General features: G+C 46.1%; 38 protein-coding genes and 2 tRNA genes (2 of these 40 cut by a window edge). 21 read left to right on the top strand and 19 right to left on the bottom strand.

Annotated elements, in window-relative coordinates; all coding sequences use genetic code 11:
• On the top strand, positions 1 to 417 hold the 3' portion of the coding sequence (locus PQG45_RS06410; protein WP_315574667.1) for a heme-binding domain-containing protein. The gene continues 81 nt to the left of window position 1, outside the view; only the last 417 of its 498 coding nucleotides appear in the window; its start codon lies off the left edge, out of view; it ends in the stop codon at positions 415 to 417.
• Here PQG45_RS06410 and PQG45_RS06405 read toward each other — a convergent pair.
• From PQG45_RS06405 to PQG45_RS06390, 4 genes are all read right to left on the bottom strand, one after another.
• Complete coding sequence (locus PQG45_RS06405) at positions 394 to 981, bottom strand: PepSY-associated TM helix domain-containing protein (protein WP_316070501.1); 588 nt, start codon at positions 979 to 981, stop codon at positions 394 to 396. The genes PQG45_RS06410 and PQG45_RS06405 overlap by 24 nt on opposite strands.
• 1 nt (position 982) lies before the next feature.
• Positions 983 to 2,359, bottom strand: coding sequence for a DUF2271 domain-containing protein (locus tag PQG45_RS06400; protein WP_315574663.1), 1,377 nt, complete (start codon positions 2,357 to 2,359; stop codon positions 983 to 985).
• 159 nt (positions 2,360 to 2,518) lie between these two features.
• Positions 2,519 to 3,562 (bottom strand): NAD(P)-dependent alcohol dehydrogenase, encoded by a 1,044-nt coding sequence (locus PQG45_RS06395; RefSeq protein WP_315574661.1) that lies wholly within the window; start codon positions 3,560 to 3,562, stop codon positions 2,519 to 2,521.
• Positions 3,552 to 4,193, bottom strand: coding sequence for a DsbA family oxidoreductase (locus tag PQG45_RS06390; protein WP_316070500.1), 642 nt, complete (start codon positions 4,191 to 4,193; stop codon positions 3,552 to 3,554). The genes PQG45_RS06395 and PQG45_RS06390 overlap by 11 nt, the downstream gene beginning before the upstream one ends.
• 43 nt (positions 4,194 to 4,236) lie before the next feature.
• On the opposite strand from PQG45_RS06390, the gene PQG45_RS06385 reads away from it, so the two are divergent.
• The 4 genes from PQG45_RS06385 to PQG45_RS06370 all read left to right on the top strand — a co-directional run bounded on the left by PQG45_RS06385 (position 4,237) and on the right by PQG45_RS06370 (position 12,017).
• Positions 4,237 to 6,465, top strand: a complete 2,229-nt coding sequence (locus PQG45_RS06385; RefSeq protein ID WP_316070499.1) for an alpha-L-rhamnosidase-related protein — start codon at positions 4,237 to 4,239, stop codon at positions 6,463 to 6,465.
• 55 nt (positions 6,466 to 6,520) lie between these two features.
• Entirely contained in the window at positions 6,521 to 8,764 is a 2,244-nt protein-coding gene (locus PQG45_RS06380; RefSeq protein ID WP_316070498.1) for a glycoside hydrolase family 3 protein, read from the top strand.
• Positions 8,765 to 8,892: 128 nt separating this feature from the next.
• The gene (locus PQG45_RS06375) at positions 8,893 to 10,686 is read left to right on the top strand and encodes a hypothetical protein (RefSeq protein WP_315574655.1); all 1,794 of its coding nucleotides are present in this window, start codon (positions 8,893 to 8,895) and stop codon (positions 10,684 to 10,686) included.
• 77 nt (positions 10,687 to 10,763) lie between these two features.
• Positions 10,764 to 12,017, top strand: coding sequence for an alkaline phosphatase family protein (locus PQG45_RS06370; RefSeq protein ID WP_315574653.1), 1,254 nt, complete (start codon positions 10,764 to 10,766; stop codon positions 12,015 to 12,017).
• On the opposite strand, the gene PQG45_RS06365 is transcribed toward PQG45_RS06370, so the two are convergent.
• The gene (locus tag PQG45_RS06365) at positions 12,018 to 13,463 is read right to left on the bottom strand and encodes a glycoside hydrolase family 32 protein (protein ID WP_316070497.1); all 1,446 of its coding nucleotides are present in this window, start codon (positions 13,461 to 13,463) and stop codon (positions 12,018 to 12,020) included.
• A gap of 56 nt (positions 13,464 to 13,519) precedes the next feature.
• The gene (locus PQG45_RS06360) at positions 13,520 to 14,356 is read right to left on the bottom strand and encodes a sugar phosphate isomerase/epimerase family protein (RefSeq protein WP_315574650.1); all 837 of its coding nucleotides are present in this window, start codon (positions 14,354 to 14,356) and stop codon (positions 13,520 to 13,522) included.
• 60 nt (positions 14,357 to 14,416) lie between these two features.
• Between PQG45_RS06360 and PQG45_RS06355 the strand changes: the two genes are divergently transcribed.
• Entirely contained in the window at positions 14,417 to 14,977 is a 561-nt protein-coding gene (locus PQG45_RS06355) for a pentapeptide repeat-containing protein (protein WP_316070496.1), read from the top strand.
• On the opposite strand, the gene PQG45_RS06350 is transcribed toward PQG45_RS06355, so the two are convergent.
• The 3 genes from PQG45_RS06350 to PQG45_RS06340 are packed head-to-tail and all read right to left on the bottom strand — an operon-like array spanning position 14,945 to position 16,938.
• Positions 14,945 to 15,424 (bottom strand): DUF1569 domain-containing protein, encoded by a 480-nt coding sequence (locus tag PQG45_RS06350; protein ID WP_316070495.1) that lies wholly within the window; start codon positions 15,422 to 15,424, stop codon positions 14,945 to 14,947. The two genes, PQG45_RS06355 and PQG45_RS06350, sit on opposite strands and share 33 nt — an antisense overlap.
• On the bottom strand, positions 15,421 to 16,056 hold the full coding sequence (locus tag PQG45_RS06345) for a hypothetical protein (RefSeq protein ID WP_316070494.1): 636 nt from the start codon (positions 16,054 to 16,056) through the stop codon (positions 15,421 to 15,423). Before PQG45_RS06345 ends, PQG45_RS06350 begins: the two co-directional genes overlap by 4 nt.
• A 21-nt stretch (positions 16,057 to 16,077) precedes the next feature.
• Positions 16,078 to 16,938: a bile acid:sodium symporter family protein gene (locus PQG45_RS06340; RefSeq protein WP_315574643.1), complete on the bottom strand. Its 861-nt coding sequence runs from the start codon at positions 16,936 to 16,938 to the stop codon at positions 16,078 to 16,080.
• A 37-nt stretch (positions 16,939 to 16,975) separates the two neighbouring features.
• Between PQG45_RS06340 and PQG45_RS06335 the strand changes: the two genes are divergently transcribed.
• The gene (locus PQG45_RS06335; protein ID WP_316070493.1) at positions 16,976 to 17,854 is read left to right on the top strand and encodes a 1-acyl-sn-glycerol-3-phosphate acyltransferase; all 879 of its coding nucleotides are present in this window, start codon (positions 16,976 to 16,978) and stop codon (positions 17,852 to 17,854) included.
• Between the two features lie 30 nt (positions 17,855 to 17,884).
• Here the strand turns inward: PQG45_RS06335 and PQG45_RS06330 are convergent, their stop codons facing one another.
• From PQG45_RS06330 to PQG45_RS06320, 3 genes are read right to left on the bottom strand one after another with little or no spacing between them, the layout of a single operon-like run.
• Entirely contained in the window at positions 17,885 to 18,766 is an 882-nt protein-coding gene (locus PQG45_RS06330) for an aldo/keto reductase (protein ID WP_316070492.1), read from the bottom strand.
• A complete protein-coding gene (locus PQG45_RS06325; RefSeq protein ID WP_316070491.1) occupies positions 18,763 to 19,275 on the bottom strand; it encodes a D-glycero-alpha-D-manno-heptose-1,7-bisphosphate 7-phosphatase in 513 nt (170 codons plus the stop codon). Before PQG45_RS06325 ends, PQG45_RS06330 begins: the two co-directional genes overlap by 4 nt.
• Before the next feature lie 6 nt (positions 19,276 to 19,281).
• Positions 19,282 to 19,719: a hypothetical protein gene (locus tag PQG45_RS06320; RefSeq protein WP_316070490.1), complete on the bottom strand. Its 438-nt coding sequence runs from the start codon at positions 19,717 to 19,719 to the stop codon at positions 19,282 to 19,284.
• Between the two features lie 113 nt (positions 19,720 to 19,832).
• On the opposite strand from PQG45_RS06320, the gene PQG45_RS06315 reads away from it, so the two are divergent.
• The 7 genes from PQG45_RS06315 (at position 19,833) to tgt (ending at position 29,815) form a co-directional block, all read left to right on the top strand.
• Positions 19,833 to 20,210, top strand: coding sequence for a DUF983 domain-containing protein (locus PQG45_RS06315; RefSeq protein WP_316070489.1), 378 nt, complete (start codon positions 19,833 to 19,835; stop codon positions 20,208 to 20,210).
• Positions 20,210 to 21,286, top strand: coding sequence for an LptF/LptG family permease (locus PQG45_RS06310; protein ID WP_315574633.1), 1,077 nt, complete (start codon positions 20,210 to 20,212; stop codon positions 21,284 to 21,286). The genes PQG45_RS06315 and PQG45_RS06310 overlap by 1 nt, the downstream gene beginning before the upstream one ends.
• Position 21,287: 1 nt before the next feature.
• On the top strand, positions 21,288 to 22,166 hold the full coding sequence (locus PQG45_RS06305; protein ID WP_315574632.1) for a DMT family transporter: 879 nt from the start codon (positions 21,288 to 21,290) through the stop codon (positions 22,164 to 22,166).
• A gap of 396 nt (positions 22,167 to 22,562) precedes the next feature.
• Positions 22,563 to 23,393 (top strand): sugar phosphate isomerase/epimerase family protein, encoded by an 831-nt coding sequence (locus tag PQG45_RS06300; RefSeq protein ID WP_315574630.1) that lies wholly within the window; start codon positions 22,563 to 22,565, stop codon positions 23,391 to 23,393.
• A gap of 223 nt (positions 23,394 to 23,616) precedes the next feature.
• The gene (locus tag PQG45_RS06295; protein ID WP_315574629.1) at positions 23,617 to 24,729 is read left to right on the top strand and encodes a Gfo/Idh/MocA family protein; all 1,113 of its coding nucleotides are present in this window, start codon (positions 23,617 to 23,619) and stop codon (positions 24,727 to 24,729) included.
• 3 nt (positions 24,730 to 24,732) lie between these two features.
• A complete protein-coding gene (locus PQG45_RS06290; RefSeq protein WP_316070488.1) occupies positions 24,733 to 28,338 on the top strand; it encodes a PVC-type heme-binding CxxCH protein in 3,606 nt (1,201 codons plus the stop codon).
• A 343-nt stretch (positions 28,339 to 28,681) separates the two neighbouring features.
• On the top strand, positions 28,682 to 29,815 hold the full coding sequence (tgt, locus tag PQG45_RS06285; protein WP_315574626.1) for a tRNA guanosine(34) transglycosylase Tgt: 1,134 nt from the start codon (positions 28,682 to 28,684) through the stop codon (positions 29,813 to 29,815).
• Between the two features lie 3 nt (positions 29,816 to 29,818).
• On the opposite strand, the gene PQG45_RS06280 is transcribed toward tgt, so the two are convergent.
• Positions 29,819 to 30,289, bottom strand: a complete 471-nt coding sequence (locus tag PQG45_RS06280) for an Lrp/AsnC family transcriptional regulator (RefSeq protein WP_315574624.1) — start codon at positions 30,287 to 30,289, stop codon at positions 29,819 to 29,821.
• Positions 30,290 to 30,388: 99 nt separating this feature from the next.
• Here PQG45_RS06280 and PQG45_RS06275 point away from each other — a divergent pair.
• From PQG45_RS06275 to PQG45_RS06260, 4 genes are all read left to right on the top strand, one after another.
• Positions 30,389 to 30,461: transfer RNA gene (locus PQG45_RS06275), tRNA-Gly, on the top strand.
• A 45-nt stretch (positions 30,462 to 30,506) separates the two neighbouring features.
• A tRNA-Leu gene (locus PQG45_RS06270) sits at positions 30,507 to 30,592 on the top strand.
• Between the two features lie 390 nt (positions 30,593 to 30,982).
• On the top strand, positions 30,983 to 32,230 hold the full coding sequence (locus tag PQG45_RS06265; RefSeq protein ID WP_315574622.1) for a serine hydrolase domain-containing protein: 1,248 nt from the start codon (positions 30,983 to 30,985) through the stop codon (positions 32,228 to 32,230).
• Positions 32,231 to 32,378: 148 nt separating this feature from the next.
• Positions 32,379 to 33,377 (top strand): glycosyl transferase, encoded by a 999-nt coding sequence (locus PQG45_RS06260; protein ID WP_316070487.1) that lies wholly within the window; start codon positions 32,379 to 32,381, stop codon positions 33,375 to 33,377.
• Between the two features lie 64 nt (positions 33,378 to 33,441).
• Here PQG45_RS06260 and PQG45_RS06255 read toward each other — a convergent pair whose 3' ends face one another.
• Both PQG45_RS06255 and PQG45_RS06250 read right to left on the bottom strand, forming a co-directional pair.
• Entirely contained in the window at positions 33,442 to 34,320 is an 879-nt protein-coding gene (locus PQG45_RS06255) for a PorP/SprF family type IX secretion system membrane protein (protein ID WP_316070486.1), read from the bottom strand.
• A 7-nt stretch (positions 34,321 to 34,327) separates the two neighbouring features.
• Positions 34,328 to 48,430, bottom strand: a complete 14,103-nt coding sequence (locus PQG45_RS06250; RefSeq protein ID WP_316070485.1) for an Ig-like domain-containing protein — start codon at positions 48,428 to 48,430, stop codon at positions 34,328 to 34,330.
• 177 nt (positions 48,431 to 48,607) lie between these two features.
• Here PQG45_RS06250 and PQG45_RS06245 point away from each other — a divergent pair, with 177 nt between their 5' ends.
• A complete protein-coding gene (locus tag PQG45_RS06245; RefSeq protein ID WP_316070484.1) occupies positions 48,608 to 49,783 on the top strand; it encodes a helix-turn-helix domain-containing protein in 1,176 nt (391 codons plus the stop codon).
• A gap of 561 nt (positions 49,784 to 50,344) precedes the next feature.
• On the opposite strand, the gene PQG45_RS06240 is transcribed toward PQG45_RS06245, so the two are convergent.
• From PQG45_RS06240 to PQG45_RS06225, 4 genes are read right to left on the bottom strand one after another with little or no spacing between them, the layout of a single operon-like run.
• On the bottom strand, positions 50,345 to 51,910 hold the full coding sequence (locus PQG45_RS06240; protein ID WP_316070483.1) for an OmpA family protein: 1,566 nt from the start codon (positions 51,908 to 51,910) through the stop codon (positions 50,345 to 50,347).
• Between the two features lie 26 nt (positions 51,911 to 51,936).
• On the bottom strand, positions 51,937 to 52,518 hold the full coding sequence (locus PQG45_RS06235) for an LOG family protein (RefSeq protein WP_315574612.1): 582 nt from the start codon (positions 52,516 to 52,518) through the stop codon (positions 51,937 to 51,939).
• Entirely contained in the window at positions 52,511 to 53,386 is an 876-nt protein-coding gene (locus tag PQG45_RS06230) for a TIGR01777 family oxidoreductase (protein ID WP_316070482.1), read from the bottom strand. The genes PQG45_RS06235 and PQG45_RS06230 overlap by 8 nt, the downstream gene beginning before the upstream one ends.
• Entirely contained in the window at positions 53,386 to 56,505 is a 3,120-nt protein-coding gene (locus tag PQG45_RS06225) for a glycoside hydrolase family 3 N-terminal domain-containing protein (RefSeq protein ID WP_316070481.1), read from the bottom strand. The genes PQG45_RS06230 and PQG45_RS06225 overlap by 1 nt, the downstream gene beginning before the upstream one ends.
• Before the next feature lie 111 nt (positions 56,506 to 56,616).
• Here PQG45_RS06225 and tpiA point away from each other — a divergent pair, with 111 nt between their 5' ends.
• Together tpiA and PQG45_RS06215 are read left to right on the top strand one after the other, a co-directional pair.
• Complete coding sequence (gene tpiA, locus PQG45_RS06220; protein WP_316070480.1) at positions 56,617 to 57,378, top strand: triose-phosphate isomerase; 762 nt, start codon at positions 56,617 to 56,619, stop codon at positions 57,376 to 57,378.
• Between the two features lie 91 nt (positions 57,379 to 57,469).
• Positions 57,470 to 57,671: the 5' portion of an HAD family hydrolase gene (locus tag PQG45_RS06215; RefSeq protein ID WP_315574604.1), read on the top strand. The gene runs 476 nt beyond the window's last position; 202 of the gene's 678 nt are visible here — the first part of the coding sequence; the start codon lies at positions 57,470 to 57,472; its stop codon lies off the right edge, out of view.

The following is a 57,671-nucleotide window of genomic DNA, read 5'->3' as shown; positions in this document are numbered from 1 at the left end:
AAGACCTACGACATCTCGACGAAGTACAGCATTCCTGTGCCTGTGCAAGAAACGTTGACAAATGCATGTAACGATTGTCACTCGAATCAAAGTACCTATCCCTGGTATTCCAATATCCAACCTGTTGGCTTCTGGCTAAATCATCACATCGAGGAAGGAAAAGAGCATTTGAACTTTTCGACGTTCACCAAAATGCCGATTGCCGTTCAAAATCATAAATTAGAAGAGGTCATCGAAACCGTCGAAGAAGGCGAAATGCCCATGCCATCATACACCTATTTCGGCCTACACCCCAAAGCGAATTTGAGCGCAGCAGAAAAAGACGCACTGATTGCTTGGGCAAAGGCACAAATGGATATGCTTAAAGCAACTTATCCAGCGGATAGCCTGAAATTAAAGCCCCGTAAAAAAGTATAAAAGTACTACGAGGGCTAGTCCGGCCACTAACCAAATGAGTCCGTTAATACGCTTTTTCTTCAAAAAGAGCAATAAAATGATGCCCGTCAGGGATATCAAGGACATGAATATGGCCGAGAAATCAATGACCCATTTCCAGCCTTGACCCGTGTCGCGGCCCTTGTGCAAATCATTGATCCAAGCAATAAAACCCAGGGATCTTTCTGTCAAATGAAAGGTCCCTTTTGAACGGTCTATAAACGCATCCGCCGTATAACCTGGACCTTGAAACGAAACGGAAATTTCCGTCTCATCGATCCGAAAATCATTTAATACCCCATGCACGCGGTATTCCGAACGAAATAGCTCAACGATTTCCAGCTTCTTCACCTGCGCCGTATCCGCCACATTCACCCAAGTCGGATTCAATTTCCCATCCGAATCACGTAGGGTTTCCTTCTCTGGAAACCACTCCAAATGATTCAAAGTTAAGCCCGTCACAGCAAAGAAAAGCACAATCACGAAACTGAACATCGATAAATAAATATGTAGCCACCGCGACCACTCCGCTAATTTACGCTTCATCCTATTTTGTCTTATAAACTAAGCTTGCCCCTGAAACTTCCTCATTCCCAGCCAAAGCCTGCGACTTCGCTTTCCCATCAAACTTCATCGTTTGCTTCATCAATTGGTACGATCCATGCTCCCTTGCCGCCTCAATATATACCGTATAATTTCCCTGAACCACATATTCCCCTTGATCATTTTTTCCATCCCAAATCAAGGAATAATTCCCCGCCGAACGGGTTGCCGAAGCAATGGACATCAAGTCGATCGGGGTTTCACGCTGCGCATCTGAGAACGAACGCAAATCGGGTAGCCAACGAGGCTTTCTATACCATAATGCCAGTCGGCGTACGGCCTTATGTTGTTCATCTTCGATCCAAATGGCAACATAGGGTCTGCGAGCACCGCCACCCAAATTAGCCAATTCCACATTTATTAAGAGCTCTTGACCCGCTGTCCAAAGCTTATCTTTGACATGAACCATCTCAATGGGCGAGTCCATAGACACCGACTGTCCCGACCAGTTTTCACTCATCACCAACTCCCCTGAATTATCAACAATCAGATATTCCGTGCCTGGATACTCGGCTGCCAAGGCTTTGGACTCATCTACCGAAAGCACATTAAATGCCGTAGCCAAAGCTCCCGCCGTCACGGCATCCGGATGAATAACCGTTGCCGAAATACTACCCGAGGCTAGCTCCCCCGTACGTGGATCTAAAATATGTGCTCCCCGACGGCTCGTGCCGCTCGTTGCAATCGCTTGATTTTGGATAGAAACCGTACTTAATGATGATCCATTTTCGGCATCCGACAAAGGATCCGATACCCGAACAGCCTCATGCAAATCCCCTTTACTCAAAATATCACCCCCAACATTCAACATGATTCCGCGAACACCCGCCGCTGCCATGACTGCATCCGCGACTTGTTCCATGATATAGCCTTTGGTGAACGTATGTAAACGCAATTCCGCATCACTTAATCGTGTAGCCGCTGCATCACCTAATTCCCATTGCGCTTGATTTACCTTCGCTGAAAAACCATTGATCCGAATTTCCTCTGCAGCCGCATTCAAAGCACCTTTTGTCGCCTCAGACCAAGTATCAAATAAGCCTAAAACCGTATGTAATTCCGATGAAACCGAGATAGCTTCACCCTTTGATTGTTGCCATTTTCCAAACTCGTGATTTTCGCCACTTCCTAAAATGGCCTGTAATCGACGGAATTCCGACAAGACTTTCGCCTCCGCTTTTTCGGCCAATTCAAATGAATTAGCTAAAATTTTCACGTCCAATGACGTTCCTAGAATGTTCTCAAAATGCGCCGCTAAAACACCCGATTGGTTTGGGACTGCAGCAGACATCGCTGCCAATGAAAAAGCAATTGGATTCATGTTCGAATAAATTTGATGGTTGGCGAAATTAAAATTTACCAAAAATATCCGAAAAACATATAGACCAAACCCCGTTTTTCCGCTACTTAAAAACGCCTAAAATAGTGACGCTGCCGAGGTATAAGCCTCGGCAGCGCCTAAAATTTCCAACAAAAAAACCTACAAAGTCTTCATGTCAATCACAAAGCGATACTTCACGTCGGATTTGATCACACGCTCATAAGCCGTATTCACATCCGCCATTGAGATCATTTCGATATCCGACAGAATATTATGCTCCGCACAGTAATCCAACATCTCCTGTGTTTCTGCGATACCCCCAATCATCGAACCCACGATACTCCGACGTTTCGAAATCAAGGTCGCCGCCCCAAAAGTATTGTCTTCGGGTGGAATCCCAACCAATAACATTTTGCCTTCCACCTTCAATAAACCACAGAAAGCGTTCAAGTCATGTTTGGCAGCCACTGTATTTAAGATAAAATCAAATGAGCCTTTCAAGGCCTCCATTTGTTTCGGGTCTGTGGACAAAGCAAAATGGTGCGCCCCTAACGAACGCGCATCCGCTTCTTTGGATGGAGAGGTAGACAACATCGTAACCTCTGCTCCAAAAGACGCAGCAAATTTTACCGCCATATGACCCAAACCACCCAATCCTAACACCGCAACTTTATGACCCTTGCCTACTCCCGCAAAACGCAAAGGCGAATAGGTCGTAATCCCCGCACACAACAAAGGAGCCACGCGTGCCAAATCCTTTTGTTCAAAATTTACATGCAAGGCATATTTTTCATCAATCACATAATTCGCCGAGTATCCGCCAAAAGTCTGCGTCTTCCCATCGCGGTATAAGTCATTGTACGTAGCTGTCATGTTCTCGTCGCAATATTGCTCTTGACCTTTTTGGCAAGAGGGACATTCCCGACAAGAATCCACAAAAACTCCAACACCCGCCGTTTGGCCTACTTTAAACTTCGTCACATGTGCACCCACAGCAACAACTTTTCCCACGATTTCATGACCGGGAACGATGGGATAAATCGACGGGCCCCACTCACTGCGCACCATGTGAATGTCGGAGTGACATACGCCACAATATTCAATATCAATCTGAATATCATGCGGACCCACTTCCCGACGTTCAAAAACAATCGGCGCCACTGGCACCTCAGCGCTCGTAGCGCCATACCCTTTAACTTGCATTTTGTGTTTGGTTTAATGTATCGATAAAAACTTGAATGGGTTCCGCACCTGAAATACCATACTTTCTGTCAAAAACAAAAAACGGTACTCCGCGAACCCCTAAATTTACGCCTTCTTGAATGTCCTGACTCACGCGGTATGCGAGCTCCTCCGAGTCAATCGCCGCGCGAATTTCCGAGGCCTCCAAGCCTGCTTCTTCGCCTAAGGCAACCAAGGTATCAATTGACGCCAAATCCTTCCCATCGGTAAAATAAGCTCGGAAGAAAATCTCCTCAATCGCATCGTCTAAGCCTTTTTCTTTGGCCAATTGAATCACACGATGCGCATACAAAGAATTAGCCACCACCGCCTTGTCAAAATTGTATTCCAAACCGACGGAAGCTGCCATCTCCACGACATGCTCGTGCATCTGCTCCGACTGCTCCAATGTCCAGCCTTTCCGATCTGCCAAGTATTCATACACACCCACAGGTTCTTTAAACGACATCGGAATCGTAGGGTCTAATTGGTAACTTTTCCACGTAATATCCACCGCATCGCGGCCTGAAAAGGTTTCCAAGGCCTGCTCTAAATGCCGTTTTCCGATGTAGCAAAACGGACACATGATATCACTCCAAATTTCTATTTTCATCTCAGCAATTTAATGTAATTTGGGCACATAATTATCCGAACCTATGTTGTCCTTTCGAAAGCTTTTTATTGCCTTTTTAATTCTACCAAACGTATATGCGCAAGGTATCACGGACTTAGTCAAAAACCTACCTCATATCCCGGGAAAGGAAAGCTACCTGGCTTCGCCATTTGCTACGACGGGCGACCGATTATACCTCGTTGGCCACCAAAACGGACAATTCCCCGATTTAGGATGGCACATCACCGGTGAAATGGGCGGCATTTGGGCACATCCCATTAAACTGCTTGACGGATTTATTGTTTCTATTGATGGCCAAGATTTAACACAGGCGGAAAGTTTTACCAATTTCCCGATTGCCAACCAACATCATTACCAAACAAAAAACTTCCGAATTCAGCGAACGCAATTCGTACCCGATGGCCTAACAGGTTGTGTTGTTGAATTTGAAATCGAAAACAAAAGCACACAAACGATCACCACCCCAATTGTTTTCCAAGCCAAATCCGATTTACGTCCCACATGGCTAGGCGAACGGACAAATATGCATGACCATGCAGACCATGCCGTATTTGAAAACAAGCAATGGATTTTCAAGGACCAAAAAAATCCCTGGTTTGCAATTGTGGGAGCAAACGAAGCGGGTATCCCAGGAGCTGCGCCCATCCCCTTTAATTCTGCTGGAAATGGCATCGCGAAATCCATCAATTACACATTAGAAATTCCTGCAGGCGGCAAAAAAACGATTCAATTTTACATCGCGGGTTCAGCAACATCCAAGGCCTTGGCGTTAAAAACCTATGAGAAGCTCCAACAAAATGCCGCAAAGCTATTCCAACAAAAATGGAGCCGTGTGAACGGATTAGCGCAGAAAAGTAAAATCAATATCCCTGATAAAAACATTCAAGAGGCCTATACCTGGTTGCAATACAATACCGATGGCCTAACACGCGACGTCCCGGGAATCGGTCGGGGCATCAGCGCTGGACTGCCCGATTATCCCTGGTGGTTTGGTACCGATAGCGAATATGCGTTGCAAGGCGCCATCGCCATCGGACAAAAAGAGTTGACTTTGAGCTCCATGGATTTGATTCATCGCCTCTCGCAAAAGGCAAATCAAAACGGTCGGGTCATCCACGAAGTCTCGACCAATGGCGCGGTTTTCAATCCCGGAAATTTGAACGAAACAGCGCAGTTTGCCTCCTTAGTTTGGAAAGTTTTTCAATGGACAGGAGATAAAAAGCTACTCAATACTTATTTCCCTTCGATCAAAAATGGGCTGAATTGGTTGTTGGGCGAGAACGACAAAGATCACAACGGATTCCCGGATGGCTCCGGCATGATGGAAATTCAAGGACTTCACAGTGAAATGATTGATGTGGCGTCTTATACACAAAAAGCCTTACAAGATGCCGCTGAAATGGCCAAAATCCTTGGGGAAAATAAACAATCAGACGCGTATGCAACCCAAGCGAAACAACTTAAGATGCAGATTAATGAGCGCTTTTGGAATGCGGATTTTGGGTCGTATGCCGACTTTCGAAGCAAGGACCCAGAGGCTCTTGAGCTAATCAAACAAGCGATTGTTCGGGCGGATACACTGCACAAGCCTTGGGCGGTTGCTGAATTAAAGCAAACAGGAAAGTACATCACAGAACATCCCAGCGATCAGGCACGCCCATTCGTCGTGCATCACAATTGGGTCGTAAATACGCCTCTCGAACTAGGTGTTGCCGATTCAGCAAAAGCAACGAAAGCATTAGAAACCGCGAAAAAATTCACGAATCCCTTTGGACTTTTTGTCACGGGAATCGACCGAGATGCATCAGCAGGTACAGATGCCGGCGCTTACAAAGCACCCAAAATATTTACCTACACCGGCGCGGTAATGACACTCCCTACCGGCGTGATGGCCGTAGCAGAAAACAACTATGGCAGGCCTGACCAGGCGCTCGACTACATCCAAAAATTAACGCGCTCTTTCAGCTATGCACTTCCCGGTAGTATGTACGAAGTATCTCCTGATTTTGGCATGTTCACTCAAGCATGGAACGTATTCGGTTTTGCGGTTCCCATCGTAGAACAGTTTTTTGGGATTCAACCTCGAGCCGATTTACGTGAAATTACAATTGCCCCACGCATGCCATCGACTTGGAAAGAAGCACACATCGAGAATGTGGAAATAGGCGATAATCGAATTAATGTGTATTACAAACATGGCGAAAAACCACGCGTGACTCAAAGCAAAAACTGGAAAATTATCCTAAAATAGTCCCTTTTATTATTGTATCATTTTGCTACATTTGCAGGAATAAATGCCCTAACATATGAAAAAACTACTTGGCCTTTTAGCCATCTCGACCGCTGCCTTCGCGCAACACGTGGAAATCAAACAATCCAAAGGACCAACCTTGGGATATTCTGCGACATCCCGCATTCAAATCATCAAGAAAGACGGCTTATCTTTCAAAGATTTAAACAAGAACGGAAAATTAGACAGCTACGAAGATTGGCGGAAACCCGTGGACGTACGTGCAGCCGACCTGGCAAAGCAGTTAAGCGTGCAAGAGATTGCAGGTCTTATGTTGTATTCCGGCCATCAAGCCATTCCAGCTAGGCCCGATGGGTATTTTGCGGGAACTTATAGCGGCAAACCCTTCGATCCTAAGACCATGGATGCGAGTGAGCTGACCGACCAACAAAAGAAATTCTTGAAAGAAGATAATCTACGTCATGTATTGGTGACAACCGTCTCTTCCCCGGAAGATGCTGCCAAATGGAATAATAAAATTCAGGCATTTTGCGAATCGATGGGCAAAGGTATCCCAGCAAACAACAGCACAGACCCGCGCCACGGAACACAAGCGCGCGCGGAATTCAATGCTGCAGCAGGTGGGTTGATTTCCATGTGGCCAAGTTCTTTGGGCATGGCAGCTACATTTAAACCGGAGTTGATCCAACAATTCGGTCGAGTTGCCGCACAAGAATACCGTGCGTTAGGTATCGCAACGGCCTTGTCGCCGCAAGTAGACATGGCCACGGAACCGCGCTGGTTACGCTTTGACGGCACCTTTGGCGAAAGTTCTAAACTATCTGCAGCCATGGCAGAAGCCTATTGCAATGGTTTTCAAAATGAAACTTGGGGAGCCCAAAGCGTGAATGCCATGGTCAAACATTGGCCAGGTGGCGGATCTGGTGAAGCAGGCCGCGACGCACATTATGCTAACGGAAAGTTCGCCGTTTATCCGGGCAACAACTTCAATGAACATCTGATTCCCTTCACAGAAGGAGCGTTTAAATTAACCGGGCAAACGAAAAAAGCCGCTGCCGTGATGCCCTATTACACGATTTCGTGGAACCAAACGAATGAAAATGTGGCTAATAACTACAACAAGTATTTAGTGACCGACTTGCTACGTAAACAATATGGATATGATGGCGTGGTTTGTACGGACTGGAGTGTAACCGGGGATCATAAGGCGATGGATGTGTTCATCGATGGCAAAGTTTGGGGCGTCGAAAACTTGAACATGGCAGAGCGTCATTACAAGATTTTAATGGCTGGAGCTGATCAATTTGGCGGAAACAATGATATGAAGCCGATCATCGATGCCTATGCGATGGGCGTGAAAGAACATGGCGAACCCTTCATGCGTGCACGCATGGAACAATCAGCCGTTCGTTTATTGCGCAATATTTTCCAAGTAGGGCTATTCGAAAATCCATACCAAAATCCTGCCACGACAAAAGCTACCGTGGGAAAACCGGAGTTCATGCAAGCCGGTTACCAAGCACAATTGCAATCGATCGTGCTTTTGAAAAACAAAGGAAATGTCCTTCCTATTCAAACCAAGAAGACGATTTACATTCCGAAACGTTTCATCGCAGCATCCCGTCACTTTTTGGGATTCCCGATTCCGGCATCGAATGATTTCCCGATCAACATGGAGTTGGTGAAGAAATATTTCAATGTGACAGGCAATCCCGCGGAAGCAGATCTGGCATTGGTCTGCATCGAAAATCCCAAAGGAAGCATTGGCTATGAGAAAGAAGATGTTGCCAAAGGAGGCAATGGCTATGTCCCAATTTCCTTGCAATATGGCGACTATGTGGCTCATGATGCACGCGAGGTAAGCATTGCAGGAGGAGATCCGTTGGAGAATTTCACGAATCGCTCGTATAAAGGCAAAACAGCCAAATCACGCAATGTGACTGACATGGAATTGATCGAAGAGACGCGTCAAAAGATGCAAGGGAAACCAGTGATTGTTTCGGTCAACGTAAGCAATCCAATGGTTTTTGCAGAAATCGAAGGAAAAGCAGATGCGATATTAGCGAGTTTCGGCGTACAGGATCAAGCGATTTTAGACATCCTTGCAGGCAAGGCAGAACCGCAAGCCTTATTGCCGATGCAAATGCCTGCGAGCATGCAAGTGGTTGAGAAACAAAAAGAAGATGTTCCTTTTGACATGGAATGTCACTTAGATGCAGAAGGACATCGCTATGATTTTGGCTTCGGAATGAACTGGAAAGGCGTCATTCAAGATGCCCGTGCGAAGAAATATAAGTAGTAATATTCCATTCCGACAAATTGAAACACCTCAAGCAAACTTGGGGTGTTTTTTTTGTTGCTGACCAAAATCATATTTAGTCCAAAATTCCCGGCCGACCTTTGTAGCTCTTAAAATTTGACAAGAATATGCAAAAATCCGCCGCACATACCTTTCATATTCCCGTGATGGGATTAGGTTTCACCATCGATACACCCGTGAAGGTTGGCCCCTTCGGTATTTCCTCCGTCGTTTCCATCGTGGACGATCATTTAGTAGAGGAAATGCGGGAAGCCTACAGCAAAGAGCATAACCTACATTTTGCGCCCATCGCGAAAACAGAAGCGGATTTCCGTGCCAAACGCATCACGGCCTACCTGAATTTACTGCTAACACTTGTGCAGGACAAGACGACAACGATCCGCAACCAAGCCTTTGAACCTGCATCCGACATTGCCCGCTATTTCGAATTGCTGCCAGATCATGCGCCACAAAAGGCGGAATACTTGGACATGCTCGCGACGGAAGATGTATGCCAAAAATTCATCAAACAGGGTAATTTGCGTAAATACGTCGTGGCAGGATCCATCGATGTCAACATCATGTCGAAGGTGAATAAAATCAATTACGATAAAAAAGGGAACGCATTGGAAAAGGAATTTGCGGATGCTTTGGCGGCTTTACGAGGATACGCACAAAGTGATTTGAGTTCATCCATCATTCTTTCTGCCGGATATAATCCGATGCTCTATGGCTACATCGAAACTTTCCCAGATTTCTTCCCAGATACCGCAGGCAAGCTAAAAAAGAAGATTATTCTCAAGGTAAGCGACTACCGAAGCGCCGTCACCCAAGGAAAAATCTTAGCCAAAAAAGGGATTTGGGTATCTGAGTTTCGCATCGAGTCGGGCTTGAACTGTGGCGGACATGCCTTTGCAACAGATGGTCTTTTGATAGGGCCAATTTTGGAAGAATTTAAGACCAACCGACAAGCCTTGATGAGCGAGTTGTTCGAAATGTGTCAAAAAAATCTAGCAGAAAAAGGCCAAAACGTATTTCTCCAATATCCCGACATGCGCGTTACCGTGCAAGGGGGAATCGGGACGCATGCCGAAGACGAATTATTACAGGAACATTACCAAACCCAAGGAACGGGCTGGGGTAGCCCATTTTTACTGGTTCCCGAAGCAACGCAAGTAGACCCTGCAACAAGAAAAGCCTTAGCAGAGGCAGAAGAAAGTGATTATTATATGAGCCACGCTTCGCCACTAGGAGTTCCTTTTAATAATTTCCGAAAAAGCTCTTCCGAAAAACAACGTTTAGAGCGGATTGAAAAAGGCCGACCAGGCAGTCCATGTACCTTGGAATATTTGGCAACCAATACGGAGTTTACCGAGAAGCCCATTTGTACGGCATCACGGAAATACCAACATGCAAAATTGAAACAACTCGCCGAGCAAGATTTAGCGGAAAACGAATACCAAAAGGCCTATGCCGAAATCACCGAGAAAGTCTGTCTATGTACGGGACTGGGGACTTCAGCATTGCAAAACTTTGACATCAAACCTGCACATCACCAGCATGCCGTGGCGATATGCCCGGGACCGAATTTAGCCTATTTCTCCGGTACCTTTTCCTTGAAAGAAATGGTGGATCATATTTACGGTCGGGCGAATATTCTCAACACCCAACAGCGCCCCAACCTATTTGTGAAGGAACTAGGCCTATACGTCGACTACCTCAAAAAAGAGGTCGAAAAAAGCGTGGAGTCCATGACAACGAAACAAGAGCGCTACCTCAAAACATTCCGAGATAACCTCTTAAGTGGTGTCGCTTATTACCAAAACCTAAACTTGCCCACGCTGCAAGACATGAAAGACGAGTTGGCCCTCTGGGAAGCAAAAATTCAAAGCCTCCCTATTCCACAGGTGAGCATATCCTAATCAAAACCCTGGGGCTACCTGGGGTTTTTGCTTTTGGAAGCGATATTTTATGTAATTTCAACCGCTAAAACATCCTTATGCGTTTTTACTACTTCATCATCTTATCTATATTATCCGTTTATGTGTCTGCCCAGGATACGACTCAAATCGTCCACGCAGAACGAAGGAATGCGGTTTCCCAACAAGCTAAACCTTATGTTATCTTAATCTCGGCTGATGGATTTCGGTCCGACTTTTCGGTCAAGTATGGCGCGAAATTTCTGCAGAGCCGAGCGGCGAATGGCGTTAAGGCTGAGGCGATGATCCCGTCTTATCCCACCTTGACTTTCCCAAACCATTATACGCTTGTCACCGGATTATATCCGTCACACCACGGCTTAGTTAACAACCGCTTTTACGATGTGGCGTCGGGGCAAGAATACAGCATGGGCAACAAAAAGATGGTGGCCGAGGGCAAATGGTATGGCGGAACGCCACTTTGGGTATTGGCTGAAAAGCAAGGCATGTTGAGCGCGAGTTTCTATTGGGTCGCATCAGAAGCTGATATTCAAGGCATTCGTCCTACGTATTTATATACTTACAACGAGAGCATTTCGATCGAACGACGCATTCAGGCGGTGAAGGATTGGTTGTCCTTGCCAGCTGAAAAACGTCCGCATTTGATTACCTTTTATTTCCCTGAGGTAGACCATGATGCGCATGAATACGGTCCGGAAGACCCACGGGTGGGAGATGCGGTTACGTTTGTAGACCAAAGTATTTCGAAGCTACAAGCGGCCTTAGATCCCTTAAAATTGCCGATAAATTACGTGTTTGTTTCAGATCATGGCATGACGACGGTGGACACCGAACATCCCTTGCGGAAACCTGCTCTTTTACAGGATACAGCTTCTTTTAAGGTCCCTTCGGGTGATGCCTTAGTGCATGTTTTTGCCAAAATACCCGCAATTGTTCCGAATGCCCTAAATGAACTCCGCAAACAAAATCTGTTCCAGGCATATTTGTTGGATGAAACACCGGCACATTGGCATTACCGGAAATCAGACGATTACTTCAATCGGCTGGGCGATATTTTACTCGTTCCGAATCACCCATCCATTTTCAATTTTGGCACAAGGAAACCGAGTCCGGGTAAACATGGTTACGACAATCATCTTCCAGCGATGCAAGCAAGTTTTCAAGCTTGGGGCCCCGCATTTAAAACCGGCATAAAAATTCCGGCATTCGAAAATGTACATGTCTATCCGATGGTCGGGAAGATCCTCGGGTTGACCATCGACGAATCAACAATCGACGGCCGACTGAAACAACTGAAACCGATTCTGAAATAGTTAGATGGAAGGCTTTAGGTCCTCCAACAAGAATGGAAGGCCTTTTGTCGCAGTAACTTTCAAGTTCTTAAACGGCTCAGACGGAAAATAGATCGTTGTTAATGCCGACAATCCCCCATCAGCAAAAAACTCGGCCGAGGCAACATCCGTGATCAAACTAAAGTCAATGGTATCCGCTTTTGAAAAACGTGGCGCATAGGCTTTGCCAGCAAATTTAGTACTGAAACTGAGGTCACCCGATGCATCGCGATCCACGAAATACCGGTTGCTAGCTGCTTCAAAACCGATGATTACTTTTTCACCTTTCGCATTGGAAAGGGTTATCGAAAAATCCTGCACGGGTAATTTGCCAGATAAGCGCTGCAACGCCGAAGCTGTTTTTACGCCTTGATTCGACTTGATTGTTTTTGTACTATTCACGTAATTTGAAACTGCCTCGACCGGCGTGGAAGCAAGCAAATATTTGCCATCCTGGTTAAGTAATTTCAAATCCCGCGCTAAGGTATTCGCGCTGCGCCAAGAGCCTGTAGGTACAACGGTCGCATAATCCCAGTTGGACATCCAACCCATAAAGATTCGCTTATCTCCCGTTTCGTGGAACGTAACCCCGGCATAATTATCCCGACCATAATCCACCCAGCGGGTTTCTTCATCTTGTGCGATGAATTGATGGCCGTCAAAATCCCCAACAAAATACTGAGCACCAGAACCGCCATTCGGCGCACCTGGATTAATGTTCACAATCAAGACCCATTTCGTTTTGCCATCCACTTGCATCGGGAATAAATCTGGACATTCCCAAACGCCGCCATGTGCTCCAAATTTAGCGCCAAACTCACTTTCCTTCGTCCAATTTTTCAAGTCGGGCGAAGAATAAAATGTCTCGCGATCCTGCGTCGCCAAGGCCATTATCCATTTCTTTCCCGGCGCATACCAAGACACATTCGGATCACGGAAATCGGCAACACCTGGATTCTTAATGACTGGGTTTCCTGCAAATTTGGTGAAGGTTTGACCGCCATCTAGACTGTAAGAAATACTTTGATTCTCCCGGTCAATCCGACCCGCTTTCTCCCAATCCATGTTGTGGCTGGTATAAATGGCAACGACCGGGGCAACTCCGTTACGACCCAATCCGGAGGTATTTTGATGATCAATGACAGCTGAACCAGAAAAAATCAACCCTAGGCTATCTGGGTGGAGCGCAATGGGCTGATGTTCCCATTTCATCAAATCTTTACTTGTTGCATGGCCCCAGTGCATCGGTCCCCAAACCGTACTTTCTGGGTGGTATTGATAATATAAATGATAGGTTCCGTTCGCGTAAAACATCCCATTCGGGTCGTTCATCCACATCGTCGGTGGGGTGAAGTGCAATTGTGGACGATGTTTTTCCTGCGCAAAAACGGCTAGGCTAATCAATAAAAAGAAGAGGATGTTTTTCATATGACCAAAAAAAATGGTGGCCCAACTGAGCCACCCAACAAAAGTACACGAATTCGTTATAAGTTCTTCAAATACTCGATGCTCTTTGGCACAAATTCAAGTTCTTGGTTACTTTCATCCTCGATGAAGCAATGCTCGATGCCATTTTTCTTCGCCAACGTGATGATTTCCTTCCAGTTTCCTTGGCCCGTCCCTACCGGAACATCGTTTTCTGCAGGAGTACCTCCCGTTAAATTACCTTGAACCCCTTTGCGCAAGTCTTTCACGTGCATCAATTTCCAGCGGTTCGGGTATTTTTTTAATAATTTCACTGGCATATCAGCGCCTCCACCGTGCATCGTCCACAAGACATCCATTTCAAAAGAAACGTAAGCCGGATTCGTATTTTTGATGATGTAATCCATCAAGGTTCCATCCTCATAGGCATGGAATTCGTAGCCATGATCGTGGTAAGTAAAGGTGATTCCATTTTCTTTGAAAACTTTACCCGCACTGTTGAAAAGTGCTACGGCTTTTTGCGCGTCTTCCAAAGTGAAATCGTTCCCTTTATGCGGAATCCAAGCACACATCACAAATTTGGCCCCTAAGGCTTTAGCTTTGCGAACGGCTTCCAAAGGGTTTGCTAATTCGTCAAAACCAACACCCGTAGAAGGAATGCTAATGCCGCGATCTGAACATAGTTTCTTAAATTGCTCTTCGGTATACCCTTTGGTTGCACCCCCTTCTAATTCGGTAATGCCCATTTTCTGGATAATGTCCAAGGTGTTTTCGGTGCTTTTCGGGAAATGATTCCGGAAGGTATACGCCTGCACACCCATAGGATAGGTGTAAAGTTTTTGTGCAAAGGCAGGGAGCGTTAACAAGAACGCAAAAGCGAATAATGTCTGTTTCATATTGAATAGGTTTGTCTGTAAAAATGAAGGAATTTTCTGAAATATGCTAATTTTGTTGTCATGGAAAAACCCTACCACGCAGATCAAATTTTTGAAAAGATTAACACCTTGGCTTTAGGCGAATACGAAGGCTGCACCTTTCGGAATTGCCAATTTGAATCGGCGGATTTTAAAAACTTTCAATTCGTCGATTGTCGGTTCGAGGATTGCAATGTGAGTCTCGTCAAATTGAGCGCGGCATCCTTTCAAAAGGTATATTTCCAACGTTGCAAGATGCAAGGTCTACGTTTCGAAGCCTGCAATCCCTTTTTATTCGAGGTGCATTTCAAAAATTGCGTGTTGAATTTATCATCCTTTTACCAAATCAACGGAAAAGGGACTTCTTTTCAGTCTTGTTCCCTACATGAAGTTGATTTCAGCGAGGCGAATTTCAGCGAGGCAATTTTTGAGGAATGTGATTTAGCCGGTGCGCTTTTTGACCGGACGAATCTGGAGAAGGCCGACTTGCGAAATGCTTACAATTACCGCATTTCCCCGACCATCAATCGATTGAAAAAAGCCAAATTTTCCCAAGATGGATTGGCTGGATTATTGAGTGACTTCGGGATTGTGATCAGCTAACATGTCCCGCACAATTTTCAGATGGTGTTCCGTGTGAATCCACAGAAAACGTTTCGTCAACCGCGTGTTTAAATCGCCAAACATCGGATGGGTGAAAAATTGATTTGCCGACTGGTTCAGCAAATTCAAAATACTCAAACTCGCTCGATCCAAAGCCGCATCCAATTCCACTTTATCGATTTGTTTCGGCATGGCCGATTTAGGTGCTTTGGCTTTGCCACGTGGTATTCTTTTAGTCAACAAAATCAGCCATTTGGTGAATGAAGCTTTTGGCGAATACGTACTGGGATCTGAGGCAGCCAAGCCCGCAATCATCCCATTAATTACCTGCAAATTATGCAGCAGGTGCCAGCCTACGGATTCCGCCGAAATACGGGGATTTTTATGTTCCCATTTCTCCGACAATTCCTGCATTTCACGCAATTGGATGGCTAGTTTATTGATCATAAGCGCATTTGGAAAAACAATCCGTGGTTTGACTTTTCAAATTTCATGGGACCGTAAGCATCAAAATTTGAACCTAAACCTACGGTAAATTTATCAAAGGTCAAACCTGCGCGTAAACTTGCCCCGCTGCGCGCATGCGTTCCTACTTCGATATCGCGAACCAAGAGTCCTTGCAAACGCGTATATAAACGTACCTTATCTGATAATTTTGGTTTGAATTCTGCTAAAGCGACCGTTTCAAAGGCGTGACCCGGTTTGAAATTTAAGGTTGGAAAAACAACGATCAAATAATCCGGACTCGCTTTCAAGAACTGAAACCCGAGCGTAGGGACGAAACCCAATTTATAATGCCATTGCAAGCCCGATGCAGCACTGAATCCTTTGCCAAGCGCATAAGTGATGGAATTATTCAATACAATTTCCGTCTCGGAAGGAGTATTTTGGTAGTCGGCCGAACCAACCGTCACATTGAAAAAATTGAATTTGCCCGCGGCATCAATCGGCCGATTGATAATGATCAGTAAATTGGCCCGATTATTTCCGGCCATCACTTCAACGGGTAAGGGTGCTTTTTGAGCGAATGCAACACTAAACGATGCCAAAAAGGCGATGAGTACAAGGAAATTTTTCATGGCCACAAAATTACACAAAACTTAGTTGGCCAGCTTTTTTTGAGACCAAAAAGCAAAAACTGCCGCCGTAATAAACATGATTAGGCTGTAAACGACCGCCGGTATGGTCATCGCGCCATTATTCAAGATACTCAAGGCGATGTAGATTGCTAAGGACCCATTATGAATCCCGACCTCCATCGAAATGGCCACCGCCTGTTTGGGAGGAAGTCTAAAAAGGCGTGGCAGAAAATATCCTACGAGCAGACAGGCTAAGTTAAACGACAAAGCTGCTCCCCCCACCGCGCGAATATCGTGCATTAAATGGTCGATTTCCTTCAGGCCCGCCAAGACAATTAACAGCGCGAGGAATACGCCGGAAATCAATTTAACCTTGCCTTCCATGCGTTGCGCAAAAAGCGGGTATCGGTAGCGAATCCACATCCCTATACTGATAGGCGTGATAATCATCGCACAAACCTCCAGTACTTTTTGAAATTGCATGGGCACATAGGCCTCCGCTTGCATAAAATAGGCTAGAGACAAATTGACAATCCAGGCAATCGAGAAGATCGATAACACACTGTTCAGCGCGGTTAAACTCACATTCAACGCGACATCCCCTCCCGCCATGTGGCTGTACAGATTCGCAGAGGGTCCGCCGGGAGCGGCGGCTAATAACATCAGCCCGACCGCCAAGGCGGGTTCCAACTGGAAGAAATCCGCTATGACAAGGCAGATTGCGGGTAACAGGAGCATCTGCGTGATCAAGCCGATTAATACGGCTTTCGGATATTCAAAAATACGTTTGAAATCTGCTGGTGTCAGCGATAAACCTAATCCAATCATGATCACGGCAATGGCCATGGGCATGAGATAGATTGAGAGAAAACTTGCTTGCATCCGATAATTTTTAAACCTTGCTCAAAATATTGAAATTTTGCTTGTCATCCTAAAATTATTTGTCCGACTCGGCCTCTGGATCTTCGCTCCACAGGTACATATCCGCAATAAAAGCCTCCTCGCAAAACAAGGACCTTTGTTGGTCGTAGCGAATCACCCCGACTCCTTTTTAGATGCGGTTATCCTAGGCGCCTACTACCCTAGAAAAATGCATTTTCTGGCGAGAGGCGATGTTTTTCGTAAGCCCATATTTGGTTTTTTATTGCGTTCCATTGGGATGATTCCGATTCACCGCGCGCGGGAGGGACGCGAGCATTTGCACCTAAACGCCGGTACTTTTGATGCCTCGGTCGATGTGCTGGCTAAAGGCGGAGGTATCTTGATTTTCATTGAGGGTATTTGCTTATTGACCCATGAATTGCAACCCTACAAAAAAGGAGCGACTCGCATTTTAGAGGCTGCTCAGCTGCGTGGGGTACAGCCGATGATTCATGTCATTGGAATAGCTTACAACGATTTCAAGGCCTTTGGGAAAGTTGTTGAAATCCATGTGGAGGAATTTGAACAGGCGCCGGCCTTGGAACATGCCAAACATCGGTTGGATTTCAATGCTGCCGTGTTCGAGCAAATGAAGCGATTAATACATGTGCCCACGAAGCGCATACGCATTAAAAAAAGTCTGTTTTATTATTTGAATTTGCCGTTTTACAGACTGGTCCAAGGGGTCGTCGATCAAAAAACCAAGGACACCGTTTTTTATGATTCGGTGCTGTTTGCCGCCTTATTGTTCACCTATCCGTTGTATTTGCTCATTCTTGGAACAGGCTTATGGCTTGCGGGTTTGCCGATTTGGTATGTCGCATTTTTTATCCTCATGTTGCCCTTGGGCATCAAAATCCAAATGAAAAGCACATAAAAAAAGCCCCGGGATTTCCCAGGGCTAAGCTTAATCTTGTATCGACGAAACGGGTTTCGTCGCTTGGTATAATTCATACCAATCTTCGTGACTTAAATTGATTTGGAACGAATTCACAATGTTGCGAATGCGCTTCTCTTCGAGTGTACCAATTAAAGGCAATGCACCTAATTTCACCAACCAGGCTACGGCAATCGACTCGATGTTCGCGTCGTAACGTGCCGCCACTTCCAATAATTTCTTACGCACTTTAAGCGCTAATTCATCCGTGCCGTTTTCAATGCGTCCACCTGCCAAAGGAGATGTCGCCAACGGGCGCATGTATTTTTGTTTGATGTAATCGATGGCCCCGTTATCGAGTGCCGCGGTATTCAACAAGTTCATGTCGATGTGATTCGAGACGACCGGAATGTTCAAGTAAGAAACCAGCAATTGATGTTGGTATACAGAGAAATTCGATACCCCGATGTTCTTCACTTTCCCCGCCGATTTCAATTTTTCCAATGCCAATGCTGTCGCTTCAAGATCCGAAAGAGGATCTAATTGGTCCAACAAAAACACGTCCAAATAGTCAGTTTGCAGATTGCGCAACGAGTTTTCAACCGAAAACGTAATGTGCTCTGCCGAGGTATTCACGTGGTTAACGCGGTAATGAGGTGTCGTATTCACGCCGCACTTAGAGAACAAGACGATGTCGGAACGCTTGAACGATTGTTTCGCAAGCACTTCGCCAAAGCGTTTTTCGCAGGAATAGTCCCCATAGCGATCCGCGTGGTCGAAGGTATTTACGCCTAATTCCAAGCAAAGATTGACAATTTTCTCCATGTCGCCCTTGCCCGCTTCCCAGCGCCAAAATCCGTAAATGGCAGGAGAAACTTTGGGGCCTGCATCGCTTAAATAGACCTTGTTCATCCTAATATAATTTTTGAGGCGGCTAATAAATCATCGACTAAATGGGTGGCCTTCGTTTCCGTTCCTTGCGGAGCCAAACGAATCGTCCGTAATCCAGCACGGGTTCCAGCGGTAATATCCCGCTCATGATCGCCCACCATCCAGGAGGCATCCATGTCTACCTCGTATTTCGCGGCGGCTTTTTCGATCATTAAAGATCCGGGCTTACGCGTCAAAGAATGGCTATCAAATTTTTCGTGGTAAGGGCAGAAATAGATGTCATCCAATTCCACACCCGTTCCATCTTGAATCGCTTGATGAATCATGTATACATCTTCGCGTTTGTAAACTCCTTTGGCGATACCACTTTGGTTGGTGATAATCACCAACAAATAGCCCGCATCCTTCAAGGCACGCAATGCTTCCCCAACGCCTGGTGGAATGATAAACTCCTCCATTCGGTAGACATAATCCACACGGTCAACATTCAGAACGCCGTCGCGATCTAAGAAAATGCACTTATTCTTCATTCAATCTTAAAATAAAAGCTTCCAAGGAATGCGGCTCAAAATCAATACGAGCGCAGCCAAGGTAAAAATTAAGGCGTTTTTGTGCTTCGCAGCATCTGCAATTGCCTTCTTGTTTTTCGCGTTATTCACAGTTGCCAAAACAACGGCAATAATGTTCACTGAAATATGTTCAACAGCGATTAAACGCGTTGCTGGATCCTTCATAGCTGCACCGAAATCGGTGAAAGCAGCGGCCGTAATAGGGCTTAAGAAGAAATACAAAGCCAAACCGATGAGTAATTGCGTGTGCAAAGAAATCATAAAGAACAATCCAGCTTTGCGATCCGATTCCGTAAACAAGGAATTATTTGAGCGACCACGTAGGGCGCGGGCAATCACATTGATACCTAAAATGAACACGAATACAAAAAGTACGATGTGAACGGTTGAAACAATTGAATACATGTGATGATAAGTTTTAGTTTGCGACAAAGATACGAAAAGCCCTTGGAACGTGACCTTTGTTACGAATATTCCTCCAATATTCTTTATCTTTGGGGCTCAAAATCAGTAGAAATATGTCAGATTCGTCTAAATTGAAGGCCACCATTAACGCCCGTTGTCCACAATGTCATGAGGGTAGATTGTTTAAATTTAAGTGGTGGAATATTTTCAATTTTGCCCAAATGGAGGAGCATTGTTCCGCGTGCGGCATGCGCTACGAGATAGAACCCGGCTTTTTTTACGGTGCCATGTATGTTTCTTATGCCTTTACCGTGGGCATTATGCTGGTAGGCGGAATCATTATCTTCAATTTATTTAATGATCCCGATGCGATGGGCTATGTGATTCCCATCACGACGGTTTCCTTGATTTTGGTTCCTTTTAATTACCGTGTCTCCCGTGTTATTTTCATACATTTGTTTTCCGGAGCGAAATACCGGCCGAACAAATAATGAAAATCCTTGATCTGTACATTCTGAAAAAATTCCTGAAGACCTATGTCTTCGCGGTTTTTCTCATTGTATTGATTGTCATGGTGATTGATTACACGGAGAAAATCGATGATTTTATCCGGAAAGAGGCACCGATGCGGGCCATTATTTTCGACTATTATTTGAATTTCATTCCCTATTGGGCAAATTACATCAGCCCGTTGATGGTCTTCATCGCGACCGTATTTTTTACGGCGAGCATGGCTGCCAAAACCGAAATCATCGCGATTCTCAGCTCAGGTGTTAGCTTCACCCGTTTGATGCGCCCGTATTTAATTGGCTCCTCCATCATTGCATTGGGGACCTTTTTAATGATCGGTTGGGTCGTTCCAAATGCCAACAAAATTCGTGTTCCCTTTGAACATGAATACATCAATGGGACTTATTTCTTCGACAAGCGGGATGTGCATATTAAAATCGCCCCCGATGTCTATGCGTATATTGAGAGCTACGACAATACCTCGAATACGGGTTATCGCTTTAGTTTAGAGCGCATTGCCGACAACGAAATCAAGCAAAAATTGATGTCGGACCGTATCACCTGGGATTCCGTGGCGAAGAAATGGACGATTCACGATTACCGCATTCGGACCTTTGCGGGGAATGGAAATGGACTTGTATTTGGAACGAAGATTGACACAACCCTAAATCTCTTGCCAAAGGATTTTCAGAATAAACATTTGTTGCACGAGACCTTTACCTTGCCGGAATTGAACCGACATATCGATTTAGTTCGATCCCGAGGAGCCGATGGAATTGAGGTTTTTTTAATTGAAAAGTATATCCGTTTTGCCAATCCGTTTTCGATCATCATTTTAACGATCATCGGCTTCTTGGTGTCGGCACGGAAGTCACGCGGGGGCGTGGGATTTCAGATTGCTTTAGGATTTAGTTTGGCCTTTGTTTACATCTTGTTTTTCATGATGAGCAAGGGAATTGCAGAAGGTGGTGGCATGCCCCCGATGCTGGCGGTTTGGCTGCCGAACATTGTCTTTTCCGGGGTAGGCCTCGGCTTATACTACACCATTCCGCGTTAAGATGAAGTCGGCCCCACGTTTGTTGGACTACCTGAAGATCCATTTCATTGTGGTCTTGTATGCGTTCACCGCCATTTTAGGCAACGCAACATCCGCGAATGCCTTGACCATCGTATTTTTTCGCTGTGTGATCGCCGCCGTAGGTTTGGTGGGGATACTGTATTATTCCAAAACTTCGTTTCGAATTAGCCAAAAGGTCTTGAGCATTTGGCTCTTGAATGGCGTGTTCATTTCACTCCACTGGTTGTTGTTTTTTGGAGCTGCCAAAGTCTCCACGGTGGCCATGTGTTTAGCTGGATTATCCACACAAACATTCTGGACCTCCGTGATGGAACCCATCGCGAAGAAAACCAAAATATCCTGGGAAGAGGTCTTTTTAGGGGTTCTCGTGATTGTGGCTTTGGGGATTATTTTTTCGGTCCAACAAGCCCAATGGCTGGGTCTCTTGATGGGCATCGGAGCCGGATTTTTTGGAGCACTCTTTTCGGTGATCAATGGGAACTTTACCCATACGCATGACCCGAAACTGATCACCGCGTATGAGATGGCGGCGGCGGGCGTCATGACCGGATTGGTTTGGGCTTATGGATTAGTAGAAGGAGGCGTGGGTTATATCCCCATGGATTGGGACTGGATGTGGATTGGAATTCTCGCGGTCGTTTGTACCGTTTATGCGTATACGGAAACGATTCATTTATACAAGGTGTTTTCGGTCTTTTCAATCAATCTCGTGATTACCCTAGAACCCGTTTATGGCATTCTGTTAGCCGTGTTTATTTTTGGCCAAAAAGAAGTGATGTCGGCAGGATTTTATTGGGGTACCGCGCTATTGGTCCTGACGGTGATGGTGCAGCCGTTTTTGCAGAAGCGAAGTCGCTAGTCGTCAGTCACGAGGGGTTCAGTTCGGAGGGAAATAGTCCGAAGGGGATTAGTCTGGGGACTAGACGCGATACTGAACTGCACTTTGGCAAACCTTCCAGGATTGCCAAAGTTTGAGACGCTTTTCTGCGTCGATTCCCCTAGGCTAAAGCCTAGGGTTAGTAAGCCCAGACTTTAGTCTGGGGACTAGACACGACCCCGAAACCCCTAGGCTAAAGCCTAGGATTATTAACCCCAGCATCAAACTTTATAACCCCAGACTTTAGTCTGGGGACTAACCACGACCCCGAAACCCCTAGGCTAAAGCCTAGGGTTATAAATTACCTTTGGCAAACCTTGGAGGATTGCCAAAGGTTAAGGTGAAATTTCCTATATTGCTTTCGCAAACCTATTCAACATGAAACACCCCATCGCGATGAACCTGCTCGTTTTCGGGCCGGAGATGGATCAAAACGTATTATCCGAATTAGCCTTTATCGCCGAAACCGGCTATCAAGGGATCGAAATACCCATATTCAACACGGATTTAGCGCATTGGGAGGCCTGGAAAAACGAGGCCAACCGACTAGGCTTGCAAATTTTTGCCTGTGGTATTGCAGGGCCCAGCGAGAACTTAATTTCACCAGATCCTGCCGTTCGAAAAGCGGGTTTGGATTACATCAAAGCTACGATTGACATCGCCGCATATTTGGGATCTCCCTATATTTCAGGACCGATACACTCCGCTTTAGGAGTCTTTACCGGGAAGCCCGCGACGGAACAAGAAATCAATTGGGCTGTGGATGGCGTCACGGAAGCGGCCAACTACGCCGCAGAAAAAAACATCACGATTTGCCTCGAATACCTGAATCGTTTTGAGAGTTATTTGGTATCCTGTGCGGATGAATTATATGCCTTGGTGGGAAAAATCAACCATCCAAATGTGCGCATCATGTACGATACTTTTCATGCCAACATCGAGGAAAAAAACACCTCGGAAGCATTGAAACGTATCGCCGATCAAACACCCCACATCCAAATTTCCGAAAGCACCCGCGGAATTTTAGGACAGGGGCAGGTAGATATTCGCGGACTGCTTCTTACATTAGATGAATTGAATTACCAAGGCTGGATCGTCGTGGAATCCTTTGGGATGAAACTACCGGCAGCCCATATTTGGCGTAAAATGTTTGAGAGTGAGCGGGAATTGATCCGTGAGTCGTATCGGCATTTGATGTCGATCGGCTAATTGCTCTTTGGCAATCCTTACAGGTTTGCCAAAGTTTGAGACGCTTTTTCAGCGTCGATTCCCTAGGCTGAAGCCTAGGGTTATCAAACAAAAGAAAAATATATAACCCCAGACTTTAGTCTGGGGGATTTAACACAAAAGCCTAGGGCAAAAAATAAAAAATAACCCCAGACTTTAGTCAGGGGATTTAACAAGCGAGCCATCGCAAGCATAACCTAAACCTATGAAAAAATACAACGTAGCCATCGTCGGCCTAGGATTTGGAGCGGAATTCATCCCGATTTATCTGAAACACCCTTTGGCCAATATGTATGCCATTTGCCAACGAAACGAAAAAAAACTCAATTCAATCGGTGATGCATACGGCATCGAAACACGTTACACGGATTTTGAGAAATTGATTCAAGACCCCAACGTCGATGTGGTGCACATTAACTCGCCCATTCACTTACACGCCGAGCAAACCTTGAAGGCTTTGAACGCCGGAAAACACGTGGCTTGTACGGTTCCCATGGCAACAACCGTGGAAGAATGCAAGGCAATTGTGGAAGCGAGCAAACGCATGGGGAAAAAATACATGATGATGGAAACCGTGGTCTATGCCCGCGAATTTTTATACATCAAAGAACTTTATGAGAAAGGCGAATTAGGGAAAATTCAGTTCCTGAAGGCATCTCACCAACAAGACATGGACGGCTGGCCGGATTATTGGCCAGGTTTACCTCCCATGCATTACGCGACGCACTGCGTAGGTCCGGTAGCCGGTTTATTACGTTTGGAGGCTGAATACGTGTCATGTTTCGGTTCGGGAACGATCCGCGAGGAGCTAATCCAACATTACAATTCACCATTCGCCGTGGAATCTGCCCACATCAAATTCCGTGATTCAGATTTAAGTGCCATGGTGTACCGTTCGCTGTTCGATGTAGCCCGTCAATACCGCGAAAGTTTCGAGGTTTACGGTTCCAAAAAGTCGGTCGAATGGCCGTTAATCGAAGGCGAAGAATTAGTCGTTCACACGGCCAAAAAACCGGAGCCCGAAATTCCATCGAAAGTTCCTACGCCTGATTTCGCCCATTATTTACCGGAAGAAATCCAAAAATTCACTACGAAAGGTGTCTACGACGAGGATGAAAACACGCACTTATCCTTCACCCAAGGGGGCGGACACGGCGGTTCTCACCCACATTTGGTGAACGAATTCCTACAAGCTTTGGCCGCAGATCGCGATCCATTCCCGAATGCACCAGCTTCGGCCAACTGGACGTCTGTCGGCATTTTAGCCCACGAATCTGCCCTACAAGGCGGTAAAATCATTGAAATACCTAAATTTTAAGCCATGCGTTTATTGCTGATTGCCTGCCTTTTATTGTCTCAAGTTACGTTGAATGCTCAGACCGGGCGCCGACTGGAACTCCTCTTTTTGGGAGATAAGGGACACCACAAACCATTCGATCGCTTGCCGGCATTGCAGTCGGCGGTCGGAGTTAAGGGAATGAACATCACCTATACGGAATCGTTGAAAGATTTGAATCCGCAATACTTGAATAAGTTCGACGCCTTGATCATTTATGCGAATCACGATTCGATTCCAGCTGCGCAGGAAAATGCGTTATTGGGTTATGTGGCAACCGGCCACGGCTTGGTGGCGATCCACTGTGCATCCTTCAACTTCCGTAATTCGAAGGAATTTGTGAAGATGGTGGGCGGTCAATTTTGGCGCCATGGCATGGATTCAATCCGCGTGAAAAACGAGGCGAATACAAACGTCCAAATTAAGACCGTGGACGAGACGTATTTACACGCCTATTTACAACCCGACAATCAGATTTGGCAAAGTCGGATCATTGGACCTGAGCAGGCCAAAGATAAACCCGGCGCAAAGACAGAACCCTATACGTGGACGCGCACTTTTGGGAAAGGAAACGTATTTTACACGGCTTATGGCCACGATGAAAGAACGTGGAATACGACCGGTTTTCAAGACTTGATTACGCAAGGAATTTTGCATGCCGTAGGTCCAGAGAAGCGGGCAATTTTGGCAGCACTCAACTTACCAACCTTGAAATACCGCGAGGCAAATTTGCCGAATTACGAGAAACGCGAAGGCGTTCAATTGCAACAATTGCCCCTGAGCCCGGAGGAATCAGCCAAATTCATTCAGGTTCCTGTTGATTTCAACCTACAATTATTTGCGGCAGAACCGAATGTCATGCACCCAATTGCGATGGCTTGGGATCATAAGGGTCGTCTATACGTGTTGATTACCAAAGACTATCCAAATGAACGCAAAGAAACGGGTGGAAGTGATTACATCTTGCTTTGTGAGGACACGAACAAGGACGGGAAAGCGGATAAATTTACCAAATGGGCGGATGGTTTGAGTATCCCAACCGGTATGGTTTTCGCGAATGGCGGGATGATTATTTCGCAGGCGCCACACATGATTTTCTTGAAGGATACGAATGGCGACGACAAGGCCGACGAACGCAAGATCTTGTTCACAGGTTTTGGTACAGGCGATACGCACGCAGGACCATCGAATCTACATTATGGATTTGATAACTGGATTTGGGGTTGTATCGGATATTCCGGATACAAAGGAAAAGTAGGATCGGATTCCTTGCAATTTGCACAGGCATTCTTCCGTTTCAAGCCCGATGGTTCGAAAATGGAGCACATGACGACAACCTCAAATAATACCTGGGGATTTGATTTCAATGAGGCGGGAGATGTGTTTGGTTCAACGGCCAACAATGCACACGGTTGGTACATGCCCATTCCCCATCGCAACATCTGGCATGCGCCGATGTCCTTGAACGGTTCCAAAAATACGGATACGCACAAAGACATGCGGACGATCACGCAAAAAGTACGCCAAGTGGACGTTTTTGGTGGATTTACCGCAGCAGCAGGACATAATTTTTACACGGCGAGGGCCTTTCCAAAGAGCTATTGGAATCAAATCGCCTTTGTTTCGGAACCGACGGGACACGTAATTCACCAGAACCGACAAGTTGCCAAAGGCGCTGATTTCAGTGACCAAGAAGCGTATAATTTAATGGCTGGAGCAGACGAATGGGTATCGCCCGTATTTGCACAAGTAGGTCCGGATGGAGCTGTTTGGGTGGCCGACTGGTATTCGTACATCATTCAGCATAACCCGGTTCCACAAGGATTTAAAAATGGCGGTGGTAATGCCTATGATACGGATTTGCGCGACTTCACGCATGGTCGTATTTACCGCATTGGATACAACAAAGCACCGGCTTATACACCTGTGGATTTGAGTACGCCAGCAGGATGCGTGGCAGCCTTATCAAATAATAACTTATTCTGGCGCTTGACGGCTCAGCGATTATTGGTTGAGCGTGGCAATAAAGATGTGGTTCCTGCCTTGGTGGCACTTGTTTCATCGGCAAAAGTGGATGAAATTGGATTAGCACCGGGAGCGATTCATGCCTTGCGCACCTTGGAAGGCTTAAACGCATTGCCATTCGATGTAACTGTCAAGGCCTTGCGTCATCGCAGCGCGGCGGTTCGTAAGCAAGCGGTACAAGTATTGCCTCGCACAGAGGCGGGAGCGAAAGCGATTCTAGCCATGGGTTTATTGAGTGACCGAGATTCGTTGGTTGTTTTAAATTCCATTTTAGCATTAAGTGAGATGCCAAACAGTCCGGCGATTGATGCTGCCGTGATGAAAAAAATTGCAGCAAGCCAACAAAATGAGGACCGTTGGATCCCAGATGCCTTGACGGCTTGGGCGATGTCGGCAAACCAAAAACGCATCGAAGGAATCATCCGTGCGGAAGGAGCGAAATCGGCACAAACGGTTGCTGAGAAATTAGCGAAAGACTTAAAAAATCCATCGGTGGATGGGTCGACCAACGGCATCGATTTAGTTGTAGAAGAAGTACAAGTGAAAGGTGGAAACTTCAAATTACGTGAAGGAGCAAGCTTTGTTATTCGGGTTAAAAACCGCGGAACGCAGGCATTGGCGAAAGAAATTCCGGTACCTATGAACATTAAAATTGAGGGAATGGGTAGTCGGATCGACATGGAATCGTATACCTTCAAGGATGGCATAGCACCAGGAGAAACGATTTCGGTTATCAAAGGAAACAATGGTCCATGGACCGGAAATTTAGGTTGGACCGCAGAAAACGCGGGCAACTATACCATGGAAATTGCCTTGGATCCGAAGGCAACAATTGCGGAATCGAATCGTGGAAACAATGCCTACCGACAAGCCATTACGGTCAATAACACGACGACTTTATCTACTTACATGGTGGAAAAAATCTTCCGTGCTGGAGCTACGGAGTGGACAGGCAACCAGGTTGTAACCTATTTGCAATTGATCGGAAATCCTGAAAGTGAGGCCATGGGCGTCGCGTTGAAAGGAGCCGCTGGCACATGGAATGTGAAGCGATCTGCGGAATTAAGTGATGAAAGCAGGGCCTATTTTATGGCCTTGGCAGAATTAGTTCGTCCACAAGATTTGGTTATGTGGGAGCGTTTGGCAAATGCTTGGAAGATTGAAATTCCGAGTAGCGCTGCCAAAGGCAATGTAGTAAAGATCACGATTCAAACGATCAAGGAAGCGATGAAGTACAGCCCGGCGGAATTCAAGGTTCCGGCAGGTGCGACGGTAGAATTAATTTTTGAAAACGTTGATGCGATGCAGCACAACTGGGTATTAGGAGCCTTGGGAAGCCAAGAAAAAATTGGTTTTGCGGCAGATAAGATGATCACGGCGGCGGATGGCGCAGCGAAAAACTACATTCCTTCGATGCCAGAAGTATTGGCATTTACACCTTTGGTTGAATCGGATGGCCGCGTGAAAGTGGTTTTCAAAGCACCGAGCGTTCCTGGAAATTATCCGTTCTTATGTACCTTCCCAGGACACTGGCGGATTATGAATGGGGTGATGAAGGTGGAGTAGAAGTAAGAGTGAAGAGTGAAGAGTGAAGAGGTGCGGATGTCCTTCGGACGGAAATATATAACCCTAGGCTAAAGCCTAGGGATTTCACGAACGTGCCTATCTCCCCAGACTAAAGTCTGGGGTTATAAAATGAACCCTCCAGACTTCGGACTCCAGACTCAGGACTAACCCCCTCCGGACCCCAAACTCACGACTAGAGACTAGTGACTTTTTTCGTACCACTCCCCAGACTAAAGTCTGGGGTTATAAAATGAACCCTCCGGACTAATCCCCTCCGGACTCCGGACTATTTCCCTCCGGACTAGAGACTAGCGACTTGTGACTATTTTCGTACCTTTGCCGCATGAAGTTCGAAATTGAAAAGTTAGACCCGAATTCCAAGGCACGGGCAGGGAAATTAGAGACCGATCACGGGGTGATTGAAACACCCATTTTCATGCCGGTGGGCACCGCGGGCACCGTAAAAGCGGTTCACATTTCCGAATTATCAAAACCCATCAATGCCCAAATCATTTTGGGGAATACCTACCATTTATACCTCAGACCCGGCCTCGATGTCATCGAAGCGGCGGGCGGATTGCATAAGTTCAACGGTTGGGATAAACCCATCTTAACCGATTCTGGTGGCTACCAAGTCTATTCGTTGGCAGGAACCGGTCGGAAAATCCAAGAGGAAGGCGTCAAATTCAAGTCGCACATCGACGGCAGTACACACTTTTTCAGCCCAGAAGGCGTGATGGATATTCAGCGCACCATTGGCGCCGATATCATGATGGCTTTTGACGAATGTACGCCTTACCCATGTACCTACGAATATGCGCGCAAGTCGATGGACATGACGCACCGCTGGCTAGACCGTTGCATCACCCGTTTTGATGAAACAACCCCTAAATACGGCTATAATCAAGCATTATTCCCGATTGTTCAGGGAAGCGTTTACTCCGATTTACGAAAAGTTTCGGCGGAATACATTGCCTCCAAAGGGGCCTTTGGTAATGCAATCGGTGGACTTTCGGTGGGTGAGCCAGTGGAAGATATGTATAAAATGGCCGATGAGGTGACTGACATTTTACCGAAAGACAAGCCTCGTTATTTGATGGGTGTGGGTACGCCGGCGAATATTTTGGAAGGAATTGCGCTCGGAATCGATATGTTTGATTGTGTAATGCCTACACGGAATGCCCGCAATGGGATGATTTTCACAACACAGGGCTTTATCAATATCCGTAACGAAAAGTGGAAAAAGGACTTTTCAGTCATCGACCCATTCTTCGCGGAAGATATCCATGGTCAATATACCAAAGCCTATTTACGCCACCTGGTGCGCTGTGAGGAGCTTTTGGGGCCGATGATTGCGAGTGTGTTTAATCTTCGTTTTTACCTATGGATGGTTGGCGAGGCCCGCAAGGAAATTCAAGCAGGCACGTTTACCGCATGGAAAAATCGGATGATTCCGCAGTTTATGAACCGCTTATAAGCATCAAGGAATAGGTAAAACCTTGCTTTCTTTGAAGCTAGAAAGAATCACCATCGTGGAAGTAGCGGCTACTTCTTCGATTTCGTTGATTTTTTCCAACATCAATTTTTGGTAGGTAGAAATATCTTTTGAGATAATTTTCAACATAAAATCCCCCGAACCTGTTACGTGGTGACATTCGATCACTTCGGGAATTTGGTTGATTTGGCGCACGAAAGACTCCGTTACCTGCTTCTTGTGGCCCGTCAATGTCACTGTTACAAAGGTGCTTACCCCCAAACCGATTTTATCGCGATCTACCTGCGCATGATAGCTTTGAATGATGCCCAAAGCCTCTAATTTCTTCACGCGTTCCAAGGTCGGAGCCGGCGATAAACCAATTTCTTTGGATAATTGGGCATTGGTAATCTTCGCGTTTTGCTGAAGGATTTCCAATAATTTATGATCAATCTGATCTAGTTTGGTGATGCTCATTTGTTGATTTGAAAAAACAAAAATAAAGATTTTTTAAGGAATTTTTGCCTTAGGTCTTGCATAAATAACTTTAAGGTTCTACTTTTGTACCCACAAAACGCGAAAGTAGCTCAGCTGGTAGAGCGCGACCTTGCCAAGGTCGAGGTCGCGGGTTCGAACCCCGTCTTTCGCTCAAAACGAGAAGGCACCTCTAGGTGCTTTTAAGTTTTACAGGGCTGCCTGGGTGGTGGAACTGGTAGACACGCAGGACTTAAAATCCTGTGAGCCGAAACGCTCGTATGGGTTCGATTCCCATCCCAGGTACATAAATCGACTGAAAACCTTCTAAGGAAACTTGGAAGGTTTTTTTGTTATTGGACATTGGACATTAGACATTGGACGTTGGAGGGTTTTTATAACCCCAGACTTTAGTCTGGGGGCTAGACATGCTCGGGAGATCCCTAGGCTAAAGCCTAGGGTTATATACATCAGTCGCAAGTCGTCAGGCCCTAAAGTATATTTTTATACCCCAAGACTATAGCCTAAGGAATCGACGCTGAAAAAGCGTCTCAAACTTTGGCAATCCTTAAAGGTTTGCCAAAGAGCCTGTCCAAAACTTTCCACGCCTCTTAACTCTTACTTCTTAGCTCTTACCTCAATTCCCTTGCATCTCCCCCACACAATCCGTAGTTTGCAGGATAATCAAACCTATCCATGAAAAAAATTCTGTTTTTTCTGTTGACCGGCTTTGCTGCAACGGCGCAAATCCTCTCCCCCATTCAAAAATCGCATCCCCAAATGGATGACAAACGTTTAGCCTACATCGATACCGTGATGGAGGAATACGTTCAAAAAAACTGGATGGTCGGGTCCACAACTTTGGTCATTAAAGACAATTCGGTTGTCTATTTTAAGTCGAACGGCTATGCCGATTTGGCGAATAAAAAACCGATGACTAACGAGGCTATTTACCGCATCATGAGTCAAACCAAAGCCATCACCAGTGTGGCAATCATGCAATTAATCGAACAAGGCAAATTGCGTTTAGACCAGCCCGTTGGCGATTTTATCCCCGAGTTTGCGACACAAACCGTCGTAAAGGAGTTCAATCCCGCGGATTCATCTTACACCACCGAACCTGCCCAGCGTAAAATTACGATTCGCGATTTGTTGAGCCACCGTTCCGGCATCGACTACGCATCCATCGGTTCTGCCAAAATGCAGGCAATCTACGCCAAAGCGGGCATTCCTTCCGGCTTAGGGAATTTCAATGCCGTTTTATTAGACAAAATGAAATCCTTGGGTCGCTTGCCACTCGCGCACCAACCGGGCGAAAAGTTCACCTACGGCTTAAATACGGATTTATTGGGCTGCTTGGTCGAAGTAATCTCCGGCAAAACATTAGAAGATTATTTCAAGGCGAATATCTTTGAGCCACTCGGCATGAAGGACAGCTATTTTACGGTTCCCCTGGAAAAATCTTCGCGCATGCCTAAGGTCTATACGGAGAATGCCGACAAACAAATCATCCCTTGGGATCCTACGTTCCGTAACTTAGATCCGAATTATCCGCTGTATCCACACACCTATTTTTCGGGTGGCGCAGGACTTTCCATGTCAACTTTCGACTACGCGACTTTCTTGCAAATGTTGTTGAACGGCGGAGTTTACAACGGAAAACAAATCCTAGGACGTAGAATGATTGAGCTCATGACGAGTCCGCAGATCAACAGGGGAAATGATGATTTCGGTTTAGGTTTCAACATTACATCGAAAAAATCAGCCCAATTAAATGTGGTTTCCGAAGGAACATTTGCCTGGGGAGGTTATTATGGCACCAACTATTTTGTCGATCCCAAAGAGAAATTAGTTGTACTGATCATGACGCAACATACGCCGAATTCACATGCAGATTACGGCAATAAAATTGAGAATATCATCTACGGTAGTTTGAAAAAATAACCCTGTCACGCAGGCTTGGCGCCTGCTGGCCCGTGCGGTGGCGAACGCTGCCGGGGTCGCTGACCCCGGCAGCGTGGTCACGCCAGGCGCCAAAGCCCTAACGATTTTCAATTTACATTTCGTATTTTTGAAACTGATAATCTGAAGCATGCAAAAAATCGTCATCACCATCTGTTCCATTAACTACCTCGCCCAAGCCAAAACGCTCGGCGATTCGCTAATGAAACACAACCCCGATTATACATTTTTAATCGGTTTGGTGGACCGACTGGATGCATCCCAGGTGGACAAGGACCTATTGCCTCCCTACACCCTCGTAGAACTGCATACAATTGGCATAGAAGACCTCGATGAGATGTGCGCACGTTATGACATCACCGAACTAAATACGGCCGTAAAACCGTACTTTTTGGACTATGTCTACCAGAACTACCCAGAAGCACAATTTGTCCATTATTTTGATCCAGACATCATCATTTACCAGCCGCTCACCGAAATCGAAAATGGCCTAAAAGACCATAGCCTATTTCTGACGCCACATACGTTGAAGGCCTACCCCGACGACGCATGCAGCCCGAACGAACGCGGCCTATTAAACACCGGTTTGTATAACCTCGGCTTTATCGGGACCAAACGCAGCGAAACCACCCACCAATTCTTACAATGGTGGAAAGATCGCCTATTTGATCAATGCTACATCGATTTGGCAAACGGCATGTTCGTCGACCAGCTATGGGTGAATTTCGCCCCCATTTTCTACGAAGATGTGTTTGTCAGTAGACACCTGGGGCTCAACATGGCCTATTGGAATCTCCATGAACGCCAAATAACAAACGATAATGAGCCCTATTTGGTCAATGACAAATACCCATTGATTTTCTTCCATTTCTCCGGTTATTCACCTGAAAAACCAACCGAAATTTCGAAATACCAAGACCGATATACCTTCCAAGAAAAGGGTGATGTCGCGAGTTTGTTTGATTACTATGCGCAAGCATTGATCGCAAACGGCCACAAAGAACTAAAGAAATACAGCTGCTACTACATTAAGCCGGCTGTTAAAGCACCGGTAAAACGCTATTTGCGCGTTCGGAAATATGCGAGCATGCCGTTCCGCTGGATCATTCGCCAAATCGAGAACGCCTAGAAACAAAAAAGTCATGCGTTAATAACGCACGACTTTACATACTCTGTGTTCTAAAATTTACTGTCTATTTCTTCGCCAAACGAACGCGCAACGCTAGCTCGTGTGATTGACTCGTCATTTTACTGATTTGGGAGGTCGGTAATTCATATACATACCCGAGGTAAAAAAGCTTTGACATCTGAACGCCTAGGCGCATGCCTATGCTTTCGCCAGCTCGATAACTCAAGCCTGCATCCAATTTGCCATTCATATTCGCCACCACATTCACATCGTAGCTTACGGGTAAATCCGTCGCTAAACGTATTAATGTACTCGGATACAAGGTTACCTTCTCAGAAACAGGCCATTTAGTCCCTGTCATCACGAAGAAACTCGGGCTGTCTTTATAGGCAGAGCCGGAGGTCCCGAAATCATAGCGAAACATCCGAGGCTGCGAAATACTAAAAAACAATCCGTCGCCCTTATACACCTTCACGCCCCAGCCCGTATTCACCTGCATGCCAGTCGAACGGTCGGTAGCAAAGGCCTCATCCCCCGCTTGTGGCAATCGGATTCCCGCAAAATTCAAGGTCATATTCCCCACGCCTCCGCGAATACCACCTGAAAATGACCAAGCCTCATTCAAACGCACATGGTAGGCAAAATCAAGCCCCACATGCACCGTTTTCATTGGGCCCGCTTCGTCCAGTAGGCCCACCAAACCGAGGCCCTTTTGCTTGCCCCATTTCAGATTCGCCGTAATTCCCATGGTCTTCGGCGCTCCTTCGATGCCCATCCATTGCTGGCGATTCATCACCGTAATTTCAGTCCCCTCATAACCACCCACATGCGCAGGCGTAATGTTTTGGGGATTGAATCGGTACAAACTGTAAATCGGATCTACTTGTCCCCATGCGGGCAGAACCCCCACGGCAAGTAACAACATGATATATATTCGCTTCATAATCTTCTTATTTTAACCGATTGATGTACACATAGGTCGACACCGTTGGATATTTACCAAAGAAATCCAACACGTAGTAATAGGTTCCGTCTGGCAATTCTTGGCCATTCGCACTACGTCCATTCCAATCATTTTTATAGTTTTCTGCGTCGTAAACCACCTGGCCGGAACGATTCATGATCGTCATGCGGTTTGGCTGTCTGCTTAGAATTCCAGGGATGATGAAGGTGTCATTTTTGCCATCTCCATTTGGCGAGAATCCTTGTGTCGCATAGGTTTCACATTGATCTTTATCCAAACGGTTTGGTATTCCATCCTGATCACAATCAGGCATCGCACCGTAATTCAAATCATCTTCTACTTGATCCAAAATTCCGTCACCATCTGTATCCAAATCTAAATAATCCGGAATGCCATCCTTATCCGTATCCGCCGGAACTCCGTTCACAACGCCGGCCTCATCCTTATCCGAAACGCCGTCATTGTCCGAATCGACATCCACATAATCCTGCTTGCCATCTTGATCCGTATCAACCGGAATCAATGGATTTGCTCCCGCTTCAATGGCATCGCTAATTCCATCTCCGTCTGAATCGGCATCCGTGTAGTTGGCTTGGCCATCCCCATCCGTATCGATTTCCTTGTAGCCATTGGATTCATTGGCATTTACCAAATTACCCGCCTCCACTTTATCTGGAATCTTATCACCGTCAGAATCTAAATCACGGAAGTTCATAATGCCATCACGATCTGTATCAAGCGGTGCCAAAGGATTGGTTCCCGCCTCGTATGTATCTGGAATACCATCATTATCTGCATCCAAGTCGAGGTAATCTGGACGCGAATCTGCATCCGTATCCACCGGTGTCGCCGGGTTCGAACCTGCTTCTATTGCATCTGGAATCTTATCCCCATCCGAATCGGTATCAATGTAATTGGCTTTGCCATCCCCATCGGTATCAATCGCCTTCTCCACCGCATCCGGAATCGCATCGCCATCCGAATCAGTATCGATGTAGTTGGCCTTACCATCCCCATCCGTATCAATCGCTTTCTCGATCGAATCCAAAATCGAATCTCCATCCGAATCCAAATCACGGAAGTTCAGGATGCCGTCCCCATCCGTATCAATCGCCTTCTCAATCGAATCCAAAATCGAATCTCCATCCGAATCCAAATCACGGAAATCCGCAACACCATCTTGGTCGGTGTCAACATTTAATTCAATGGAATCTAAGATCGAATCCCCATCTGAATCTAAATCATGGTAATCTGGCGTTCCGTCTGCATCTGTATCCACGGGGCTTGTAGGCGTTGTACCCACCTCGATTAAATCAGAAATGCCATCATTATCCGAATCCGAATCACGGTAATCGGGTTTGCCATCGCGATCAAAATCGAGTGGAGCCCAACCATTTGGCCCTACCTCATATGCATCTAACATTCCGTCATTATCCGAATCGAAATCTTCAAAATCACGAACACCATCGCCATCCGTATCGACAAGATTCGTACAACTTACAGCTTCTACCGCGTCTGGGATTCCGTCATTATCGCTATCGCCATCACGGAAGTTCAGTTGGTCATCATGATCCACATCATTCAAGCCCTCTGCCGCATCAGGAATACAATCATTATCACTATCCGTATCTAAGAAATCATAAATGCCGTCGAGGTCGGTATCTTTTGGCTTAAATCCGCCAAACTGAATGCGATCATCCCAACCGTCGCCATTGTTATCAATCTTATCTGCGTCAGTACACGTCCAGCATCTTTCCGCGCCTTCCCAAGCATCTGGAATTCCATCGCCATCGGAGTCGGTATCCAAGAAGTTCGGCAAGGCATCATTATCTAAATCGCTCCACTTTTCAATATTATCGCCTACACCATCGCCATCCGAATCATCGTCTCGGTAATTTGATAAAGCATCACGATCCGCATCTTCCGTTAATTCCAAATAATCTGGGATGCTATCTCCATCTGAATCGGTGTCTTTAAAATCGGGAATACCATCCCCATCCGTATCCTGGGCATTGATCGGCGTTCCTCCTAAGCGTAATTCCAAATAATCCATGAGACCATTCGTATTCACATCGGCAAAGGCACCAGAGGCCAAACTGATTCGGCCATCCGCGTTGTAATCACGGTGGTAGGTGTAATCAATCCGAGCCTCCCAAGCATCAAAAATCGAATCGCCATCCGTATCCAAATCCAAGTAATTTGAAATACCATCCGAATCTACATCACCTGTTCCTTCGGTCGCATCTAAAATACCATCATTATCACTATCCAAATCGCGGTAGTTCATCACACCATCGCCATCTGAATCTACGGTACGTTCCGTGATGTCTGGAATCGTATCCGCATCTGAATCGAGATCCAAATAATCCGCTGTACCATCGCCATCGCTATCGCGGGATGCGCTTGGACTTTGGTTATTATATCCTTCGATGTAATTCGGAATACTATCCCCGTCGCTATCTGCGACCACATCGCCTGAGGCGTTTGGATTCGAGCCTTGTCGAGTCTCTACATAATCCGGAATGCCATCCCCGTCCGTATCCCGCGTAGAGGCCGGGTTATTCGGGTTGGAACCTTGTTGGGTCTCGACATAATCCGGCACGCCGTCCCCATCGCTGTCGCGTGCGCTTGTAGGATTGAATGGATCTGTTCCCTGTGCGATTTCCACAAAATCGGGAACTCCGTCACCATCCGTATCTTTTACGCTGCTTGGGTTGTTCGGGTTCGTGCCGTCCAACATCTCTTGGAAGTCTGGCACACCATCTCCATCGGTATCATTTGTTAATTCGGTTGCATCCGGAATACCATCGCCATCGGCGTCATTATCTAAATAATCTGGGATGGAATCGCCATCGGTGTCCGCGGAAGCCACAGGGTTATTCGGGTCAAATCCTTCGCGGTAATCCGGAATACCATCCCCATCTGCATCTTGTACAACGTCTGGCGCGACCAATGGATTCGTCGACTGGCGTGTTTCCACGTAATCCGGAACGCCTCCACGATCTGTATCTTGGAAACTTCCTGCGTTACGAGGATCTGTCCCTTGGCGTGTTTCCACATAATCCGGAACACCATCGCCATCGCTATCTAAATAGCTTGAGATATTTGCAGGATTTGTTCCTTGGCGTTCCTCTACATAATTAGGAACTCCATCGCGATCAGCATCCAAGAAACTTGTTGCGTTGTTTGGGTTGGTACCTTGTTGGTTTTCGATGTAATCCGGAACCCCATCACCATCGGTATCTAAGAAACTACCCGCATCATACGGATTTGTACCTTGCGCTTGCTCGTCCGTATCTGGTACGCCGTCACCATCAGAATCGCCAATTAACACCGTCAAAATCGTGGTAACGCTTGCCGCATTGTAATTACTATCTTGTGCTTGTGTTGCCGTTATTGTAGTCGTACCTAGGCCCACAATCGTTACCGTGTTGCCACTAATCGTCGCGACATTCGGGTCACTACTTGTATAATTAATCGCACCGGTTCCCGCTGAACTCGTCGGTGGCGTAATCGTAAAGGCCACATCACGGATTGTTTTCGTGATGGCAGGGAAGTTCGAAAGCGCTGGATTGTCACGCGTAATTCGAACGCTAATCGTTGCTGTTGAGCAGGTGTTCGTTGTCGTATTACACACTTGGTAACCGATCGTCACCACACTCGCAGGTTCGTTTAATCCCGCCGTGTAATTCAAAACCCCGGTGGTTGGGATTAGCGTAACTGTACCCGTGGCCGTTCCTGCGCCACCGCCTGGTAAACGAGTGAGGCTAATGTTTGCGCCAGGCACAAAATCATCATTCGCCATGACGTTTCCGGAAATATTTCCATTCACAACTGGACCAAAGAAATCATTTTGCGCAATGGCCAATTGTGGATTCGTATCATTCAAGTTAATCACGCCGTCACCGTCGCAATCCCCTTGTTGCCAAGCGGTGCTTGTTGAAACCGTGCGGTGAATCAAGAGGTATGAACAGTTATTCTGCGGATTCGTATTGTCATTGACTTCCGTCGCATCCAAGACACCGTCACCATCGCTCTCCAAATCATACGGATTACGCAAGCCGTCGCTATCAATATCCGTTGGCGTTAGCCCAGATCCTGCCGTACTTGGAATACCCGAACCATTCACGGTTCCATCCGCTTTGCCATCGTTGTTGGCATCCGTTCCACCCGCTTCGATCACGTCTTTGATACCATCGCCGTCGGAATCTAGATCCAAGTAGTTTGGCGTATTATCCCCATCCGTATCACAGGTCGGGCTTGAAGGATTACAAGCCGCATTTTCAATCGTATCTAAAATACCATCATTGTCATCATCCAAATCCCCCAAGGTGTCGAACACGCCGTCACCATCGGAATCCACCGGACAACCATTCAAAAGCACAGAACCAGCGACCAAACGACATTGATCTACGGCATCTAATACCGTATCGCCATCTGAATCTGCGTCAAAGGCATTCGCGGTTCCATCGGAATCCGTATCAATCGTTGCCAAACCGCCAGCCGCAGAGACCGGAATTCCGTTTGCCACGATGGCTCCGTCGGCCTTGCCGTCGTTATTGGCATCCGTTCCGCCGGCTTCAATGACGTCTTTGATGCCATCGCCATCCGAATCTAAATCCAAAAGATTTGGAATGGTATCACCGTCTGTATCACAACTTGAGCTGGCTGGATTACATGCTGCATTTTCAGCCGTATCTAGAATTCCATCATTATCATCATCGCGGTCATCCACGGTATCAAAATAGCCGTCACCATCGGAATCCACCGGACAACCATTCAGTTGGGCCGTACCAAATAACAAAGGACATTGATCCGCTGAATCGATGATTCCGTCACCGTCTGAATCTAAGTTTGGATCATTGAATTCATAGACACGAATCACCGCACCAAAGGTCGTTGACCCTCCCGTGTTCGTGGCTGTTACGGTATAGGTCGCTTGAGCCGTAACCGCTGTAGGCGTTCCTGAAATGACACCTGTACCCGTATCGAAGCTTAATCCAGCAGGTAAAGCTGGAGAAATGCTGTAGGAAATAACCGTCCCACCTTGTACCGTTGGGCTTAAACTCGTCATCGCTTGGGTTCGTACCAAACCAACTGGCGTCGCATAACTTAATTGGGAAGGAATGACATCCACCACGGCAATTTGCATCGTGGTTGTTGTGAACCCAGTCCCGTTATTGGCAGTCAAGGTATAGGTCGCCGAAGGACTTAATACCGTCGCTGTACCCGATAACTCACCCGTGCTCGAATTAATTGTCAATCCTGTAGGCAAGGCTGGGCTTACCGTGTAGGTAATGACAGCGCCTCCGCCAACGGTTGGCGTAATCGGACTAATCGCCACCGTTTTTGTCGCGGTCAGTGTGCCGACAGGGTACACCAGGTTAATAGGCGCATAATCTTTCACCTCGATCACCACGTTTTGGGAGACGGAACCCACAAAGTTAAATGCCGTCACGACATACGTAGCCGAAGCAGTAATCGCCGTAGGTGTTCCTGAAATCACACCGGTCGCGGTGTTGAAACTTAATCCCACGGGCAAGGCTGGCGAAATGCTATACCCTGCCGGGGTGCCACCACTACTTGCGGGTGTCAAGGGTGTTATCGCCGTATTCAAATAATAGATTGGCGGAGTCGTATAGGTAAAGTTGACCGGCGGCGCATCATTCACCAAGATGTCAATGGTTGCTGTTAAAGAACCGGTCACGTTGGAACCCACAATCGTATACGTCGTCCGAGCCGTCACGGCAGTAGGCGTTCCCGAAATCACACCTGTGGATGTATTAAAGCTTAATCCCGCAGGCAATGTCGGGCTAATGCTATAGGTAGTAATTACACCACCCGATGTGCTTGGCCCGATCGGCGATATGGTAATCCCACGCTCGAGGACAATTGGTGAAGCATAGGTTAAGCCCGTCGGCGCTACATCATTGACAGTCAACGAGAAGGTAGTAGATGTGGTTCCTCCTGAGTTTGTAGCGGTAATGGTATAGGTCGTTGCCGACTTCAATTCAGTTGGCGTACCGGAAATCGTACCTGTGGCTGTATCAAAAACCAAACCGCCTGGTAAACTTGGACTAATGCTGTAAGTCGACACAACACCTCCAGAGCTTGTTGGTGTCACAGGTGTAATGGCCTGACCCAACAAATAAATCGACGGCACCGAGATTACCAAGTTCGTCGGCTGCGGTTCAATAACGGCTAAATTCAAGTTGAAACTACTCTCTCCCCCAAGATTGGAAGCGGTTACCGTATAGTCGGTTCCTGTGCTAACAATTGTAGGAGATCCCGAAATTTCACCCGTCGTAGTATTAAAACTAAACCCTGATGGCAAGGGCGGCATTATGCTATAACTTGTTGGCGCAGCACCCGAAACTAAGGTCGGTAATAAATTTTGGATAGTCGTACCACGCGTCCAAGTCGCTAAATTAGTTGAATAAGTAATGACGGGAACATTTGGATTGACAACCGTTAAGGTAGATGCAATCATCTCCCCATTGTAGTTGTCCGATGCATCTTGCGCAGCAGTAATCCTGCTAGTCCCGAGGCCAACGAGCGTTACTGTAGTTCCGGAGATGGTTGCCACAGCCGGATTTGAACTCACATAAGTAAAGGCTCCACTACTCAAGGTCGTTGGCGGAGTTATCGTGTATGTCCCGAGTGTAATCGTCTTTGTTTGGTCAGCAAAGGCGCTCAAATTCGGACTCGACTTACTTAAAAGACCCACGACTAAAGGAGCGCTGATGGCGCCTGCCCGATAATTTCCATTGGCCGCCTGCAACACCGTTAACGTGCTAAGGCCATCGCCTACAAGGGTTACGGTGCTACCTGAAACAGTCGCCACATTCGTATTACTTGAACTGTAGGTAAATGCTCCCGTACTGTTCGAAGTTGGAACCGATAACGCGAACGCGGGCATTCCCTTCGTCTTGTTGATTCCGGATATCCATGTAAGCGTAGGAGCCAATTTACTTGAACTGGAAATAATCACTTGTACCGTGATTGTTGCCGCTTCGTAAATGCCGCTTGCCGCTTGCGAAACCGTAATCGTTCCTGTTCCGGCTGTGGTCCCAACCGTCAGGGTTGATCCACTAACAGAGAACACATTGGCAACAGATCCGGAGTATGTGATTGCCCCTGGAGAATCGGATGTGGCAGTCAAAGTAAGAGGTGAATCCCCTAGCAGTTTGGATATATTCTCCATTCGGATTGTAGGTAACTTAGTCACAGACAAACTAAATGTAGTGGACCCTTCTTCATACTCTTCAGAAGCAGCTTGTAAAGCTGTAATAGTGGCAACACCAGGACTCAAAAGTGTCACCTGATTCCTTGAAACAGTCACCACATTCGTATTACTTGAACTGTAGGTAAATGCTCCCGTACTATTCGTTGTAGGCGTTGGTAATGAGAATAATGGATCTGTCACACGCTTGGTGATGTTGGCTATCGATCCCAATGTTGGACTAGGCTTCGTCGCCCCAAAGACCATCACATTGAACGAACCATCCAACGCGGGATCCGTATTATCCGTTGGCGAGAAACTATTCCCATCAGCTAAGCTGATTAAATCTCCATTTCCGTTGTAAGCATAGATTCTAAACTCGGTAACCCCAGCTGCTTGCGTGGTGAGGTTACTTAAATTCACAGACGTTAGACCAAAATTTGCTCCTGCGGCACTCGTAAATTCTCCTAAAGAACTAGCAAATGCATCCACACTCGATCGCAATTGTAATTTTGTAGTTCCTGAAATATTCAAACCTGTCAAAACAAAGCGTGTAAATTTCGTGGCTTTATTAGTTGTAATGGAATAACTTAAATAAGGAGAAGTCCCTGAAATACTTAAGTTTGCGGATGTTTCGCTATGGGTCCATTGATTATTTACAGCTGAATTTCCAGTCATATTAGCCAAGGAAGTTCTTGCAGCTGCAACATCTCCTGTTTTTGTGTAAGCGGCCGCATAAGGGAAAGTGGCAGAGCTCGTGGCAACTTGGTTCCAGCCGGCCAAAAGGTCCACCGATGTATAGGCAACCCCGTAGATGAATCCAGCAAGGCTTGTTTGGCCACCACCTGTAGTAACTTGGACCGAACCTGAGCTCCCATTTTTTACAACGGCAATAATCGTATTGTCATCAACGATGGTAAAACTATGAGCAACGACACCACCAAAAGAAACCGCGCTTGCACTTGTAAATCCCGAACCTTTAATGGTTATAGTATTGCCCGCAAGTCCTTTGATTGGGGAAAAGTAACGAATGACGGGACTATTGTAGAAATTATAACCGGCCTTCGTGGCTGTCCCTCCGAGTGTCGTTACACTAACAGAGCCCGAAGTACCTGAGCCTACAGTTGCAGTAATTTGTGTTGCACTATTAACGACCACATTGGTTGCAGCAGTTCCACCAAAACTTACGGTAGCCCCCGTGATAAATCCTGTACCTTGAATCACCACATTCGAACCTGCCCCGGATTGGGTTGGTGTAAACGAAGTAATGCTTGGTAGAGGATTTGCAACCATGAACAAGTTATTTGAAAGGGGGCCTTGGTATCCCGTTACTGTAATACTTGTGGCTGTTGTACTCACATTCGTTCCCGTTTGTTGTACCCATGCTGAACCATTGTAATAATAAAGGGCGGGAAGCGAAAGTGTTCCAGAGACGTCGCCAGGTTGCCAACTAAACGTAAGTGTTGAACCAGAGCCTGCCACATTCGTATTCGTTTTGTTAATTTTCCAAGTTTTGTTAACAACGTTTGTAAGCGCTGTCCCAGTTGAGCCTGCTGATAAAACGCCCGTGCTCACCTGAACCGCATAGGTATCGGCACTCCCTGTAAAGTTTGTAATACTTACAGGCGAATATGAACCTCGGCCTACAGGAAATGCAATGGGTGATGTTGAAACCGTTTCAGTTAAGGTCCCCACACCATTGGTTTCGACCCAAGCCGTACTTGAGCCCTCCAATACTTGTCCTGCCGTTAACGTATTCGCCCCTAGTGTCAGTACTTTACCGTTAAGGCGTAAACTTCCCCCCACTGTCCAGTTTCCTGTGAACGTATAAGTACTTGACCCGTTGGCCAATAAGAAAATTTTCCCCGCATTAAAATCAGCTGGCTGCGATCCTCCTGTTCCATTAGCGTTTGTGCTCCAATTCGCTAAATTTTGCAACTGTCCATTAGCGCCAGTAAAAGATGAATAAAACGGTGCAACTAAATTGGCGGCAATGGACGCAGATACCAAACATCCATTTGATTGCGTTGCTGTAAAAACATAATTTCCGGCCGTCGTGAAATTATTAATTGTATAGGACGTTGCTGTCCCCAGTGACGCTCCCGCCCCATTAAACTTCCAATCATAACCAGAGAATGATTGACCTGGCCCTGGTGTTGGAGACACTTCAATATTCGTATTTGAGGCACCCGAATTGATGTAAATAGGTGAGGTTGGCGTTACTTGAATATAGGGCAAGCCGGCAGCGGTGGACCCAAAAGCCCTGAATTCCGAAAGACCAATATCCCCCCAACCTTGCGAATTTTCAAGTAATATATATTTTGCGTAAAATGGAGACGAAAAATTGATGGTCTCCCCGTAATTTGACCATTGTGACGTTGAAAACGTTTGAGGTAACGTAGTCCAATTAGCCATATCAAGGCTGTACTTAACTGTAACATTATTTACATCTGAATAATTTACATAAGGAGAAGGCCAGGAAGTGTAATCATAATAACCTAAACCTTGCGCATATATGGATGAAAAGAAATAAGGTTGATCATAATCGACACGAAGGCTACCACCATTCACCATTCCTAAACCCGTGGACGGCTCATTATCTGTAAAATAGTAATCGCTATAACCAAAATTATACAGTTCAGTGCCTCCCATACCGTCGGGTATGTAAAAATTAAAATCGCGCGAACCAATATTCGTCATATAGCTCATGCCGATATAGGGTGCTCCCGGGCATGATCCAAAAATATCCGCTACAAACAGCGTCGCGGCATTGCTATATGCAATACAAGCGTTGTTATAAACAACAAGTCGGTATTTAAACTTATGCAACTGAACCTTAGCCGTTGAAATTGTCAAGGTACTATTGTTTCCGGTCGTGCCCGAAAAGCCCGAATACGTAACCCCATCCATAGAGGCAATAATATTTGTCCACGTTTGCCCATTATCACTACTTCGTTGCCAATAATATCCTTGTTTCGTGCCGCCCATATTAACTGAAAAAGTAATATTGGAGAAATTTGTAACGGCGTTAGCGTCGGATATTGTTGATGAAATGTAGGGCCCCGACCAAGTAACGAAAACTGCCGAACGAGCAGTCGAAGTACAACCCTCAGGACTAACCGCCTCCGCATAATAAGTTCCTACTGTCGTGCTTACGATAGGCATCGTTCCCAAGATAGGTGTTTGATAAGCATTTCCAGTCCCAACAGAAGAACCCCCATTGGATTGGGTATACCAAAGAACACTCGCACCAGAAGAAGGAATTGCAGATACGCTTGCCGTACCCGAAAGGCATAAAGTAGCAGGTGTTGTACTTGAAATAGTCGGTCGAGGAATTACGCGCGCAACGACCGCCGTTCGATTGCTCTCACAGGTGATGCTATTCAAGGTTGTGTAAGCAGCTGCATAGCGTGTAGTTTCCGCGGAAATATTCGAAATTGTTGTACTAACATTTGTTGTAATAGGTGACCCACCAAGATCCGTGCTATACCAGCGAATACTTGTTGAACCTGCACTAGCTGTCGCGGAAAGAACTGTATTCGTATTAATACAAGCATTAGCAGAAGTAACGGAAGTAATCGATGGCGTTGTTATCACATAAGCATTCACCGCGGTTCTACTAACACTTATACCAAAACAATTAGCAACCTCCGCGTAATAGGTCGTATTCTGCGAAATTGAAGGCGTCTGAAAAGAGGTTCCCGTAGCAATAGCTGTTCCTCCCGTTGAGGTAGTAAACCACGAAATCACCGCGCCCGCGTGTGAAGGCGTGGCAGATAATGTCACAGAACCTAGATCACACCGCGTTATATTCGCGGCAATCGAATTAGAAGTCGCTGTGATGGTTGGGACAGCCGTAACAACCGTAGCCAAAACTGCTGTCCGGCTCGATTTACAAGCCGCGATATCGGATGATGCAAGTGCATAGAAATTAGTAGAAGATGCTATACTACTCGTCGTAAATGAATTCCCCGCTCCTAGCGCGGTTCCTCCAGAGGAAAGCTGGTACCATTCTACGCTACTTCCTGCAGATGCAGTAGCACCCAATACAACGGCACCCGTACCACAGCGTTCTCCTGGCGTCGTTGTTTGAATTGTTGGAATAGCGATTACCGTGACTTTTACCGGTGCAGTAAAGTAGACGGTTGCATCAGCCGGATTTGTTACCCCGCGACGAAACCAAGTCGTTACTGTTTTCGCTGGAGATGCATAGCTTAAAGAATTAGTAGATGCAATGTCCGTAAATGTGATACCGTCCGACGAACTTTGCCATTTATACACTAAAGTACCTCCTGTAAAAGTCGCCGGTGCAACACTACTAAAAGCTGCGATGGGAGCCCCAGAACAAACGGTTTGATCAGCAGAGATCGCACCAGCTTCACCGGCCATATTGCGGTAAACGTCAATGTCAGCCGAAAATTGACTGGCAATAATATCAATTTTAGAGTCTCCATCAACATCTGCTAATTCCATTTGGCGATATACGCGATTAGCTGTGGAAGCCATGACAATTTCCGAAGCAAAGGAAATATTTCCTGAACTAGAGGTATTCTCGAGATAAGCAATTTTAGTGCTAAATCCAGACGCGGATGAATAATCTGAGACGATAATATCAGGCTTTCCGTCGCCGTTCATGTCACCGATTGCCAACTGAAATGTGTTTTCTAAATCAGGCGTTGGAAGCGTAACAATACCTCCAAATGACATGGAACCGGCCACAGAATTTGTATTAGGCATAATGTAAACGGCCTTTTCTGCATTATTCGTATACACGATATCTGGTTTCCCATCCCCATCAAAATCCGCTACCTTCACCGCATTTGCCCGGCCATTGTTGCCAACAAAAGAAAGAATATCCCGCCCAAATTTAAAATTAGCTAAGCTTAAGGATCCTGTAGGCGTCTGATTTTGTAAAATGTTTACCCCATTACCTGCCGCGACAACGTCAACCTTTCCGTCATTATCAAAGTCGGCATGATCGCCGGCCGACATATTTCCTAAATAAAGGTAGTCGGTACACGAGTTACAATAGGTATTCGCTGGATTACCGGAAGTAATCGAAAAGGTATTCCCTGAGGTATTATTTTGGCTTAGGTAATATGCAGAATTGTATGTAATGCCAGAGGACATGAAAGATTGTCCTCGCAAACCAAAAATATCCGTTTTCCCGTCGTTATTGATATCAATAGGAAGTAAAGCTGCATCTACCCAATAGTCTCCCGAAGAAGACTTCAGTGATGTGAAATTCGACATGCTAACAGAACCACTCGTGCTCGTATTCATGTTGGCAAAACCACCCGAATATTGCACACCATTGCTATTTGCTAAATCGATTTTTCCATCATTATTCAAGTCGGCCGCCAAAACGGATCGAGCCGTATTTTGAGAATACGTCTCCTTTACTCCACTCACAGCCGTGACTGAAGCAAAGGTGCTCGCATTCACGACACCAGATGTCGCTGTATTTCGTAAAACTTGAGGGTCTCCATTTACGGAATAAGAGGCTAGATCAACTTTCCCGTCTTGATCGATATCAGCTAATGCGAATCGTTGAGGTGGATTCACAGCTAAAGGCATCGTATAAGTTACAGGATTTGCAAAGGAGGTATTTGCAAGGCTCGAATATTTGGCATTCACGAGCGAAGCCGATTTACTTAAAAACTTCGTCTTGGCATACCCAATTAAATTGGTTGAAGTATTCAGAACAGAGAAGTAGTCATATTTGGCTTGCGCAGGAACTGTCACGGTAATACTCGTTGAAGTAGCAGCCGTTATTGTACATTTGGCTCCTCCTAAATACACGACATTATTCGCTACGTTATCCCCAAAAAATTGACCCGTTAGGGTAACCGAATTACCTACCGCACCGTTATTCGAGGAGATTCCAGATATAATCGGAGCCGCGACATAACTCAAAGCGACCTCGTCAATCCCGAGGTTTCCTCCATTATAACCGCCAAATGTGTAAGTGGGCGTCGGACAAAAAACACGTACACGCGAGTAAGAGGTTCCACTTGGGATACTAGAATTCGTTCGAATCGTCACATCAGCTGTCCCCTGCCCAGACAAGATCGTTGCATTATCAAAAGACCATTCAATTAAATAATTGGCGGCGCTTCCCGTTAAATTGACATGGTAGGTGTAGACCGTATTGGCCGACCATGTTTGCAAATTACTCGAATCATACACCACATTGTTTCCGGTAGGAACAATTGCTACCGAAGTAGGCAAAGTACAAATAGGTGGATTTTGAATATAATAATTCTGATCAAACGCAGCCCACTCAAATACAACACGATACGTCGTTCCCGGTTTCAGGTTATATCCACCAAATGATAAATACGTTGCATCTCGGTCATTCTGTAACGGATTACTATTCGTATAGGTCTGCCAGTTGGTCTGGCTCTGTAAAAACGTAGTAAAAGCGGAAGCACTCGTACGGTAAAAATCACCGGCAGTTGGTAAATTTTGTAAATCACTCGCAGGTAAAAACATGACCCTTGGAGGAAATGTGGATCCATCCGGATTTTTCCATTTGAATGACAGCTGTATGGATGTTGCATTCGTAGGTACCGTAATGTCTTTATACATATAGATAACCGAGTTCCCCGCTTGTGGACTTGTCAATGCCTGGCTATTGACATTATTAGACACATAAGCCCCGCTCGATCCAGAGGTTTTCACCGCTGGACCTACTTGCCATTGATTGGCTTGAATACCATTTAAAAAAGTCCAACCGTGGTTCCCCTCAAACCCCCCGTCGGTGGCAGGATTGATGATGTAATTTACCGTTTGACCAAAAGTTTGTTGATGAAATGCCCCTAATAAAAAAATCAGAGCGAGCAGCCGCGTAAATCGAATTCTCATGAGTAAATAATAGAACATTGGATTATTCCCATACAAATCTCAATATTTTACATTTCAAAATGCCTTTTTACAAACACCCACATGTCCTACATTTGAAAACTCGGACATGTCTTTCGGTATTTCGAGCAATTCTGATACCTTTGTTATTATTGTTCGCGTGCCACTGTTCTAAAAATTATGTTTCTATTCAATGCGCTGTTAAGCCTATTCATTTCCTTAATTTTAATATTCTTCAACTGGAAAGAGAATAAAAATACCATTTATTTGGGCCTGTTTTTGTTCATTATTTCATTGTACAGCCTTACGCATTACTTTTCGGTGTTTGGAAATTCCCCAATCATGTTGGCATTATTCTATGGACACTTTTCGCCCTTCATGTTGCTGGCGGGCCCATTACTCTACTTTTATATTCGCGGAATTATACGAGATACCTATATATTAAGCCCCAAAGATTACCTGCATTTTATTCCAGCCATCATCGTTTTTATAGGTAATATCCCGTATTATTTTACCCCTTTTGACGTTAAAATAGAGTATGCAAAAATGATTTTGGCCGATTTAGACCAACTCAAGCACGTCGGCGTAAATTTCATTTTTCCCATTTCCGTGAATTACATCATGCGCGTAACGTCTCTCATGATTTACACGTTGTTTAGTTATTACAAGATTTGGAAATACAAACCCAAGGTGAAGAAATCGATTCCGACCCAACAGTATTTATTGACCTATCGCTGGCTGAACATGTTTTTCATTGCCTTAATCATCCTGCTTATTGCATTTGCTTTGATTACGGCTGATTTCATTCAAAAATCACCGAAGGAAACCTATGGCGCTTTGAGTCTCGTACATAACCTGGGTGGAATTATGTTTTTGCTTCTTTCGGCATCGCTCCTCGTGTTTCCACAAATTCTCTATGGATTTCCTGTTTACCATACCCCGACGGAGAAAACGGTTAGAAAAACGGAGGCCAACAAGCAAGTACTCCCCGAAATTGATGAGGACGAGGAGGACAATCCCTTCCTTGAACTCAGAGACCAAATAAGCGACTATTTAGAAACGGAAAAACCGTATTTAAATCCCGAATTTTCCATTAGCGACTTAGCGGCTGCCATGAAAGCACCCCAGCATCATATATCCTATTGTCTGCGCGACCTGTATAAACAAAGCTTTCCCAAACTGAAGACTTCATTGCGCATTGAATACGCAAAACAACTGATGCAATCGGAAGACGCCATTCATCTGAGTTTAGAGGGAATAGGCCAAATGGCGGGATTCTCTTCCCGCTCCAGCTTTTACTCTGCATTTCAGTCGGAAATGGGCTGTTCGCCAGGAGAATATATGGAGAGGAGGTAAGTAGAGAGGTAAGAATTAAGAGTGAAGAGGTTTCTGTTCAAGACAGACCACCAACGACTTGCGACTGAGATTGATAACCCTGGGCTTTAGCCTAGGAACCCCCAGACTAAAGTCTGGGGCTATAAAAAGAACCTTTATGGGAATATCCCCTTCTGACTCCGGACTGACCACTGTCAACTGTCCACTGACCACTGTCAACTTATAACCCTGGGCTTTAGCCTAGGGATCCCCAGACTAAAGTCTGGGGCTATAAAATGAACCTTTTCGGAAATACTCCCTTCTGACTCCGGACTGTCCACTGTCAACTGTCCACTGACCACTGTCAACTTATAACCCCAGGCTTTAGCCTAGGAACCCCCAGACTAAAGTCTGGGGCTATAAAAAAAACCTTTATGGGAATATCCCCTTCGGACTCCGGACTGACCACTGTCAACTTATAACCCTGGGCTTTAGCCTAGGGATCCCCAGACTAAAGTCTGGGGCTATAAAAAGAACCTTTATGGGAATATCCCCTTCGGACTCCGGACTGACGACTAGCGACTAGTGACTAGCGACTGTCCACTACAAAATCGAAAACTCCACCCGTCTATTCTGCGCTCTACCTTCCTCCGTATCATTCGACACCTTCGGTTTCTTAGATCCATAACCCTTAGACTGTATGCGTCCCGTCGGAATGCCGGCATTCAATAAATAGATTTTCACCGCATCCGCACGCGCTTGCGACAAGGCATCATTAATCACATCGGTACCCGTATTATCCGTGTGTCCACTAATCTCGATACGCAAAGAAACATTATCCAGCATCACCTGAACCATGCGTTTTAATTCAGGCTCCGACTCCGCCGTTAACGTGGCCTTGTTCAACTCGAAAAACAAATTGTTCACCGTCACGGTACTTCCTTTGGCAATCGGCGCCATCGCTAAATCACGCCCATCCAATTCCAAATAACGACCCCGCATTTTGCTCAAATCCAAATTCAACGAACTCGGCAAAAAGCCGTCCGCCTTCGCCGTAATTCCGTAATTTGTGCCGTAAGGCAAGACCAATTTATATTGCCCCGTGCCCGGATCCGGTGTCGCTTGACCAATGATCTTGCCCGTCTTCAAATCCTCATAACTCACCGAAGCGCCCGTTGGCACCTTCCCCTTCACATCGCTCACTTTCCCCGAAAGCAAAACAACCGCCTCCGAATTCTCCGATGAAGCAATCCGCGGACTTGATTTCACATCTTGCTGAATAATCGGTTTCGCCTCCGCAACTTCCTCAGCAACAGGCTCCTCTGCAATCGCAATCCGAAAAATATCCTTTTTCCCCGACTCGCTTGTGGATAAAAAATAGGCAAAATCACCTTTGGCAGCCAAGGTATAATAGGCATCGTAAGCACTCGTATTCACCGGCGGGCCGATGTTCACAGGCTTGCGCCAAGATGTCCAACCATTCCCCAATCGCTTCGTCATGTAAATATCTTGGGATCCCTGACCGCCGGGTCTGTCCGACGAGAAATACAAGGTCCGACCATCCGCCGCCAAAAATGGCGTCGTTTCCGAAAATTCCGTATTGATGCCATCCCCCAAATTATCGGGCCTCGACCAGCCCGAATCGCCCAATAAGCTGACATACAGATCATCGCGGTCGCTATTCTTTTTCTCCGCAAAAGCCAATAACAAGGCCTTGCCATCCATGGACAAATAGGCGTATTCATTCTTGCCCCGACTCAACTTTTCATAGCCCGGAATGTTGATTTTCTCGGGTATCGACCAGCCGCTTAATTGCTTTTTGGACAAGGAAAAACCGCGCGATTCATAGACCCCATTGATGTAGGCCCCCTTCAACAACATGGTTTGGCCATCCGGGGAAATCGATAAAATCGTATTGTATTGATCGCGATTCAAGACATCCGGCATACGGCGCGCCGTACTCCAAACATCCCCCACACGTTCGCTGTACCAAATATCCTGAGATCCCGAAACGGTCTCTGAACCCTGTGTCCCAAACCGATTGGAGGGATGACTCTTTCGGCCGAAATAAAGCGTCTTGCCATCAGGCGCCATCACCGGATTCAGTTCAGCATATTCCGAGTTCACAGCAGTGCCTAGGTTTTCCGGCTTTTGCTGCCCGAAACCCATAAAAGACACCAATAAAAAAACGCAAACTAGCCGCGATAAATCCATTTTTTCTCCATTTTCTCCGGCTCGTAGCCCATGATGTAATCCACCAAAACCGCCGGATTTGTCTCTACCTGCAAAGCTTCTAAATTAGGCGATTTCAAAAATCCTTCATCCACCATATGTTGCAATTGCGCCATTAAATGATCGTAATAGCCATTCGTATTGAGCACAGAAATGGGCATTTGGTGTAAATCCAATTGCTTCCACGTCAACATCTCAAACAACTCATCTAAGGTTCCGAATCCACCAGGCAAGGCAATCACGCCATCCGCCAACTCGGCCATTTTCTGTTTCCGACTATGCATCGTTTCCGTCACATAACACTCCTGAATTCCCTTGTGCTTTACCTCCCAAGGCTCCATAAACGAAGGAATCACCCCAATCACATGTCCGCCCAAACGTAAATACTCATCCGCCAAAACACCCATGATACCCACACTTCCTGCACCAAAAATCAATTTGCAATCGTACTTCTTAAAAGCCTGCATCAATGCTTTCGCCTCTGCTTCGTAAATCGGATTATGGCCTTTCGATGAGCCGCAATAAACTAGAATCGTTTTAGACATGTATGAGTTGTTTTAACGCCTCCGCAAGGCGCGTATAGGTAAACGTAAATTGTAAGTCTTTTTGTATTTTCTCGGAGGAAACAAAATTTCCACCCGTAACCAAAACGGCCATTTCTCCCAGCACCAAGCGCAAAGCCCATGCCGGTACTTTGGGCCACCAAATGGGCCTGTGATAGGCCGCCGCAATCTGTTTTGACATCTCTGCATGCGTCACGGGATGTGGCGCCACCGCATTATAAACACCTGTTGCATGATCCTCCGTCAACACACATGCGAACATTTTGACCAGGTCTTGAATATGTATCCAAGATTGACCTTGTGTACCCTTGCCTAAAATGACACCCGCAAACCAACGAATCGGTCGGGCCAATACGGGGAATATACCCCCATTTGCTCCCAAAACTAAACCGATACGCAATTTCACCACGCGCAAACCTTGAATTTCATCCACCGCATTTTCCCAGGCTACAGTACAAGCACTCAAGAAATCTTGGCCAGCAGGCGTTGTTTCCGTACAAAGTACATCCCCAGAATCCGCGCCATAAAAACCAATGGCAGAAGCAGATACAAAGGTGTGAACCTGGTGTTTTCGGGTTTTTAAGGCATCAGCTAATAGCTTCGTTGAGGCCACGCGCGAATGAATTAATTCCTTTTTCCGGTCCGCCGACCAACGTTTATCGGCAATCCCAGCACCGGCTAAATGCACGATCGCATCGATGTTATCCAGCGCATCGGGAGCTAAATAAGCTTTGTCAATATCCCAACCCCCTTGACGAGATAAAATACGCGTTTGGTGACCCAGCGCATGTAAATATGCCTGTAGTTCTTGCCCAATAAAACCCGACCCGCCGGTGATGAGAATGCGCATTAATTTCCTTTTTTAATCGCCTGATAGATCACTTCGTTAATGCCCGTGCGAATGTTGGCATCCGATATTTTACTATTATTTCGTGTTGGATAAACGCGATTTGATAAGAATACATAAACCAAATCCTGCGTCGGGTCTACCCAGGTATACGTTCCCGTAAAACCGGAATGACCGAAGCTTGCAGCACTCGCTGATGCCGCCGCGGAGATACCCGGTTTCTTGCGATCTGGTTTATCGAAACCAACTCCCCGACGGGAATTTTCGTCCACCGAGAATGGGTAAGCGGTCCATTGCTTAACCGTCTTTTCCTCGATAAATTGTTGGCCTCCATAATACCCATTTTGCAAATACATCTGCATCAATTTCGCGAGGTCATTGGCATTCCCAAACAAGCCCGCATGACCGCTAATACCGTCCAATAAAGCAGCCCCTTCATCATGCACTTTGCCATGAATCAAAGTCTTGCGGAATAGAGAGTCATATTCAGTAGGAACAATACGCGCTAAGGGAAAATACTTCTCGGCCTGATACACCAAGGTGCTCGCACCTAAAGGCTTGTAAAATGTCTCTGAAAGGTAATTTGTCCACGTTTTGCCCGTGATACGCGGTGCGATTTGGGGCAATAAATAGTAAGACAAATCCGAATACACATATTCCTTTTTCTCCCGCAATGCCGAATTTTTAATCGCATCCGTTAGTTGTGCACTGATGCTACGATGCGCCCAAAGGTTCGGTGCGACTTGAATCGGATATTCTTCCGAGGAAGCGTAGGAAAGCGTTCTGGGTTTCCAGCGCGTCACTTCCGACTTAATGTCCACACAGGAATCCCAAAGATTCTTCTGTGTACGAATGATTTTTTTGATACGTTCTTCTCCTGCCGCCTTCGTTAAATACTTTTCTAAGAACGAGTATTGCATGCCGTTTTTGGCGAAAAGCTGGTTAAACTTTTTGCTATGCACAATCATGTCGGTGCTATCAATGTAATCTTGCCAAAAAGGAATCCAGGCACGCAATCGAGCTTGGTGGGTCAATATGTCCAAAAACTTCAAATCCTTCTTGTTGCTTTGGGCGAATTCTGGAATCAGTTCGCCCATCGTTGTTTCCAAGGTGAATTTTCCTTGGTCCTGCCATTTCATCAAGGCTGGAATCGAGGTAGAAATTTTGGTAATCGATGCCAAATCGAAGATATCCGACTTCTTCAGCGGCTCTTTCGATTCATAGGTTTGGCTACCAAAAGCCTTGTGGTAAATCACCTTGCCCTCTTTGGCAATCAACACCACGACACCCGGAGCACCTTTGATATCGATGGCTTTTTGTGCCAAAGAATCGACGTGCTTATTCAAATATTGCCCAGAAATTCCCACAGCCTCCGGTAGCACATTGTATTGCAAACGACCTAAACTCGGAGTTAAAATCCCCATCCCCGCTGGATAATCTGCCGAGGCGCTAACAGGCATTTTTCCTTCCGCCGAGATACCGCCAAAAATCAAGGATGCCGCCGCTTCTTGTTGGGCCACCCCATCCTGATATGTCAATACCAATCCACCCAAATTCTTTAAATTCTCAAAAGACTTCAAGGTAAATGGATTGGCGAAATAGGATAAGATCGTTTTCGGTGTAGCAAAACGTTTAACGAGTGCTTGAATTGGGGCTTTGATCGCATAATTATTAACCGGTCGGTAAGAAATTCCATGCAAACCCATCAAGACGACATCGTAGTTTTTCAAGGCATTTTCTACCTTGACAATGCTCGAATCTGCGCTCAATTCATCCAAATAGAAATGCTCCATCTCGACGTAATTTTGGGCCAACTTCTGGAATTCTGTCGGAAATACGCCCCCATAATTAGCTTTACCGATTGCCAGCGTGGCAATTTTCAAGGTATCCAAACGGCGCAAAGGAATTAAATCGAACGGGTTTTTTAACACCGTCGCCGATTTCTCTGCGAGCGTGCGTTTGAGTAAATCCGCCTGCAGGGGATTGAGCTCTTCGATTAAGTTTTTGATTTCGGTAGGTTGGTAGTGATCAAGGCCCGCCCAAGCTTTGGCATTCAGAATGCGACGAACGCGTTTATCAAGTTCCGCTTCGGTAATTTCTCCTTCCGTTAAGGCTTTTTTGATCGCATTAAATGCGGCAGGAACATCGACAAAGGTTTCTAAAATATCATTACCGGCCAGGAAAGCTTTCACATTCGCCTGTCCTTCGGGAAACATTTTGGTGGCACCTTTCATGTCCATGGCATCGGTAAAAACGAGGCCTTCAAATTTCAGTGAATCACGCAATAAGCCTGTCACAATGGGTTTCGACATCGTCGATGCGAGCATGGCTGTGGTGTCCAGCGCAGGTATGCTTAAATGACCTACCATGACCCCCTGAAGGCCTTTTTTGATTAATTCGCGGTAAGGAAAAAGCTCCAAAGAATCCAATCGGTTGCGGCTATGCGTCAACACCGGAATGTCATAATGGGAGTCGACACCTGTGTCGCCATGCCCGGGAAAATGTTTGGCAGAGGTGATAATTCCGCCTTTTTGAAGCCCCCGCATGTAGGCAAGGGATTTATTTGTAACCGCATCGCGGTTTTCCCCGAAAGAGCGGAAGTTGATGACTGGGTTGTTGGGATTATTATTCACGTCGACCACCGGTGCATAATTGATATGCACCCCCATGCGCTTGCATTGTTGGGCAATTTGGAAGCCCATTTTCTCGATGAGCGCGTCATTACCTTGTATCGCGCCGAGCGTCATTTGGTAAGGGTAGCGAACCGTTGAGTCCAAGCGCATGTTTAGCCCCCATTCCAAATCCATGCCAATGAACATGGGTACTTTGGACATGGCTTGTAATTTGTTGACCAAGCGCGCTTGATTCGTCGGGTAACCGGCAAATAGCACGAATCCGCCAACGTGGTAATTGCGTACGATGTCGTAGAGTCGGGCCGTGTCATAGGTCGCATTCGTGTTCCCGCGCGGCATAAGCACTTGGCCGATTTTTTGGTCGACCGTTAGGCTTTTCATGACCGAATCCACCCATTTCGATTTGGTGTGGGGGAAAAGGTCGGTTTGGCTGTATGCGGATTTGCCTGAGGCGATGAATAACAAGGCAAGAAGAATGCGTTTGATCATGGGTAAAAGGAGGTAATGGATTGTGAAAATACGGAATCTTTGGGATTTTTTTGCTTGGATTTTCGTAAGCGGGAAAGGAATTGTATTTTTGGAGCTTAATAAGATGAACGTATGAGAAAAAAAATTGTTGCTGGAAACTGGAAAATGAATAAGACGGCTGCTGAGGCATTCGTGTTGGCTACTGAAGTAGCACAATTAGTGAAGTCGGAGGTTCCGGCAGATGTACAAGTGATTATGGCGACGCCGGCCTTGTATTTGACAGGTGTTTCTCAGGTTGTTGAGGGCATTGATAATTTAGCTGTTGCGGCACAAAACTGCCACGAAAAAGCATCAGGCGCGTATACGGGGGAGATTTCGGCGGTGCAATTGGCATCAGCTGCGATTCCTTACGTATTGATTGGTCACTCGGAGCGTCGCGAATATTTCGCGGAGTCGAATGAGCAATTAGCTGCCAAAGTGGATGCGGCATTAGCGAATGGTATCACACCGATTTTCTGCTGCGGAGAGAGTTTACAATTACGTGAAGGCGGAGAATTTTTAGCTTATGTAGCGGATCAATTAACGGCTAGTTTATTTCATTTATCGGCAGAGGAATTTGCTAAAGTTGTGATTGCCTATGAGCCTATTTGGGCGATTGGAACGGGCTTAACGGCTTCGGCAGGTCAAGCACAAGAAATGCATGCACATTTGCGTGTTCACATTGCTGCCAAATATGGCGCAAGCGTAGCAGATGATTGCTCGATTTTATATGGTGGGTCTTGTAATGCGAAAAACGCACAAGAGATTTTCGCGGGTCCAGATGTGGATGGCGGATTGATCGGGGGTGCTTCGTTGATCGCGGCGGACTTCATCACGATTGCAAAATCGTTTTAATTGGTGTGTTGGCGGGTAAACGCTGCCGGGGTCTTCAGACCCCGGCAGCGTTACTCCCCGAACGCTTTATATTCGAAAAAAGTATATCAATATGTTGGTAATCGCATTTGACGCGGATGACACCTTGTGGGTAAATGAACCCTATTTTCGCGAGAGTGAAGAGGCCTTTGCTGCCTTGTTTGAAGACTATTTGCCTTTGCATCAAACCCAACAAGAATTATTCAAAACCGAGATGGATAACCTGGCGCTTTATGGCTATGGGGTAAAAGGTTTTATGTTATCCATGATCGAGA

The sequence above is a fragment of the Aquirufa regiilacus genome (assembly GCF_032470275.1).
In the GTDB taxonomy this organism is placed as follows: Bacteria; Bacteroidota; Bacteroidia; order Cytophagales; family Spirosomataceae; genus Aquirufa; species Aquirufa regiilacus.
This window is presented reverse-complemented; position numbering and strand designations above follow the sequence as displayed.

Coding starts and splice junctions, on each gene's coding strand:
- PQG45_RS06245 (WP_316070484.1), top strand. CDS start 48,608: ATGTTTCTATTCAATGCGCTGTTAAGCCTATTCATTTCCTTAATTTTA.
- PQG45_RS06300 (WP_315574630.1), top strand. CDS start 22,563: ATGAAACACCCCATCGCGATGAACCTGCTCGTTTTCGGGCCGGAGATG.
- PQG45_RS06260 (WP_316070487.1), top strand. CDS start 32,379: ATGCAAAAAATCGTCATCACCATCTGTTCCATTAACTACCTCGCCCAA.
- PQG45_RS06305 (WP_315574632.1), top strand. CDS start 21,288: ATGAAGTCGGCCCCACGTTTGTTGGACTACCTGAAGATCCATTTCATT.
- PQG45_RS06230 (WP_316070482.1), bottom strand. CDS start 53,386: ATGCGCATTCTCATCACCGGCGGGTCGGGTTTTATTGGGCAAGAACTA.
- PQG45_RS06405 (WP_316070501.1), bottom strand. CDS start 981: ATGAAGCGTAAATTAGCGGAGTGGTCGCGGTGGCTACATATTTATTTA.
- PQG45_RS06265 (WP_315574622.1), top strand. CDS start 30,983: ATGAAAAAAATTCTGTTTTTTCTGTTGACCGGCTTTGCTGCAACGGCG.
- PQG45_RS06235 (WP_315574612.1), bottom strand. CDS start 52,518: ATGTCTAAAACGATTCTAGTTTATTGCGGCTCATCGAAAGGCCATAAT.
- PQG45_RS06390 (WP_316070500.1), bottom strand. CDS start 4,193: ATGAAAATAGAAATTTGGAGTGATATCATGTGTCCGTTTTGCTACATC.
- PQG45_RS06395 (WP_315574661.1), bottom strand. CDS start 3,562: ATGCAAGTTAAAGGGTATGGCGCTACGAGCGCTGAGGTGCCAGTGGCG.
- tgt (WP_315574626.1), top strand. CDS start 28,682: ATGAAGTTCGAAATTGAAAAGTTAGACCCGAATTCCAAGGCACGGGCA.
- PQG45_RS06315 (WP_316070489.1), top strand. CDS start 19,833: ATGTCAGATTCGTCTAAATTGAAGGCCACCATTAACGCCCGTTGTCCA.
- tpiA (WP_316070480.1), top strand. CDS start 56,617: ATGAGAAAAAAAATTGTTGCTGGAAACTGGAAAATGAATAAGACGGCT.
- PQG45_RS06375 (WP_315574655.1), top strand. CDS start 8,893: ATGCAAAAATCCGCCGCACATACCTTTCATATTCCCGTGATGGGATTA.
- PQG45_RS06360 (WP_315574650.1), bottom strand. CDS start 14,356: ATGAAACAGACATTATTCGCTTTTGCGTTCTTGTTAACGCTCCCTGCC.
- PQG45_RS06280 (WP_315574624.1), bottom strand. CDS start 30,289: ATGAGCATCACCAAACTAGATCAGATTGATCATAAATTATTGGAAATC.
- PQG45_RS06380 (WP_316070498.1), top strand. CDS start 6,521: ATGAAAAAACTACTTGGCCTTTTAGCCATCTCGACCGCTGCCTTCGCG.
- PQG45_RS06325 (WP_316070491.1), bottom strand. CDS start 19,275: ATGAAGAATAAGTGCATTTTCTTAGATCGCGACGGCGTTCTGAATGTT.
- PQG45_RS06340 (WP_315574643.1), bottom strand. CDS start 16,938: ATGCAAGCAAGTTTTCTCTCAATCTATCTCATGCCCATGGCCATTGCC.
- PQG45_RS06255 (WP_316070486.1), bottom strand. CDS start 34,320: ATGAAGCGAATATATATCATGTTGTTACTTGCCGTGGGGGTTCTGCCC.
- PQG45_RS06295 (WP_315574629.1), top strand. CDS start 23,617: ATGAAAAAATACAACGTAGCCATCGTCGGCCTAGGATTTGGAGCGGAA.
- PQG45_RS06350 (WP_316070495.1), bottom strand. CDS start 15,424: ATGATCAATAAACTAGCCATCCAATTGCGTGAAATGCAGGAATTGTCG.
- PQG45_RS06250 (WP_316070485.1), bottom strand. CDS start 48,430: ATGAGAATTCGATTTACGCGGCTGCTCGCTCTGATTTTTTTATTAGGG.
- PQG45_RS06310 (WP_315574633.1), top strand. CDS start 20,210: ATGAAAATCCTTGATCTGTACATTCTGAAAAAATTCCTGAAGACCTAT.
- PQG45_RS06330 (WP_316070492.1), bottom strand. CDS start 18,766: ATGAACAAGGTCTATTTAAGCGATGCAGGCCCCAAAGTTTCTCCTGCC.
- PQG45_RS06345 (WP_316070494.1), bottom strand. CDS start 16,056: ATGAAAAATTTCCTTGTACTCATCGCCTTTTTGGCATCGTTTAGTGTT.
- PQG45_RS06385 (WP_316070499.1), top strand. CDS start 4,237: ATGTTGTCCTTTCGAAAGCTTTTTATTGCCTTTTTAATTCTACCAAAC.
- PQG45_RS06290 (WP_316070488.1), top strand. CDS start 24,733: ATGCGTTTATTGCTGATTGCCTGCCTTTTATTGTCTCAAGTTACGTTG.
- PQG45_RS06365 (WP_316070497.1), bottom strand. CDS start 13,463: ATGAAAAACATCCTCTTCTTTTTATTGATTAGCCTAGCCGTTTTTGCG.
- PQG45_RS06370 (WP_315574653.1), top strand. CDS start 10,764: ATGCGTTTTTACTACTTCATCATCTTATCTATATTATCCGTTTATGTG.
- PQG45_RS06320 (WP_316070490.1), bottom strand. CDS start 19,719: ATGTATTCAATTGTTTCAACCGTTCACATCGTACTTTTTGTATTCGTG.
- PQG45_RS06355 (WP_316070496.1), top strand. CDS start 14,417: ATGGAAAAACCCTACCACGCAGATCAAATTTTTGAAAAGATTAACACC.
- PQG45_RS06225 (WP_316070481.1), bottom strand. CDS start 56,505: ATGATCAAACGCATTCTTCTTGCCTTGTTATTCATCGCCTCAGGCAAA.
- PQG45_RS06240 (WP_316070483.1), bottom strand. CDS start 51,910: ATGGGTTTCGGGCAGCAAAAGCCGGAAAACCTAGGCACTGCTGTGAAC.
- PQG45_RS06400 (WP_315574663.1), bottom strand. CDS start 2,359: ATGAATCCAATTGCTTTTTCATTGGCAGCGATGTCTGCTGCAGTCCCA.